Source organism: Pseudomonas cremoricolorata DSM 17059 = NBRC 16634 (assembly GCF_000425745.1).
Classification (GTDB): Bacteria; Pseudomonadota; Gammaproteobacteria; order Pseudomonadales; family Pseudomonadaceae; genus Aquipseudomonas; species Aquipseudomonas cremoricolorata.
Genome location: NZ_AUEA01000010.1, coordinates 169,346 through 227,016, shown reverse-complemented (window position 1 = coordinate 227,016; position 57,671 = coordinate 169,346). Strand labels below are relative to the sequence as shown.

At 66.0% G+C, this 57,671-nt stretch carries 47 protein-coding genes (2 of these 47 running past the window's edge); 29 read left to right on the top strand and 18 right to left on the bottom strand.

From position 1 onward, the window contains the following. Window positions 1–4,876, bottom strand: the 5' portion of a protein-coding gene (locus tag H618_RS0113590) for an alpha-2-macroglobulin family protein (protein WP_028695580.1). The gene continues 26 nt to the left of window position 1, outside the view; only the first 4,876 of its 4,902 coding nucleotides appear in the window; the start codon lies at window positions 4,874–4,876; its stop codon lies beyond the left edge, outside the window. Between the two features lie 212 nt (window positions 4,877–5,088). Between H618_RS0113590 and H618_RS0113585 the strand changes: the two genes are divergently transcribed. After that, window positions 5,089–6,426, top strand: a complete 1,338-nt coding sequence (locus tag H618_RS0113585) for an MATE family efflux transporter (protein WP_028695579.1) — start codon at window positions 5,089–5,091, stop codon at window positions 6,424–6,426. Window positions 6,427–6,498: 72 nt separating this feature from the next. Here the strand turns inward: H618_RS0113585 and speA are convergent, their stop codons facing one another. From speA to H618_RS0113565, 4 genes are all read right to left on the bottom strand, one after another. Then, a complete protein-coding gene (gene speA, locus H618_RS0113580) occupies window positions 6,499–8,412 on the bottom strand; it encodes an arginine decarboxylase (RefSeq protein ID WP_028695578.1) in 1,914 nt (637 codons plus the stop codon). Window positions 8,413–8,562: 150 nt separating this feature from the next. Continuing rightward, on the bottom strand, window positions 8,563–8,934 hold the full coding sequence (locus H618_RS0113575) for a translation initiation factor Sui1 (RefSeq protein ID WP_028695577.1): 372 nt from the start codon (window positions 8,932–8,934) through the stop codon (window positions 8,563–8,565). Window positions 8,935–9,141: 207 nt separating this feature from the next. Beyond that, window positions 9,142–9,681, bottom strand: a complete 540-nt coding sequence (locus tag H618_RS0113570) for an NUDIX hydrolase (protein WP_028695576.1) — start codon at window positions 9,679–9,681, stop codon at window positions 9,142–9,144. A 1-nt stretch (window position 9,682) separates the two neighbouring features. Then, window positions 9,683–10,750, bottom strand: coding sequence for a DUF2333 family protein (locus H618_RS0113565; protein WP_028695575.1), 1,068 nt, complete (start codon window positions 10,748–10,750; stop codon window positions 9,683–9,685). A 293-nt stretch (window positions 10,751–11,043) separates the two neighbouring features. On the opposite strand from H618_RS0113565, the gene H618_RS0113560 reads away from it, so the two are divergent. The 6 genes from H618_RS0113560 to accC all read left to right on the top strand — a co-directional run bounded on the left by H618_RS0113560 (window position 11,044) and on the right by accC (window position 19,158). Next, the gene (locus tag H618_RS0113560; protein WP_028695574.1) at window positions 11,044–12,660 is read left to right on the top strand and encodes a GGDEF domain-containing response regulator; all 1,617 of its coding nucleotides are present in this window, start codon (window positions 11,044–11,046) and stop codon (window positions 12,658–12,660) included. Window positions 12,661–12,774: 114 nt separating this feature from the next. Continuing rightward, entirely contained in the window at window positions 12,775–14,736 is a 1,962-nt protein-coding gene (locus H618_RS0113555) for a methyl-accepting chemotaxis protein (protein WP_028695573.1), read from the top strand. 87 nt (window positions 14,737–14,823) lie between these two features. Next, window positions 14,824–16,602, top strand: a complete 1,779-nt coding sequence (gene dsbD / locus H618_RS0113550) for a protein-disulfide reductase DsbD (protein WP_028695572.1) — start codon at window positions 14,824–14,826, stop codon at window positions 16,600–16,602. Window positions 16,603–16,780: 178 nt separating this feature from the next. Continuing rightward, a complete protein-coding gene (gene aroQ, locus H618_RS0113545) occupies window positions 16,781–17,233 on the top strand; it encodes a type II 3-dehydroquinate dehydratase (RefSeq protein ID WP_028695571.1) in 453 nt (150 codons plus the stop codon). A gap of 93 nt (window positions 17,234–17,326) precedes the next feature. After that, complete coding sequence (gene accB, locus H618_RS0113540) at window positions 17,327–17,785, top strand: acetyl-CoA carboxylase biotin carboxyl carrier protein (RefSeq protein WP_028695570.1); 459 nt, start codon at window positions 17,327–17,329, stop codon at window positions 17,783–17,785. A gap of 17 nt (window positions 17,786–17,802) precedes the next feature. Beyond that, window positions 17,803–19,158, top strand: a complete 1,356-nt coding sequence (accC, locus tag H618_RS0113535) for an acetyl-CoA carboxylase biotin carboxylase subunit (protein ID WP_028695569.1) — start codon at window positions 17,803–17,805, stop codon at window positions 19,156–19,158. Between the two features lie 54 nt (window positions 19,159–19,212). Here accC and H618_RS21690 read toward each other — a convergent pair whose 3' ends face one another. Continuing rightward, the gene (locus H618_RS21690; protein ID WP_050577314.1) at window positions 19,213–23,127 is read right to left on the bottom strand and encodes a dermonecrotic toxin domain-containing protein; all 3,915 of its coding nucleotides are present in this window, start codon (window positions 23,125–23,127) and stop codon (window positions 19,213–19,215) included. A 179-nt stretch (window positions 23,128–23,306) separates the two neighbouring features. On the opposite strand from H618_RS21690, the gene prmA reads away from it, so the two are divergent. From prmA to H618_RS0113495, 7 genes are all read left to right on the top strand, one after another. Beyond that, complete coding sequence (gene prmA, locus H618_RS0113525) at window positions 23,307–24,200, top strand: 50S ribosomal protein L11 methyltransferase (RefSeq protein WP_028695568.1); 894 nt, start codon at window positions 23,307–23,309, stop codon at window positions 24,198–24,200. A gap of 21 nt (window positions 24,201–24,221) precedes the next feature. Then, on the top strand, window positions 24,222–25,613 hold the full coding sequence (locus H618_RS0113520) for a DUF3426 domain-containing protein (RefSeq protein WP_028695567.1): 1,392 nt from the start codon (window positions 24,222–24,224) through the stop codon (window positions 25,611–25,613). 259 nt (window positions 25,614–25,872) lie between these two features. After that, window positions 25,873–26,886 (top strand): tRNA dihydrouridine synthase DusB, encoded by a 1,014-nt coding sequence (dusB, locus tag H618_RS0113515; protein WP_028695566.1) that lies wholly within the window; start codon window positions 25,873–25,875, stop codon window positions 26,884–26,886. Beyond that, entirely contained in the window at window positions 26,883–27,203 is a 321-nt protein-coding gene (fis, locus tag H618_RS0113510) for a DNA-binding transcriptional regulator Fis (RefSeq protein ID WP_008093076.1), read from the top strand. Before dusB ends, fis begins: the two co-directional genes overlap by 4 nt. Window positions 27,204–27,282: 79 nt before the next feature. Further along, window positions 27,283–28,890: a bifunctional phosphoribosylaminoimidazolecarboxamide formyltransferase/IMP cyclohydrolase gene (gene purH, locus H618_RS0113505; protein WP_028695565.1), complete on the top strand. Its 1,608-nt coding sequence runs from the start codon at window positions 27,283–27,285 to the stop codon at window positions 28,888–28,890. 163 nt (window positions 28,891–29,053) lie between these two features. Next, entirely contained in the window at window positions 29,054–30,349 is a 1,296-nt protein-coding gene (gene purD / locus H618_RS0113500; protein WP_028695564.1) for a phosphoribosylamine--glycine ligase, read from the top strand. A gap of 135 nt (window positions 30,350–30,484) precedes the next feature. Next, window positions 30,485–33,238 (top strand): hybrid sensor histidine kinase/response regulator, encoded by a 2,754-nt coding sequence (locus tag H618_RS0113495; RefSeq protein ID WP_028695563.1) that lies wholly within the window; start codon window positions 30,485–30,487, stop codon window positions 33,236–33,238. 8 nt (window positions 33,239–33,246) lie between these two features. Here H618_RS0113495 and H618_RS0113490 read toward each other — a convergent pair whose 3' ends face one another. The 6 genes from H618_RS0113490 to cobG form a co-directional block, all read right to left on the bottom strand. Continuing rightward, complete coding sequence (locus tag H618_RS0113490; RefSeq protein WP_028695562.1) at window positions 33,247–33,888, bottom strand: hypothetical protein; 642 nt, start codon at window positions 33,886–33,888, stop codon at window positions 33,247–33,249. Between the two features lie 68 nt (window positions 33,889–33,956). Next, a complete protein-coding gene (locus H618_RS0113485) occupies window positions 33,957–34,709 on the bottom strand; it encodes a hypothetical protein (protein WP_154660661.1) in 753 nt (250 codons plus the stop codon). A 226-nt stretch (window positions 34,710–34,935) separates the two neighbouring features. Beyond that, the gene (gene cobJ / locus H618_RS0113480) at window positions 34,936–36,639 is read right to left on the bottom strand and encodes a precorrin-3B C(17)-methyltransferase (protein ID WP_028695560.1); all 1,704 of its coding nucleotides are present in this window, start codon (window positions 36,637–36,639) and stop codon (window positions 34,936–34,938) included. Further along, window positions 36,627–37,358: a precorrin-2 C(20)-methyltransferase gene (locus H618_RS0113475; RefSeq protein ID WP_028695559.1), complete on the bottom strand. Its 732-nt coding sequence runs from the start codon at window positions 37,356–37,358 to the stop codon at window positions 36,627–36,629. Before H618_RS0113475 ends, cobJ begins: the two co-directional genes overlap by 13 nt. Next, the gene (locus H618_RS0113470) at window positions 37,358–37,984 is read right to left on the bottom strand and encodes a precorrin-8X methylmutase (protein ID WP_028695558.1); all 627 of its coding nucleotides are present in this window, start codon (window positions 37,982–37,984) and stop codon (window positions 37,358–37,360) included. Before H618_RS0113470 ends, H618_RS0113475 begins: the two co-directional genes overlap by 1 nt. Beyond that, a complete protein-coding gene (gene cobG, locus H618_RS0113465; RefSeq protein WP_028695557.1) occupies window positions 37,977–39,302 on the bottom strand; it encodes a precorrin-3B synthase in 1,326 nt (441 codons plus the stop codon). The genes H618_RS0113470 and cobG overlap by 8 nt, the downstream gene beginning before the upstream one ends. A 129-nt stretch (window positions 39,303–39,431) precedes the next feature. Here cobG and H618_RS0113460 point away from each other — a divergent pair, with 129 nt between their 5' ends. The 11 genes from H618_RS0113460 to cycA all read left to right on the top strand — a co-directional run bounded on the left by H618_RS0113460 (window position 39,432) and on the right by cycA (window position 50,592). Further along, window positions 39,432–40,643, top strand: coding sequence for a bifunctional cobalt-precorrin-7 (C(5))-methyltransferase/cobalt-precorrin-6B (C(15))-methyltransferase (locus tag H618_RS0113460; protein WP_028695556.1), 1,212 nt, complete (start codon window positions 39,432–39,434; stop codon window positions 40,641–40,643). Beyond that, window positions 40,636–41,730 carry a cobalt-precorrin-5B (C(1))-methyltransferase gene (locus H618_RS0113455; RefSeq protein WP_028695555.1) on the top strand — a complete coding sequence of 365 codons (1,095 nt, stop codon included), beginning with the start codon at window positions 40,636–40,638 and terminating at the stop codon, window positions 41,728–41,730. The genes H618_RS0113460 and H618_RS0113455 overlap by 8 nt, the downstream gene beginning before the upstream one ends. After that, window positions 41,727–42,446, top strand: coding sequence for a cobalt-precorrin-6A reductase (locus H618_RS0113450; protein ID WP_028695554.1), 720 nt, complete (start codon window positions 41,727–41,729; stop codon window positions 42,444–42,446). Before H618_RS0113455 ends, H618_RS0113450 begins: the two co-directional genes overlap by 4 nt. A gap of 120 nt (window positions 42,447–42,566) precedes the next feature. Further along, the gene (locus tag H618_RS0113445) at window positions 42,567–43,004 is read left to right on the top strand and encodes an NfeD family protein (protein ID WP_028695553.1); all 438 of its coding nucleotides are present in this window, start codon (window positions 42,567–42,569) and stop codon (window positions 43,002–43,004) included. Between the two features lie 25 nt (window positions 43,005–43,029). Further along, window positions 43,030–43,881, top strand: a complete 852-nt coding sequence (locus H618_RS0113440) for an SPFH domain-containing protein (protein ID WP_028695552.1) — start codon at window positions 43,030–43,032, stop codon at window positions 43,879–43,881. 116 nt (window positions 43,882–43,997) lie between these two features. Then, window positions 43,998–44,384: a DUF2946 domain-containing protein gene (locus tag H618_RS0113435; RefSeq protein ID WP_028695551.1), complete on the top strand. Its 387-nt coding sequence runs from the start codon at window positions 43,998–44,000 to the stop codon at window positions 44,382–44,384. 47 nt (window positions 44,385–44,431) lie between these two features. Then, a complete protein-coding gene (locus H618_RS0113430) occupies window positions 44,432–44,914 on the top strand; it encodes a copper chaperone PCu(A)C (RefSeq protein WP_028695550.1) in 483 nt (160 codons plus the stop codon). A gap of 19 nt (window positions 44,915–44,933) precedes the next feature. Continuing rightward, window positions 44,934–45,362: a DUF2946 domain-containing protein gene (locus H618_RS0113425; RefSeq protein ID WP_028695549.1), complete on the top strand. Its 429-nt coding sequence runs from the start codon at window positions 44,934–44,936 to the stop codon at window positions 45,360–45,362. Between the two features lie 62 nt (window positions 45,363–45,424). Further along, window positions 45,425–47,488, top strand: coding sequence for a TonB-dependent copper receptor (locus H618_RS0113420; protein WP_028695548.1), 2,064 nt, complete (start codon window positions 45,425–45,427; stop codon window positions 47,486–47,488). Window positions 47,489–47,552: 64 nt separating this feature from the next. Then, window positions 47,553–48,914 carry a PepSY-associated TM helix domain-containing protein gene (locus tag H618_RS0113415; RefSeq protein WP_028695547.1) on the top strand — a complete coding sequence of 454 codons (1,362 nt, stop codon included), beginning with the start codon at window positions 47,553–47,555 and terminating at the stop codon, window positions 48,912–48,914. Between the two features lie 283 nt (window positions 48,915–49,197). Next, on the top strand, window positions 49,198–50,592 hold the full coding sequence (gene cycA / locus H618_RS0113410) for a D-serine/D-alanine/glycine transporter (protein ID WP_028695546.1): 1,395 nt from the start codon (window positions 49,198–49,200) through the stop codon (window positions 50,590–50,592). 56 nt (window positions 50,593–50,648) lie between these two features. On the opposite strand, the gene H618_RS0113405 is transcribed toward cycA, so the two are convergent. Continuing rightward, a complete protein-coding gene (locus H618_RS0113405) occupies window positions 50,649–50,948 on the bottom strand; it encodes a hypothetical protein (RefSeq protein WP_028695545.1) in 300 nt (99 codons plus the stop codon). Between the two features lie 518 nt (window positions 50,949–51,466). Between H618_RS0113405 and H618_RS0113395 the strand changes: the two genes are divergently transcribed. Further along, a complete protein-coding gene (locus H618_RS0113395) occupies window positions 51,467–52,000 on the top strand; it encodes a GNAT family N-acetyltransferase (protein ID WP_028695544.1) in 534 nt (177 codons plus the stop codon). On the opposite strand, the gene H618_RS0113390 is transcribed toward H618_RS0113395, so the two are convergent. Next, on the bottom strand, window positions 51,987–52,292 hold the full coding sequence (locus H618_RS0113390) for a chaperone modulator CbpM (RefSeq protein WP_028695543.1): 306 nt from the start codon (window positions 52,290–52,292) through the stop codon (window positions 51,987–51,989). The two genes, H618_RS0113395 and H618_RS0113390, sit on opposite strands and share 14 nt — an antisense overlap. A 2-nt stretch (window positions 52,293–52,294) precedes the next feature. Beyond that, window positions 52,295–53,248: a curved DNA-binding protein gene (gene cbpA / locus H618_RS0113385; RefSeq protein WP_028695542.1), complete on the bottom strand. Its 954-nt coding sequence runs from the start codon at window positions 53,246–53,248 to the stop codon at window positions 52,295–52,297. Between the two features lie 162 nt (window positions 53,249–53,410). On the opposite strand from cbpA, the gene H618_RS0113380 reads away from it, so the two are divergent. Beyond that, window positions 53,411–54,688, top strand: coding sequence for an Hsp70 family protein (locus H618_RS0113380; RefSeq protein WP_028695541.1), 1,278 nt, complete (start codon window positions 53,411–53,413; stop codon window positions 54,686–54,688). On the opposite strand, the gene H618_RS0113375 is transcribed toward H618_RS0113380, so the two are convergent. Further along, window positions 54,667–55,500, bottom strand: a complete 834-nt coding sequence (locus H618_RS0113375; protein ID WP_028695540.1) for a DUF6515 family protein — start codon at window positions 55,498–55,500, stop codon at window positions 54,667–54,669. The two genes, H618_RS0113380 and H618_RS0113375, sit on opposite strands and share 22 nt — an antisense overlap. A 394-nt stretch (window positions 55,501–55,894) precedes the next feature. Between H618_RS0113375 and H618_RS0113370 the strand changes: the two genes are divergently transcribed. Further along, a complete protein-coding gene (locus H618_RS0113370) occupies window positions 55,895–56,371 on the top strand; it encodes an Lrp/AsnC family transcriptional regulator (RefSeq protein ID WP_028695539.1) in 477 nt (158 codons plus the stop codon). A 55-nt stretch (window positions 56,372–56,426) separates the two neighbouring features. Then, the gene (locus tag H618_RS0113365; RefSeq protein ID WP_028695538.1) at window positions 56,427–56,630 is read left to right on the top strand and encodes a DUF2788 domain-containing protein; all 204 of its coding nucleotides are present in this window, start codon (window positions 56,427–56,429) and stop codon (window positions 56,628–56,630) included. A gap of 4 nt (window positions 56,631–56,634) precedes the next feature. Here H618_RS0113365 and H618_RS0113360 read toward each other — a convergent pair whose 3' ends face one another. Together H618_RS0113360 and amn are read right to left on the bottom strand one after the other, a co-directional pair. Then, window positions 56,635–57,264, bottom strand: coding sequence for a pseudouridine synthase (locus tag H618_RS0113360; RefSeq protein ID WP_028695537.1), 630 nt, complete (start codon window positions 57,262–57,264; stop codon window positions 56,635–56,637). 6 nt (window positions 57,265–57,270) lie between these two features. Continuing rightward, a protein-coding gene (gene amn / locus H618_RS0113355; protein ID WP_245586781.1) for an AMP nucleosidase crosses the window boundary here: on the bottom strand, window positions 57,271–57,671 show its 3' portion. The gene runs 1,072 nt beyond the window's last position; the window shows 401 of its 1,473 coding nt (coding positions 1,073–1,473); its start codon lies off the right edge, out of view — the gene reads right to left on this strand; the stop codon is at window positions 57,271–57,273.

Sequence of the window (57,671 nt, the reverse complement as noted above, 5' to 3'; positions counted from 1 at the left end):
CCTGGCTCTCGCCCACCGCTTGCAGGTTTGGCCGGTACATCGACTCGACCTGCGCCGGCGGAATGCGGTAGCTGCCAGGCGTCACTGCCCGGGCCAGGTACAGCAGGTGGGTGGTGCCGTAGCTTTCCAGCTTGACCGCTGCCACGTAGCGGTCGTCGCGGAACTCCTGGTGCACCAGGTTGGCGTTCTGCATCGATTCACGCCACTCCTTCACCGCACTGCTGGCGTTGTCCAGACTGGCCGCGCTTTGCGCGAGATTCTGGTTCTCAAGCTCCAGACCTGCTGGCAGCAGGTCGACCACCAGCGCATCGGGCACGTACTGCTTGGCCTTCAGCGCCACATGCACCAGCACCAGATCACCACTGCGCAGGTTGCTCAGGTTCAGCGGCTGGCCGTTGAGGCCCAGGTACTCGCGGCGGATTTCCAGGCCATTGCTGACCGGCGCGGGCGCCTGGCGTGGGTAGCCGGACAGGGTCAACTGCTGGTACAGGGTGTCGCTGCTCTGGTTCTGCACGGTGAGCGGCGAGGCCAGCATGGCGCCTTCAAGCTTCAGCCCGGCGTCCTGGTCGTTCAGCTCACGCACATCGCCGGCGCTGTCCAGACGCGCCTGCCATTGCCCCTCGGGCTTGCCCAGCAGGCCACGGCCGGCGAGGAACAGCGCGTTGCGCTCCTGGGTCGACAGCCAGTTGTTGGCGGCCAGTTCGTCCGACAGTGCGAACAGCCGCTGCTCGACCTGGTTGCCGGCCAGCTTGTTTTCTTCCAGCAGGGCCAGAATCAGTGCCTGGTCACGCAACGGGCTGCCGTAGTCGGCCATCCAGCCCTTGCTGCGGCTCACTGCCAGCCCGGCTTGCAGGGCCTCTTGCGCACGCGGCTTGTCGCCCATCTGTTCGAGGGCCACCGCCAGTTGCACCAGCGGCAGGCCGGAGCGCACGTCGGCGCGCCGTTCGAACAGGCTGCGCAGGGCACCGAGCGGCGCCTGCTGGTTACGCGCCAGCACCAGCGCGGCGTAAGCCTGCACGGCGAAGCGGGTGTGTTCGACGTTGTCGCTGGCCTCGACCTCGATCAGGTTGCGCTCCTGCAAGTAGCGCAGCAGGCGCTCGTTGGCTTTCTTGAGCGCTTCGGCCGGCACGCCGTAACCTTGGTCACGGGCGCGCTGGAGGAAGTCGGTCACGTAGGCGGTCAGCCAGTATTCCTCTTCGCTGTCAGCACTCCACAGGCCGAAACTGCCGTTGTAGCGCTGCATGCCGAGCAAATGCTCGATGCCGGCTTCGATCTTGCGCTTGCGCACATCGGCCGCCTCACCCTTGATGCCCAGGCGCTTGAGGCTGGCGGCATCGGCGTACAGCGACGGGTACAGGCCACTGGTGGTCTGTTCGGCGCAGCCGTAAGGGTAGGCTTCGAGGGCGCGAATCTGTTCGGCGATGTTCAGCGGCGGACGGCTGGACAGCGCCAGGGTCGCCTCCAGGCCCGCTGGTTCGAAGGCCGCCAGCTCCTGCTCAGGCAGGCTCCACGGCTGATCCTTGAGCGCCACACGGAAATGCTTGAGCAGCGCCGGGTAGGCTGGGCGCACGCCCAGGGTCCACTCACGGCTGAACGGCTTGGCCGCCTCGCCGGGCAGCTCCAGGCCGCTGACCTGCACCAGCACCTTGCCCTGCCCCAGGCCACCTTCGGCCTGCACCGGAATCATCAGCGTCTGGCGCTGGCCTTCAGCCAGGCTGATCTGCTGTTCGGTGCTGCCGGTCAGGCTCAACTGACCTTCGCTGCGCACTTGCACGGTCAGTTGCTGCGCGCGCCCCGACAGGTTGGCCAGATCCAGCGCCAGCCGGGTGCGGTCACCGCCGGCCAGGAAGCGCGGCGCCGATAGCTCGGCGATCAGCGGTGCGGCGACCACCGTCTTGCCTTCGGCGACGCCGAAGTGCTCGTCGGTCCAGGCCTGGGCCATCAGCCGCAGCTCGCCGTTGAAGTCCGGGATGTCGACCGTGGCAACGCCCTCGCCCTTGTCATCCAGGGTCACCGGCAGGCTCTGCTGGGCGACGATGGTGACCGTGGTGTTGGGTCGCTTGCCGCCCTTGGCCATGGCCGCGTCACCGCCGAAGGCCAGGCTCGCCAGGCGCCCCTGGCCGGCTTCGATCAACTGCCCGTAGATGTCCAGCTGATCAGCTCCGTAGGCCTTGCGCCCGAACAGGCTGGTGAAGGGGTCGGGGGTCTTGAAGTCGGTGATGTTGAGAATGCCCACATCCACCGCCGAGAACAGCACATGCACCTGCTTGGGCACGCTGCCATCGGCGTTAAGCGCCTTGAGTTTCACGCTCAGCGGCTGTTTCGGGCGCATCTTCTCGGGCGCCTGCAGGGTCAGCGCCAGCTTGCGCTCGCCGCGTTGCAGCGGCAGGTGCAGCACACCGACTGCGCGCTTGGGCGTGGCATTGGCCTTGCGCTCGCCGGGACGAATCACCAGGGCGCTGACATACAAGTCATGGCGCGCCCATTTCGGGTCGAGACGCACCTCGAAGGTCTTGCCTTCAGCCGGCACCTCGATGGCCTGCCACCACAGCGGACCGTCGGCCGACTCGACCATCAGGTAGCCACTGCCGGCAGCCGGCGGGGTAACGGTGATCTGGGCAGTGGCGCCATCGCTGTAGGCCGGTTTGTCCAGCGCCAGCTTGACCTGGTCGGGACGCACCGCGCCGCCTTCGGCGTTGTCCTGGGCACGGTAGCCGGCCCAGAAGCGCTCGCTGGAAACGATGCCGGTCTGTGGGTCTTCGACTTCGACGCGGTACGGGCCCCACTCCACCGGGAAGTTCAGCCTGGTGGTGGAACCTGCCTTGACGCTGACCACCTCTTCGCTTTGGGTGAGGAATTTCTCGTTGAAGTTGTAGCTCCAGCCGTCGTCCTGGGAGTAGTTCCAGTAGTAGTCGCGGCGCTCGCGAATCAACCGCACCTTGAGCTCGTCGGCGGCCAGCTTGTTGCCGTCACGGTCGGCCACGAGGATTTCGAATTGCACCGGAGCATCGCTGTCGGTCTCTTCACCGTCGAACAGCCCGCGCAGGCCGGGCAGACGCTCGGCTGGCCAGATCGGCTGCTCGAGGCGCCGGGTGATCGGCCGGCCGCCCGACTCCTGCAAGCTGGCCTGCACGGTCAGTTGCAGCGGCGAGCGCGCCTCGGCCCAGCGGCTTTCGATGTCCAGGCTGGCCTTGCCGGCCTGATCGAGGGTAACTTCGTCCAGCTCCAGGTCCTGGCTGAGGTCGCTTTCGCTGACCGAGCCGAACTGATAGCCCGGCAACGCCGGCACCGCTTCACGCAGCGGGCGCAGGTAGGCTTGGCCGCTCAAGCGATTGCCCGCTGCCGGGGCGCCGTACAGGTAACGACCATTGACCTGAATGCGCGCAGTCTGCTCGGGGCTCAGCGGTGTGGCGCTGCCTTTGAGCTCCAGCGCCAGGCGCTCGGGGAGAAAATCTTCGACGAGGAATTCGTACACCTGCTGACGGCCACCGCCCAGGTCGAGCAGCAGTTGCCAGCGGCCGGTCGGCGCCTCGCCTGAGAGCTGCAACTGGTACTGGAACAGGCCATTGGCATCGGCTTCCCAGACGAACTTGCGGCTGACCTGCTCATCGGGCCGGCGCACTTCGACGTTAACCGGCTGGGCCTTGACCGGCTTGCCGTCCTGGTCGCGCAGCAGGCCATTGAGCAGCACGGTTTCGCCCGGACGGTAGAGGTCGCGCGGGCCGAAGATGAAGAACTGCAGCGGGTTGTTCTGCGGGCCGGTGATATCGAATTCGGCCAAATCCAGCGCCGAGCCGCTCAGGCGCAGCAAGGTGGTGTGCACGCCCTGGGTGGCGATCAGCGTGTCGGCCTTGGCATCGATCGGCAGTTGCGCATGGCCGTCGCCGTCGCTGCTGGCCTCGGCGAGCAGCTTGCCCTTGGCGTCGTGCAGTTCGAGCTTGACGTCCTTGAGCGCCTTGCCGCCTTCAAGGGCCTGGGTGAAGACGTCGATACGGTCGCGGTAACGGTGCGCCGAGACGCCGATGTCGCTGAGGGTGAACAGCGTCGCCGGCTGCGAATAGTCATAGGTGCCCGAGGCGCGCATCACCGCCAGGTAGACACCGGGCTCTTGCAGCGGCTTGATCCCGGCGATGGGCAGCAGCACGGTTTCACGGGTATTGCGCGCAGGGTTGAGGTCGAAACGGCCGCTGTAGACCAGGTCGGCCTGGGCCAGGGTTTCCTTGGACTGGTAGTAGTACAGGCTGCTGTTGCGGCCCCAGCCGGCAAGGAAGCTTGAAAGCATCTCGGGTTTGACGCGGAAGAACTCGACATCGACCTTGTCGACGTTCAGGGCGATCACCGGCAGGCCTTCGGCGAGGCGCGTCGGCAGCAGCGAGCCACGGCTGGCGAAGCCCACGGTGGCCTGCATGTCACGGGTTTCCAGACGGCTCACCAGTTCATCGGCCAGGGTCTTGCCGTTGACCCCGAGCAGGCCCTTGTCGACGGTCAGCACCAGTTTGCGCTGCGGTTCGAGGTGACGCAGCCGCAGTTCCATCTGGTTGTCCGAGAGTTCCCAGGCGCCATCGACCTTGCCCTTGACCGTATCGACCAGATGCAGCTTGGCGGCAAAATCCTGCTCGGCATCCAGCGGCGCCGAGAAGCTCACCGACAGCGCGCTGGCGCCGTCGATCTGCACTTCCGAGACATCCAGCACGTTCAACTCGCGCCCGGCGTAGCGCTTGGCCAAAACTGCCGGGTCTTCGCGCTTGGCCGCAGGTGCTGCCGCCGGGCTGGCCGCCGCAGGCGGGGCAGCCGGCGCGGGTTGCTCGGAGGTCGAGGAATCACAGGCACTGAGCAGTGCCAGCGCACAGGCCAGCAACAATCCTTTGTTGAACATGGGTCGAGACTCTTCGGCAGCGTGGTCGTGAGGGCGGCAACTATAGCCCACCGGGAAGCGATTCACTCGCAGGTGTGCGTGGGCTGAGACCCTGTTCGCAGGGTTTGGTTGCTCGATCTGCCAAGCACTTTACAAAATGTGTCGCGAACACTCCAGACCGCTAGAATGGCGCGCCCCGCCAGGCAGCCGGCCTGGCCATTTTCGGAGTTGCAATGCCTTCACTGCTCGCCGACTGGCGCCACCGCGCCACCCACCGCAGAGTCTGGGCGCTGGCCGCGCCGATGATCCTCTCCAACATCAGCGTGCCGCTGGTGGCGCTGGTCGACAGCACTGTCATCGGCCACCTGCCCCATGCCCATCAGTTGGGCGCGGTGGCGGTCGGCGCGATGCTGTTCACCTTCATGATGGGGCTGATGGGTTTTCTGCGCATGGGCGCCACCGGCTTCGCGGCCCAGGCGGCGGGGCGCGGCGATGGTGATGGGTTGCGCCAGGTGCTGCTGCAAGGCTTGCTGCTGGCGCTGCTGCTGGCAGCCCTGCTGGCGGTGCTGGCGCTGCCGTTCAGCCACCTGGCGCTACAAGCCATGCAGCCCAGCGCAGCGCTGCAACAGGCCACCGAAACCTTCTTCCACACGCGCCTGCTCGGCCTGCCTGCGGCGCTTGCCAGTTATGCCTTGGTCGGCTGGTTTCTCGGCACGCAGAATGCCCGCGCACCACTGGCGATTCTGCTCACCACCAATGTGCTCAACATCGCCCTCAACCTGTGGTTCGTGCTCGGCCTGGACTGGGGGGTGGCGGGTTCGGCGCGGGCCTCGGTGATCGCGGAATGGAGCGGCGCGCTGCTGGGGCTGGCGCTGACTCGCCCGGCTCTGCGCGCCTACCCCGGGCACGTGGTGTGGTCGGCGCTGCGCCGCTGGCAGGCCTGGCGACCGATGCTGGCGGTCAACCGCGACATTTTCCTGCGCAGCCTGGCGCTGCAATGCGTATTCCTGTTGCTCACCGTGCAGGGCGCGCGGTTGGGCGAGGCGACGGTTGCGGCCAATGCCCTGCTGCTAAACGGCCTGCTGCTGACCGCCTATGCCCTCGATGGCCTGGCCCATGCGCTGGAAGCCTTGTGCGGACACGCCATCGGCGCGCGGCAGGGCGCTGTATTGCGTCGCTCACTGGTGGTCGCCGGCGGCTGGTCGCTGCTGGTCAGCCTGGTGTTCGCTGCGGTGTTTCTGGCCGGGGGGCATCTGTTCATCGCGGCGCAGACCGACATCGCCAGCGTGCGCGCCGCCGCTGAGCCTTACCTGCCGTACCTGGCAGTGTTGCCGCTGGTGGCGGTGTGGAGCTATTTGCTCGACGGCCTGTTCATCGGCGCCACCCGCGCGCGGGAAATGCGCAACGCCATGCTGCTTTCGGTGTTGCTCGCCCTGCCCCTGGCGCTGCTGTTGCGCGGCCTGGGCAACCACGGGCTGTGGCTGGCGTTTCTGGCGTTCATGGGCTTGCGTGCGCTGACGCTGGGCTGGATCGGCTGGCGTTTGCAGCAGCGTGGGGCGTGGGTGGGTTGAGGGCAATGGAGGGAGGGCCGTTCGCGGCTGACCGAATTATCGGCCAGCCGCATCGTGCGGGCAGCGGGTCGATCAGGACGACAGGTACGACGAACGGGTCAGGCCCAGGCGCAGGGCGTCGAGGTACTGGGTGCGTTCACGGGCGGTGATCTTGGCGCTGGCGACCTTGTCACGGTAGTGGGTCATCAGTTCCTCCGGCGACAGGTGCACGTAGCGCAGCATGTCCTCGATGGTGTCGTGGGTCTCGATGCCGGCGTGGTACACGCTGCCGTCGGCGTTCTGGTAGATGTTCACCGAATCGGTGTCACCGAACAGGTTGTGCATGTCGCCGAGGATTTCCTGGTAGGCGCCGACCAGGAAAATCCCCAGCAGGTAGTCCTCACCCTCGTTGATGCCGTGCACCGGCAGGCTGGTTTCGATGCTCTGCTCGTCGACGTACTGGTTGATCTTGCCGTCCGAGTCGCAGGTCAGGTCTTGCAGCACGGCGCGGCGCAGCGGTTCTTCGTCCAGGCGGTGCAGCGGCAGAATCGGCAGCACCTGGCCAATGGCCCAGGTGTCGGGCAGGCTCTGGAACACCGAGAAGTTGCAGATGTACTTGTCGGCGAGCTTGTCGTTGAGCTCGTCGAGCACCTGGCGATGCGAACGCTGGCGCGCCTTCAGCGAGTTGTGCAGGCGGCGGCAGACGGCGAAATAGCACTGCTCGGCCAGGGCTTTTTCCGACAGGCTGATCTTGCCGTCGGCGTACTGCGCGGCGACATCACCCAGGTAGTGGGTGGCGCGCCAGTAAGTCTCGGTGACCATCTCGATGTCGGTCGGGCCAAGCAGATCGACCAGCCACTGCACGGTTTCCGGCAGGCTGCTCTTGTCTTCGATGATCGGCACCTGGTCGTTGTGCTTCTCGACGTCGGTGACCTGCACCACCAGCATGGCGTGGTGCGCGGTCAGCGCGCGGCCGCTTTCCGAGAAGATGTGCGGATGCGGCAGGCCCTGAGCGTCGCAGAACTCCTTGAGCATGCCCACCACCACGGCGGCGTAATCGTCGATGTCGTAGTTGATCGAGCTGGCGTTGCGCGAGTGGGTGCCGTCGTAGTCGACCCCCAGGCCGCCGCCGACGTCGATATGGTCGACCGGCAGGCCCAAGGCACGCAGCTCACCGTAGTAGCGGATCGCTTCCTTGAAGCCGTGCTGGTAGTCGGCGAGGTTGGCGATCTGCGAACCCATGTGGAAGTGCAGCAGGCGGATGCCCTGGTCGAGACCGGCATCCTTGAAGCGCTGCACCACCGAGAGCAACTGCGCCGCCGACAGGCCGAACTTGGATTTTTCACCGCCGGTGTCGGCCCACTTGCTCGACGCCAGCGACGACAGGCGCACGCGCAGACCGACCTGAGGCTTGACCTTCAGCTCGCCGGCTTCTTCGATCACCAGCGCCACTTCCGACTCTTTTTCGATGACGATGAACACGTTGTGGCCAAGCTTCTGGCCCATCAGCGCCAGGCGGATGAACTCGCGGTCCTTGTAGCCGTTGCAGACGATGGTGCCGCCCTTGGGCGCCAGCGCCAGCACGGCCAGCAGCTCGGGCTTGGAGCCCGCTTCCAGGCCGATGGAGACGTTCTGCGTGGCGATGATGTTCTCGACCACCGCTTCCTGCTGGTTGACCTTGATCGGGTACAGCGCGGTGTACTGGCTCTGGTATTCGAGGCGCGCGATGTTGGCGTCGAAGGCGCCGGTCAGCTGGCGCACGCGGTCTTGCAGGATATCGGGGAAGCGCACCAGCAAGGGCAGCGACAGGCCGCTCTGGCGCAGTTGGTCGACCTGCTCGAAGAGGTCGATGGGCGAGCTGTCCGGGCCATTGGGGCGTACTTCGACGCGCCCGGCTTCATTGATGGCGAAGTAACCCGCGCCCCAGTGGCGGATACCGTAAACACTGCGGCTGTCGGCCACGGTCCACTGGCTGCCATCGTCTTTGCGTGTGCGTCGTACGGACATTCAAGTCCCCTATTGATGAGTCAAGACACTGCCCCGCCGGGGGCGCAGGCAGTGTAGGAGCGGAAAATGACGGTTCGTCCATGCTCTGGGGTAGACCCTTCAAGCAGCAACGAGTTTAGAAAGGACTGGACGAACCTGCCCGTGGCGGCTTCAGCCGCCGGACTTCTTGGCCTTGAAACCGAGTTTGACCAGCTCGGCGATGAGCAGCTCGACGTGGTCGCCCTGGATCTCGATGACGCCGTCCTTGAGCGCGCCACCGGTGCCGCAGCGGCGCTTGAGGTTGCTCGCCAGGGTTTTCAGCTCGTCGCCGGCCAGCGGCACGCCGCTGACGGTGGTGACGGTCTTGCCGCCGCGGCCCTTGCTTTCCCGGCGCACGCGGGCAATGCCGTCGCCTTCGGGGACGCGCTGCTGATGACAGGTACAGGCGTCCACCGGTTGGCTGCATTCAGGGCAGTGACGACCGGCATCGGTGGAAAACACGAGACCGCCAAGGGCGGAAAAGGAGGAGGCTTTCTTGGCCACTTTTGTGCCTCTTGCTGAGGACAAAAACTGATCGGGCCTGAGCCAGGGCCGACCGCGATGCCCCACTCTGGCAGGGGCGGCGCTTTTGTCATGGACCCATGACAACCCGAAAAGGGCGCGCAGTTTAACCACAAATCCGCTGCCGCCCAAGTAGTGGAATGCGGCATTTTGCGCAGGTTATGCGACCTCGGCCAGCGCTAGGCGGGCCTAGCCGTGACTGGCCTGGCGGTAGCGCTGCAAGGCCGCCAGAGAGTCAGGGCAATACGGCTGCTGCTGGCTGTGGGCAAGGGCCTGGGCAACGCTGACGAAGCGCGCTTCGAGCACCTCTTGCGGCTGCAAGCGCAGCGGCCCGTCCCACACGGCCGAAAACACCGCACACCAGAGGTGATTGTCGGGCTGGTCGAAGAAGAACTTCTCGTGGAACTGCAAGGGCACGCCGCTCACCCCCAGCTCTTCTTCCAGCTCGCGGGCGGCCGAATCGGCGTAGCTTTCCGTGGCGCCGACCATGCCGCCGGCGGCCACGTCCCAATAGCCTGGGTACAGCGCCTTGCTCAGGGTGCGGCGGTGCACGCACAGCTCGCCCTGGCTGTTGAACAGCAGAATGAACGTGCCGCGGCCGATCAGACCGCGCTCGCGCAGCTCGGCGCGGGGCAAGGCGCCGAGCGGCTGATCGTCGGCATCCACCCAGGCGATCAGCTCGGCATCGGAGGCCGCCCGGTGGGCGACCTCGCTGGCGTCGATCGGCATGTCAGCCCTGCGACAGCAGCTGACGCAGGTCGATCACCGCTGCGTTGGCACGGGAGATGTAGTTGGCCATGACCAGCGAGTGGTTGGCCCACATGCCAAAGCCGCTGCCGTTGAGCACCATCGGGCTCCACAGCGGCTCCTGCGAGGCTTCCAGCTCGCGGATGATCTGCCGCACGCTGACGGTAGCGTTCTTCTTCGCCAGCACGTCGGCGAAGTCGACCTCGATGGCGCGCAGCAGGTGCGACAGTGCCCAGGCCTGACCGCGGGCCTCGTAGAACACGTTGTCGATCTGCAGCCATGGGGTTTCAACCAGCTCTTCGTCAACCTGCGGCGCCTGGCCGGGCACGATGGCTTCGGTCTTCAGGTTGCTGTTGAGCTTGACCCGGCCAACGCTTGCCGACAGACGCTGGGACAACGAACCCAGACGGGTGGCGACGTCGCCCAGCCAGTTGTTGAGGTTGTCGGCACGGGTGTAGAAGATCGCGCCCTTGTCACCGGCAGCCAGGCGCGCCTGGTAGCGCGACAGCGACTTGATGCCTTCCTCGAACTCCGATTCGCTCGACGGCAGAATCCAACTCTTGTGGTCGAAGTTGAAGCGCGGCTCGGCCTTGGCCAAGTCGGCGTCTTCGGTCGATTGCGATTGCGAACGGGCGAAGTCCTTGCGCAGCGCACGGGACAGATCACGCACCTGTACCAGCACGCCATATTCCCAGCTCGGCATGTTGTCCATCCACAGGCCTGGTGGGAAACGGTCGTTGGCGATGTAGCCGCCCGGCTTGTTGAGCAAAGTGCCGGCGACGGTCTTGAGGGTTTCCACGGTGGTGTAGCCGATGACCATCTGCTGGCCATCACGCTGCGCTGCGGCCTGCGCGTTCTGCTGCACCGGGAACAGCTCGGGCTCCTGGCTCCAGTACCAGCTAAGGCCTATGCATACCAGCAGGTAGACACCGATGACGATGCCCAGGGTACGACCCCAGATGCCGCCGCGCTTGCTGCGGGTGGTGGTTTTGCGGGATTCGTCCCGCTCGCGGGGCTCGGCTGCGGCCTCGCGTTTTTTCCAGTCCAGCATGGCTATAGTCCTTAGTCAGTCACGTCGAATTCGAAGCGTTATGGCAAAGCCGCCGCAGTGCGCAGGTACTTTTTCCACACAACCTGGGGTTAGGACCGCAGGCTGCAGTCAGGGTGCCACGGCTTTCATCACGCGCAGCACTATAAAGCAGACACTCCCATGCGCATACGCGACCCAGGGGTCGTCAACTGAATGCATGGCCGATGGCACTTTACCCGACGGAGCGCGGTCACAGCCCTGCAAGCAGTGCTAGCATAGAGCCACTATCTAGCTGCCCCTACCGCAGTGTGCCGATGAACCAGCCAGCCGCAGCAAACCTCGATCGCCTCCAGCAGTTGTGCACCCAGCGGGTGTTGCAGCGTATTCGTCATGTCCTGCAAATCTGGCAGCGCCTGGCCCACGATGGCTGGACGCCCGGTACCGTCAACGAGCTGCACGACGCCAGCCAGCAACTGCTGCAAGACGCCGAGCGCTTCGAGTTGCCGACCCAGGCCAAGCTTGCGCGCACCTTGTGTCAGCACCTGCAACCCCTGCAAGAGCAGGCCAGCCCGCTCGACGCGCAATCGACCGCGCAGTTGCGCGGCCTGCTCGAACGCCTGGCGCACACCAGCCTGCGCCGCGGCGAACAGCTCGAAGAGGTGCCGCTGCCCGACCTGCCGAGGCCGGCGTACATCCTCCTGCAAGACCGCGAACAGGCCGAGCACCTGGCCCAGCAACTGGCCTTCTATGGCACCGCAGCGCAGGCGCTGGCCGATGCCGAGGCCTTTCGCAGCGCCCTGGCCGAGCGCGCACCGGCACTGATCGTGATGGATGTCGACTTCGCCGGCCCTGGCCAGGGACTGGTCCTGGCGCAGCACATTCAGGACGCCTCCAGACAACCGGTCGCGCTGCTGTTCTTCTGCGCCGACGATAGCGACACCGCCTCGCGCCTGGCCGCCGTGCGTGCCGGCGGCCAGGGTTTTCTCACTGGCAGCCTGGAAGCGTCAGAGCTGCTGGAGAAGATCGAGCTGCTCGAACACCCCGCCCACAACGAGCCGCTGCGGGTGCTGATCATCGATGACTCACGCACTCAGGCGCGCTACAGCGAGCGCCTGCTCAATGCCGTGGGCATCGACACACGGGTGCTGACCGAACCGCTGCAAGCCATGGAAGCGCTGGCCGACTTCCAGCCCGACCTGCTGATTCTCGACATGTACATGCCGGCCTGCACCGGCCCTGAGCTGGCCAAGGTCATCCGGCATAACGAGCGCTACGTGAGCTTGCCGATCATCTACCTGTCGGCCGAGGACGACCTCGACAAACAGCTCGACGCCATGAGCGAAGGCGGCGACGACTTCCTCACCAAGCCGGTGCGCTCGCGGCAGTTGATCAGCACCGTGCGCAACCGCGCCGCCCGTGCCCGCCACCTGCAGACCCGGCTGGTGCGCGACAGCCTCACCGGTCTGTATAACCACACGCACATCCTGCAACTGCTGGAAGACTGCAGCAGCCGCGCCCGCCGTGACGAGCAGCCGCTGAGTTTCGCCATGCTCGACCTCGACCACTTCAAGCGGGTCAACGATCAACACGGCCACCCGATGGGTGACCGCGTGCTCAAGACCCTGGCCCTGTTCCTGCGCCAGCGTCTGCGCCGCAGCGACTGCATCGGCCGCTATGGCGGTGAGGAATTTGCCGTGGTCATGCCCAACACCGAGCTGGACGCCGCCCATGGCGTGCTGAACGAAATCCGCCAGCGCTTCGCCGACCTGCACTTCCCCGCGCAACGCCAGCAGTTGCAGTGCACCTTCAGCGCCGGGGTGGTGATGCTCAGGGGCGACATGGACGTGATGGAACTGGCCAGCGCCGCCGACCAGGCGTTGTATGCGGCCAAGCACGGCGGGCGCAATCGGGTCGAAAAAGCCGACTGCTGACCACTGAAGGCCAATTGCCACTTTTTTTTGGCGTCAAGCCGCCGCCGTCATCAATCGGTCACACCTTGGCAATACTGTCTGCGCCCACCAATCCCTTGCTGGAAGTGCGCGGCCATGCGTCTGAAGCTGCTGACCAACTTCAACACCCTGCTGCTGGTAACCGTGTGTATCGCCCTCGGCGCGACACTGTGGTGGTCGCAGCAGGCGCTGCAACGCCCCTACCAGATGATGGAGCGCTACCTGGGCCTGGCGCAGCAGTTCCAGAGCGGTGTGGCGAGTAACGTGCAAGCGTACCTGGCCAGCGGCGATGCCTTGCGCCATGCCGCTGCCGTGCAGGGAACAGAACAGCTTCAGACTGAACTGGCCGCCTGGCCGGTCGAACTGGCCGACACCCTGCACCCCAGCCTCGATCAATTGCAGGCCTTTGCCGGCAGTGACCTGCTGGCCGCCGGCAAGCTGGCGGGCGATCCCCAGGCCCTGCTGTTGCAAGCCGAGCGCGAGCTGGGCGCCAACCTCGAACAGCTCGCACGCTATGCCGACGGCAGCGACGCGGCGCTTGCCGACCGCTACCGCGCGCCGCTGCTGGAGGCTGCCGTGCACCTGGCGCGGCTGTCGCTTGCGCGGGACAAACTGGTCAGCAGCGGCCGCGCCGAGCTGGCCGCGGAAGTCGAGCGCGAGCTGCAGCAGATCGATGCCCAGGCCGAGCGCCTGGATGCCCTGGCGCTGCTCGGCGTCACTGCGCCAGCGCAGTCGAGCGGCGATGATTTCGCCGCTTTGATGGGCTTGCAGAGCGAGGCGCAGAAAGCCCCGGAAGACCTCGGCGTCGACCTCAAGCGCCAGCTGCACAGCCTGCTCGGACGCTATCCTGCGGAATTGCAGCGCACCCGCGAGCAGATCGAGCGGCGCACGGCGCTGTCGGCCAGCACGCAAACGCACCTGGACGCGGTGCAGCAGGCGATCGCCGCGCTGGAGCCGCAGGTGCGTGGCCTGCACGGGCAGATCCAGGGTGAGGTGCGCACCCTGCAAGTGCTGATGATCGCGGTGATTCTGCTCATCGCGGTGCTGATCGACACCTTGCAACGGCGCATGGCGCGGACCTTGAGCAATCTGGCGCCGGCGCTGTCGCGCTGGGCCGAAGGTGATTTCGCCGAGACCATCTCGCTGGGGCGTACCAACCGCGAACTGCACGACATTCAGGATTCGCTCAACCGCCTGCGCCAGTACCTGGTGGAGCTGGTCGGCACCCTGCGCCATCATGCCGAACAGGTCGGCGGCAGCAGCCACGCCCTGGCCGACATGAGCAGCGCCCTGCATGACGGTGCCGAACGCCAGGCCAGCGACACCGCGCAGATCCGCGATGCCTTGGGCGAGCTGGAGACCACCATCGTGCAGGTCGCCAGCGATGCCAGCGCCGCAGCCAACGCCGGGCACGATGCCGGGCGCGCCGTGCAACACGGCCAGCAAGTGATCGGCAGCAGTTTGTCGGGGCTGCGCACGCTGGTCGATGAAGTACAGGGCAATGCCCGCAGCATCGAACAACTGGCCGAGGAATCGGCCACCATCGGCGGCGTGCTGACGGTCATCCGCTCGATTGCCGAGCAGACCAACCTGCTGGCGCTGAACGCCGCCATCGAGGCGGCGCGGGCCGGGGAAATGGGCCGCGGCTTTGCCGTGGTCGCCGACGAAGTGCGTTCGCTGGCCCAGCGCACCACCGGCGCTACCGGGGAAATCCAGAGCCTGATCGATCGCCTGCAACAGGCTGCGCGGCAATCGGTGGCGGGCATGCGTACGCAACTCGAGCATGCCCGCAGCACCGCCAGCCAGGCCGAGGCCGCCGATGGCGCGCTGGAGGAGATCGTCCGCGCCATCGACACCATCGCCGCCACCGCCGTGCGCATTGCCGATGCCACCGCGCAGCAGCGCGGCGCAGTCAGCGAAATCCGCGACCACAGCGAACGAATTCATGAACTGGGCAATGACAACTTGCAGCGTATCGGCGAAGGCCGTGAACAAGGCGGCCAACTGTTGCGCCTGGGCGGTGAGCTGAATACGGCGGTGCGGGCATTTCGCGTGTGAGGCGAGGTGCGGCCATTCGGCCCACGCCAATGCCGATACCGTACAAGTCCGCTATGATGCGCGCACGTTTTGCCTAGCGAGTCCGTCATGCGCCGCCTGTTCTTCCTGTTATGTCTGCTGCTGACCACACCGGTATTCGCCGCCGGGCTGCTCGACAACCGCCCCAGCGCCACCCTCGGCGCCGCTGCCAGCAGCAACCAGGCCGATTTTCTGCCGGTCGAGCAAGCGTTCCAGCTAAGCCTGGTCAAGGCTGACGCCCAGTCGATCACCGTGCGTTTCGTCGCCACCGACGGTTACTACCTTTATAAGCACCGCTTCCAGTTCCACAGCGAACCGGCCGACGTCGCGCTGGGCGCAGCGCTGATTCCACCAGGTGAGGCCAAGCACGACGAATTCTTCGGCGATGTCGAGGTGTACCACGGCGTGCTCGACATCGAGCTGCCGCGCCCCGCCAGCGCCAGCCACGCCTTCACCCTGCTGGTGGGTTACCAGGGCTGCGCCGACAAGGGCCTGTGCTACCCGCCTCAGACCCAGCGCCTGGAGATTCCCGGTGATGGCCCCGCGCCGAGCACGGCGGCGGCGGCAAGCGAACAGGGCTGGAACTGGAAATCGCTGCTGCTGTTCTTCCTCGCAGGACTTGGCCTGACCTTCACCCCCTGCGTGCTGCCGATGCTGCCGATTCTCTCGGGGGTGGTCTTGCGCGGTCAGGTCGGTGGCGCGCGCGGTCTGGCACTGTCGCTGGCCTACGTGCTGCCGATGGCCGCCAGCTTCGCCGCGCTGGGTGCCCTGATGGGCCTGTTCGGCGCCAGCCTCAACTTGCAGGCGCAGCTGCAATCGGCCTGGGTGCTGGTGCCCTTCGCGCTGTTCTTCGTGGTGTTTGCCCTGGCCATGTTCGGCCTGTTCGAAATCAAGCTGCCGCAGGCGCTGAGCAGCCGCCTCGACAGCGTCGCCAGCCGCACGCGTGGTGGCTCGCTGCTGGGCGCGGCGGTGCTCGGCGTGCTCTCGAGCCTGCTGGTGTCGCCGTGCGTGTCGGCGCCCCTGGCCGGTGCCCTGCTGTATATCAGCGCCAGCGGTGATGCGCTGGGCGGGGCATTGAAGCTGTTCGCCCTGGGCCTAGGCATGGGCGCGCCGCTGCTGCTGGTGGCCACCGGTGGCGCGGCCTGGCTGCCGAAAAGCGGGTCGTGGATGAACACCGTGAAGAACGCCATTGGCGTGTTGCTGCTGGGCCTGGCCATCGGCCTGCTCAGCCGCGTGTTGCCTGGCCCGCTGACGCTGCTGCTGGTGGGCCTGCTGGCCGCCGGCGTTGCACTGTTCCTCGGCACCCTCGAGTGGGGGGTGAAGACCCCGCGCCAACGCCTGGCGCAACTGCTCGGCCTGCTGCTGCTGAGCTACGCGCTGGCCTGCTGGTATGGCGCGCTCAGCGGCCAGGGCGACCCGCTGCGACCCTTGCCCGGCGCAACGCCAGCGGTGGCCGGCGCCGCCCAGCCCGGCACTCAGTGGCAAACCATCAGCAGCCCGGCAGCGCTGGATGCGGCGTTGGCTGCGGCCAAGGCCGAGGGCCGTCCGGTGCTGCTCGACTGGTACGCCGACTGGTGCATCAGTTGCAAGGTGATCGAACACGAAGTGCTCAACGCGCCCAGCGTGCAAGGCTCGCTCGGCGAGTTCCGCCTGTTGCGCTTCGATATCACCCAGAGCAACGCCGAACAGCGCGCACTGCTCGACCGCTACGGCCTGTTCGGCCCACCTGCCCTGCTGTTCTTTGCCGCGAACGGCGAGGAAGTGCGCGCCGAGCGGGTGGTTGGCGAGATCAACGTCGGCGATTTCGCCGAGGTCCTGTCGCGTGTGCACACGATCTTGAAGCCTTGAGCATGCCTGCTGCTGGCAACGTGTCGCGTTGAGTGACCAAATCCAGGCATTCAGTCACATACTTTTCCCGAACCTCGGACATCGTGCTGTCTATTGCTGGGAACTGGACACTCAAGGTCGGTTTACGGCATAGTCGCCGCGCTATGTCGAATTGCCCTACAAAACCAAGGAACCACCGATGGCAACCCTACTGGTCCTGCACGGCCCCAACCTGAACCTGCTGGGCACCCGCGAGCCAGGCCACTATGGCGCTGCCACCCTCGCCCAGATCAATCAGGACCTGGAGCAACGTGCGCGTGCCGCAGGCCATCACCTGCAGCATTTGCAGAGCAATGCCGAGTACGAACTGATCGAGCGTATTCACGCAGCCCGTGACGAGGGCGTCGACTTCATCGTGATCAACCCGGCGGCGTTCACCCACACCAGCGTCGCGCTACGTGACGCATTGCTTGCGGTGAGCATCCCATTCATCGAAGTGCACCTGTCCAACGTGCACAAACGCGAACCGTTCCGTCATCACTCCTACTTTTCCGATGTTGCCGTAGGCGTGATCTGCGGCCTGGGCGCCACTGGCTACCGCCTGGCCCTGGAGTCCGCGCTGGAACACCTGGCTGCCAACGCACAGCCCTGATGACCCAAAGCCCTGGCCTTGCGCCGGGGCCTCGAAGAAACGTCAGCGAACGTTTTTACCCTACACCCCCGACCGAATCCTGGGAGTTGCTTAATGGATATCCGTAAAGTCAAGAAACTGATCGAGCTGCTGGAAGAGTCTGGCATCGACGAGCTGGAGATCAAGGAAGGCGAAGAGTCCGTCCGCATCAGCCGTCACAGCAAGACCCCGGCTGCCCAGCAGTTCTACGCTCCAGCCCCGGCTCCGGCCGCAGCGCCAGTGGCCGCTGCACCTGTCGCCGCCGCGCCAGCCGCCGAAGCGGCCGCTCCGGCGCTCAAGGGCACCGTGATTCGCTCGCCAATGGTCGGCACCTTCTACCGCAAGCCTTCGCCGACCTCGCCGAACTTCGCTGAAGTCGGTCAGAGCGTGAAGAAAGGCGACACCCTGTGCATCGTCGAAGCCATGAAGATGATGAACCACATCGAAGCCGACATCGGCGGCGTGATCGATGCCATCCTGGTGGAAGACGGTCAGCCGGTTGAGTACGACCAGCCGCTGTTCACCGTCGTTTGAATCGCGGAGAGCCAACGATGTCTGCGAAGCTCGAAAAAGTCCTGATCGCCAACCGTGGCGAAATCGCCCTGCGCATCCTGCGTGCCTGCAAAGAGCTGGGCATCAAGACCGTCGCCGTGCACTCCATCGCCGACCGTGAACTGATGCACCTGGGTCTGGCGGACGAGTCGGTCTGCATCGGCCCGGCACCGTCCAACAAGTCCTACCTGCACATTCCGGCGATCATCGCGGCCGCCGAAGTGACCGGCGCTACCGCCATTCACCCAGGCTACGGCTTCCTCGCGGAAAACGCCGACTTCGCCGAGCAGGTGGAAAAATCCGGTTTCGCCTTCATCGGTCCGAAAGCCGACACCATCCGCCTGATGGGCGACAAGGTGTCGGCCAAGGACGCCATGATCAAATCCGGCGTCCCGACCGTACCGGGCTCCGATGGCCCGCTGCCCGAAGACGAAGACGCCGCCCTGGCGATCGCTCGCCAGGTTGGCTATCCGGTGATCATCAAGGCAGCAGGCGGCGGCGGTGGCCGTGGCATGCGCGTGGTGCACAAGGAAGAAGACCTCATCGCTTCGGCCAAGCTGACCCGTACCGAAGCCGGTGCGGCCTTCGGCAACCCGATGGTCTACCTGGAAAAATTCCTCACCAACCCACGTCACGTGGAAGTGCAGGTGATGTCCGACGGCCAGGGCAATGCCATTCACCTGGGTGACCGCGACTGCTCGCTGCAGCGCCGCCACCAGAAGGTGCTGGAAGAAGCACCGGCCCCGGGCATCGATGAAAAAGCCCGTCAGGAAGTGTTCAAGCGCTGCGTCGATGCCTGCATCGAAATCGGCTACCGCGGTGCCGGCACCTTCGAGTTCCTCTACGAAAACGGCAGCTTCTACTTCATCGAGATGAACACCCGCGTGCAGGTGGAGCATCCGGTGTCGGAAATGGTCACCGGTATCGACATCGTCAAGGAGATGCTCAGCATCGCCGCTGGCAACAAGCTGTCGATTCGCCAGGAAGACGTGGTCATTCGTGGTCACTCGCTGGAATGCCGGATCAACGCCGAGGACCCGAAGAAATTCATCCCGTCCCCAGGCACCGTCAAGCATTTCCACGCGCCGGGCGGCAATGGCGTGCGGGTCGATTCGCACCTGTACAGCGGCTATTCGGTTCCGCCGAACTATGACTCGCTGATCGGCAAGCTGATCACCTACGGCAAGGACCGCGACGAAGCCATGGCGCGCATGCGCAATGCCCTGGACGAGATCGTCGTCGACGGCATCAAGACCAACATCCCGCTGCACCGCGACCTGGTGCGTGATGAAGGTTTCTGCAAAGGTGGCGTCAACATCCATTACCTCGAGCACAAACTGGCCAACCAGGACTGATCGAGCGTTACTGCGATGAGAAAACGCCCCGGCACCTGCCGGGGCTTTTTCATTTCAGCCGCCAGACAGATCGACCAGCGCCAGGCCGTGCGGCCGATAGGCACTGGCGCTCTGCACCTGCCCGGCAGCGTTGCGCACCAGGCCATCACTGCCCTGATACAACGGCTCGGATCGCACCCGCGCCATGAACCGCCGCGCGCGCTCGGCCAAGGCGCCGCCGGCACCGCGCTGGGCGACGCGCATCAGCGGGTCGAGCACGCTTTCCACCAACTGCGCATCCATCGAGTAGACCCGCGTCATCCCACTGCGCAGGTCGAGGGTCAGGCCGTAGGTGTTGCCCAGACAACTGGAATACGACCAGTGCTGCCAGCTTGGGCGAACGCCGTTCTGGCGCAGCACCGCGCGCAGCGGGCCGCCGATGTCCTGCCCGCCCAGCCAGTCGCCACCGGCCATCACTGCCCGCACCGGGCTGCTGCCCTCGCCACGGATACGCACCAGCACCTCGCGCACGGCCTGCTCGATCAGGGGTTTGATGTTGTGGTCCAGATGAATCACCGCGCCGGCCTGGGTTGCCGGGTTGTACAGCGACACGGCCACGCAGGTCTGGGCATTGAGGGTGAACAGGTAGGCGTCGTCGCTCGACTCGCTCAGCCGCGCCACCAGCGCCTCGCCTTGCAGCGCCCCGCGCAGGTTGTCCGGCGCGCCCTCGCCCAGGGCCACCTGGCGCGGCGAGGTGATGCGCCCGGCGTCCTCCAGCGGCGCGCCACCGCGCAAGCCGGGGCTGTTGGCCAGCCATCGTCCATCGGCGCCGCGCAGCACGGCCGGGCGATGCAAGCTGCCTGGCGAGTTGGCCTTGAACACGCGCAAAGTGTGCTGGGCCGAATCGTAATCGACCTTGAAATAACGCCCCTGGTGGCGAATGAAATGCTCGACACCAGGCACCTCGGTGCTCGCCGCGCTACGCCAGGTGCCCAGCCAGATACCCGGTTCATGCACCGCCTGCAACTGATCGGGTACCTGCGGCACCGCCCAGCGGCGATCGAACTCCAGCGCCGCCGGGCGGCTGGCCGCAGTGACGTGCACCCGCGCCCTGGCGCCCACCCGGCGCGTGCCCTGCAGCAGCGGCCTGACCGCGCGCAGGCTGGCGCCGGGCAAGGACGCCAGCCCACTCAGTGCAGCCCAGGAGGCTTCCAGCCAGGCTTGCAGCGCCCGCGCCGTATCGCCCCGGGTGTGGGCGATGACCGCCGTGCGCAGCGGCGCCACCACGAACCAGGCGCCGAGCAGCGCGGCGAACGGCGGATAGACCAGGCTCAGCGGAGCGGCGAACAACAGCCCTTTGATGACCTGGCCGCGGATCACCTCGGCGCGACTGTGAGTGGCGTCGTCGACATCGGCCAGGCCATGCTCGACGAAACGATCGAATTCGCGAGGCAGGTTGACCACCAGATCGATCAGCCGCAGCGAGTCGAGATGCGCCTGATTCCCCGCGAGCGCCCGCAACTGCCGCTCGACCTCGCCACGCTGGGCCAGCCGGCTGCGGGTCAGCAGATAATCGCTCAGCGTTGCGCCTGCCGCCGCCGCGAGCCGCGCATAGGGGCGCCAGAGCACGCCATCGGGCGCATCGGCGGTGTACAGCCAGTCCTCAGCGGCGCCCTCTCCGATCAGCCGAAACACATAACAGCCGATGATCGGCGCCCCCGCCACGCGCAGGCGCAGCACGCCGGCGCGGTCGAGCACCGCCTCCGATGACGAATCGTCGAGGTCATCCGGGGCCAGGCGCAGGAGTTCGCTGATCAATTCCAGCAAGCGCTCGTAGCTGCTGCGTTGCAGCTGCCCACTGGCCAGCGCCAGACGCAGGTCACGCTCCATCCCGGCACTCACCGCGCCGGCGAAACGTAGCTGATGCGGGCGGTAATCGGCGCCACTGGCGGCCAGGTAGCGGGCCCGCACCTCGGCCACGTACTGCTCGCCGAGGTAGGCACGCCGCGCATAGCGCGCCAGATCTGCGCTGCGCAGGGCCGAGAGGTCCTGGCCTAGCGCTGAGCGCACGCCGCGTTCTGGGTGGTCGATGCCGCTGTTGTCGTCGTAACCGAAGCACACCAGATCGATCAGGTTGATCGACTCGAGCGGGCCATCGCCCAGCGAAGGGTTCAGATCGATGATGATCGACTCCGGATCGACCGCCTCGCTCAGGCCCTTGCTCGCCAGATACGGCGCGATGGCCTCGCCTACCGCCTTGCGCGCGTAGCCATGAAAACTCGGGTATCCGCCCAGGCCTCTGGCGAAGGCCTGCTCGGCCAGCCTGGCGCGTTGGCGCAGATGGGTGATGGCGCGGCGCTCGTCGAGGCTTGCGGCGCCATACCAGTGCGGCGCGACAGTGCGTGCCAGTTGCGCCTCGCGGCTGTGCAGGCGGGCCTGAAGGCCGCGCTGCAAGGCGCTCGAGTAGTCGCCGGTGGCGCTGCGCAGATCACCGTCCAAGGGCCATTGTGCGGGCGCGTCCTGCACCTGCTGGAGACGCGCGCCGAGCCGCTGGCGCTGGTCGAATGGCAGTTGGCTAAGCAGGTAGTGACGCCCGGCGGCGCTGCCCAGCCACTGCCCCAGCTCGGCGCTCAGCGCCCGCGCCGAGGGCAGCATGATCCATTCCTGGCCATCGGGTTTGCCGGGGGCATAGAGCGCCAGCGCTGTAGTCTCGCCTCGATCGTCATTGAAGCTGAAGACCAGCAAGTCGCTGCAGGGCGCATCGAACACCTCCAGGCTGCTGACGTGTACCTGCGCCGAAGGCTGCTCGAGTGCCGCCAGCAGTTGCTCATGCAGGGCCGTCGAAAGGTGCCCGGCATATTCCCCACGCAAGGCGCTGTAGCGCAATTGCCGGTCTGCCGCATCCAGCAGCGCCTGGCGCACCTCGCTCTGGGCATGCCGGGCCTGCACCGCGGCCAGGTAGCCGGCGCTGCCATCGCACTCGCGCACCAGCCGTTGCACCTGGTCGGCGCTGGGCGCGGCGCTCAGGCGCACGACGCTGCTGACCGCGCGCAGTTCATACAGCAGGTCCAGCTCTTGGGCACCGCCTGCGACCAGCTCGCTGAGGCTGCGTCTTAGGGGCGGTAGCTGCGGATGCTCACGGCTGCCGAGCTCGACGCGGATCAGGTCGGGCGACAGCTGGATATCGAACTGCTCGGCCAGGTAATCAGCCGCGATCTGCCGGGCATGCTCGTGCAGACTGGCTACCCCTGAAAGTAACCTCCGTGCTTGCATCTGGGCGGCGCGCCACAGGTCGCGGGCGTCTTGCAGGCGGGCATGCTCGGCTGCGTCCAGCGGGTTGAGCCGATCGGGCAGTTGCGCCTGGGCCAGTCGATCGAGCGCTGCACGTTCATCGGCGCTGGCCAGGCAGATGAGCGCGTTCTGCTCGTGCCAGGCTCGCTCCAGGGCATGGATGGCAGCGCGAACCTCGGCAATCGATAACTCGGCCAGTGCTGCCGGTGCCAACGCCGTATTCAGCTCGGCCTGGTGCGCTGCCAGCCAGGCATCGCGGCGCTGGCGATAGTCGTCGGGCGCGGGCAGGTCATCGGGCACTGTCTGCCAGTGACGGGTCAGGTAGTCGTGGTAGTGGTCGAGCAGGCGTGTACCGATGCTCTCGATCAGCAGTTCGACGGTCTCGCGTCGCTGCTGGTCGATCTCCTGGACCGCCTGCCCTTCCCAGCGCCACGGCGCATGCAGCGCCGGGTCGAAGGTCAGCGGTTGCTGGCTGATATGCCGCTGCAGCGCGGCATCGAGCAGATCCTGCACCAGGCGCGGGTCGATCGGCCCGGCGTAATGGGTGCGTAGCTCGACGCCAATGTGCTCTTCGAGCACTTCGAGCAGGCTCAGTTGCGCGCGCAGGCGCGGTTCGAGCTCGGCCGACCAGGCCAGCAGGTGGTCGAGCAGAACGGCGTTGGCGGTGGGGGTCGGTGTCTGGGTGGTGGAGGTGCTCACAGCGGATGCTCCGGGTGATGGACGGGGTGGCAACGCTGCGCCTCGCACCGCCTCTAAAGGCGCTATCTATTGCTGAGAGGCGTTGCCCTGCGTGCTCCACATTCCCCTGCGCCTGGCGTAGACTGCGCGCTTTGCACAGCCCACGCGGCTGTCCCATCGATTTCCCTAAGGTGCCCGCCATGCCCTGGCTGCAAGTACGTCTGGCCATCAGCCCGGAACAAGCCGAAACCTACGAAGATGCGCTGCTGGAAGTGGGCGCAGTATCCGTGACCTTCATGGATGCCGAAGACCAGCCGATCTTCGAACCCGACCTCAACACCACGCCGCTGTGGTCCAACACCCACCTGCTGGCGCTGTTCGAGGCCGAGGCCGAGCCGCAGGCGGTGTTCGCGCATCTGCAACTGCTGACCGGCGCCGCGCTGCCCGAGCACCAGGCCGAAGTCATCGAAGATCAGGACTGGGAACGCAGCTGGATGGACGGATTCCAGCCGATGCGCTTCGGCGAGCGCCTGTGGATCGTGCCGAGCTGGCATGAAGCGCCGCAGGCCGACGCGGTGAACCTGCTGCTCGATCCCGGCCTGGCCTTTGGCACCGGCACCCACCCGACCACCGCACTGTGCCTGGAATGGCTCGACGGCCAGGCGCTGGAAGGCGTTCAGGTGCTGGACTTTGGCTGCGGCTCGGGCATTCTCGCCATTGCCGCCCTGTTGCTCGGCGCCCGTGAGGCGGTAGGCACCGACATCGACGTGCAAGCGCTGGAAGCTTCGCGCGACAACGCCGGGCGCAACGGCATCGCCGAGCAGCGCTTGGCGCTTTACCTGCCCGAGCAGATGCCGGCCATGCAGGCCGACGTACTCGTCGCCAACATCCTCGCCGGACCGCTGGTGTCGCTGGCGCCCCAGCTGGCTACGCTGGTGCGCGAAGATGGCCTGCTGGCGCTGTCGGGCATCCTCGCCGAACAGGGTGAGGAAGTGGCCGCTGCGTATGCCCAGGCCTTCGACCTCGACCCGATCGTCGAGCGCGATGGCTGGGTGCGTATCAGTGGCCGCCGGCGCGTCGCCACTTCCGTCTAACTCCCTCCCCCGGATCGCCGCATGACCGACAGTTTCGTCACCCAGTGCCCGCAGTGCCAGACGCGCTTCAAGGTCACCCACCAGCAGCTGAGCGTGGCCCGCGGTGTGGTCCGTTGCGGCCATTGCCTGCACGTGTTCAACGCGGCCCGGCAGTTGCTCGAACAAAGCCAGGCGGCGACCCTCGACCCGTCCCTGGCAGCGCCGTTGGCGCTCGCCGCTGGGGCCGCTGAACAGGCCTCGGTCGCTGACCTCAGCAGCAGCGCGCCGAGCCCGGTCAGCGTACCGCCGCTGCCAGTGGCCCCGGCCAGGCCGACCCAGGCCGACTGGGAAGCCACCACCCTGGCGCTGGATGCCCTCGACCTCGATCAGGCCCTGGCCAGCCTAGAACGCCGCCACCCGCCGCGCCCTGACGAAGCCGCGCAAGGCACGGCGCCGCTGCAGGCGCGGCGTGACGATCACAGCCTCGACGATCAGCCACACGAGCCGTTCGGCACCGCCACCGAGGCGCACCCGGAGGAGCCGCAAGTGCCCTTCGCGCCCGTGCCGACCCTGCACGAAGACGACGCCCTCGAGGCGCCGGACGAGGCTCGAGCACGCACCGAACCGACCCTGGGCCTGCACACCGCTGACGCCTACCAGCCGCTGGGCCTGGCGCCCTCGCCGGACGCGCAGCAGGAGCCGCGCCTGGGGCGCCTTGAGCGCGACGATGCCGCGCAGGCCACAGCCGGACTCAGCGCACTGGACGACACCCCCGCCCGCGACCGCCTGTCGGCGCATGACGACGAGGATGGCGAACGGCTGCATGAACACGACAGCGACGGCGAGCGCCTGGAGCCCAGCCTCGCCGCGCGACCGGGCCGCGGCGCCTACAAGGAACCGCTGATCGATGTGCTCGATGACCCGCTGCAGCTGGACTGGCAACCCGAGCCACCGCGCTGGGGCCGCCGCCTGCTGTGGGGGCTGCTGTGCCTGCTGGCCCTGGCCGGCCTGGGCGCGCAGTACGTGATCTACCATTTCGACGGACTGGCCCGCCAGGACCGCTACCGGCCGCTGTTCCAGCAGGTCTGCCCGATGTTCGGCTGCAGCGTACCGACCCGCATCGACGTGGATCGGATCAAGAGCAGCAACCTGGTGGTGCGCAGCCATCCGGACTTCAAGGGCGCGCTGATCGTCGACGCGATCATCTACAACCGCGCGCCGTTCAGCCAGCCGTTCCCGCAGCTGGAACTGCGCTTCGCCGACCTCAACGGCCAGCTAATCGCCAGCCGCCGCTTCAAGCCCAGCGAATACTTGTCGGGCGAGCTGGCCGGACGCGGCGACATGCCCAGCCAGACGCCGATCCACATCGCCCTGGACATCCTCGATCCTGGGCCCAAGGCGGTGAACTACAGCCTCAGCTTTCGGGCCGAGTAGCCGCTGCTGCGCTGCGGCTGCTCGGCACGGAAGCTGAGAGCTGCAAGCTGCAAGCTGCAAGCTGCAAGCTGCAAGCTGCAAGCTGCAAGAGAAAAGCAGAGCCGCTTGTCGCTTGAAGCTTGCAACTTGCCGCTGGCAGTTGGCCCCGGCCAACTGCTCACATTTTATCCAACTCCATCTTTATCCAGTCATCGAGAGCGGGTATCATGCCCACCCTTTTTCGAACTCCAATGATTCGGCCCCACAACAGGGAACACCTATGTCGGCGGTACGCATCGGCCCTTACACACTGAAGAACAACCTGATCCTTGCGCCCATGGCCGGGGTCACCGACCAGCCTTTCCGTACGCTTTGCCAACGCCTGGGCGCCGGCATGGTGGTGTCGGAGATGGTCACCAGCGACATGAGCCTGTGGAACAGCCGCAAGTCACGTCTGCGCCGCATCCACGAAGGTGATCCCGAGCCGCGCTCGGTGCAGATCGCCGGGGGCGATGCGCAGATGCTGGCGGCTGCGGCCCGGGCCAACGTCGAGGCCGGCGCGCAGATCATCGATATCAACATGGGCTGCCCGGCGAAAAAAGTCTGCAACAAAGCCGCAGGCTCTGCTTTATTGAAAGATGAAAGCCTGGTCCACGACATTCTCCACGCCGTCGTCGGCGCGGTGGACGTCCCTGTGACCTTGAAGATTCGCACCGGCTGGGACCGGGCGAACAAGAACGGCATAACCGTGGCGAAGATCGCGGAACAAGCCGGTATTCAGGCCCTGGCCGTGCATGGCCGGACCCGGGCCGACCTGTACACCGGCGACGCCGAGTACGACACCATCGCGGCCATCGGCCAGGCGGTGTCGATTCCGGTGTTCGCCAATGGCGACATCACCTCGCCCGAAAAAGCCCGTGCCGTGCTGCAGGCCACTGGTGTCGATGGCCTGCTGATCGGCCGTGCTGCACAAGGCCGGCCGTGGATCTTCCGCGAGATCGAACACTTCCTGCGCACCGGCGAGCATCTGCCGGCGCCGACTCTGGACGAAGTGCAACGCATCCTGCTGGAGCACCTAGGCGCGCTGCATGCGTTCTATGGCGAGGTGATGGGCGTACGCATAGCCCGCAAGCATGTGGGCTGGTATCTGGCGACCCGACCCGGCGGCAAGGAATTCCGCGCCCGGTTCAACGCACTGCAAGACCCGCAGGCACAGCACGATGACGTTGCCGCGTACTTTCAGGAGCGTCGACAGAGCCTTGGCACAGAGGACGAACAAGGGGTGGCCGCATGACCATGATGACCGAGACATTAGTGAGTGGAACAACGCCCGTGAGCGACAACGCCAACCTCAAACAGCACCTCAACACGCCGAGCGAAGAGGGTCAGACCCTGCGCGACAGCGTCGAGAAGGCGCTGCACAACTACTTCGCCCACCTCGAAGGCGCAACCGTCACGGATGTGTACAACCTGGTGCTCTCCGAAGTCGAGGCCCCGCTGCTGGAAAGCGTGATGAACTACGTCAAGGGCAACCAGACCAAAGCCAGCGAGATGCTCGGGCTCAACCGCGGCACCCTGCGCAAGAAGCTCAAGCAATACGATCTGCTCTAAGCCAGAATCCCAACCAGAAAAGGCGGCTCCCGAACGGAGACGCCTTTTTTGCTGACTCCACCGCGTTATGGAATCCGAAATGACCGACCAGACTACCCGCCTGCCGATTCGCCGCGCCCTGATCAGTGTCTCCGACAAGACCGGGATCCTCGAATTCGCCCGTGAGCTGCAGCAGCTCGGGGTCGAGATCCTGTCCACCGGCGGCACCTACAAGCTGCTCAAGGACAACGGCGTGAACGCGGTGGAAGTGGCCGACTACACCGGCTTCGCCGAAATGATGGACGGCCGGGTCAAGACCCTGCACCCGAAAATCCACGGTGGCATCCTCGGCCGTCGCGGCACCGACGACGCCATCATGGCCGAACACGGTATCCAGCCCATCGACCTGGTGGCAGTCAACCTGTACCCCTTCGAAGCGACCATCGCCAAGCCCGGCTGTGACCTGCCGACCGCCATCGAGAACATCGACATCGGTGGCCCGACCATGGTCCGTTCGGCGGCGAAGAACCACAAGGATGTCGCCATCGTGGTCAACGCCAGCGACTACGCAGGCGTCGTGCAAAGCCTCAAGGCCGGCGGCCTGACCTACGCCCAGCGCTTCGACCTGATGCTCAAGGCGTTCGAGCACACCGCCGCCTACGACGGCATGATCGCCAACTACATGGGCACCATCGATCAGGCCCGCGACACCCTCGGCACCGAAGATCGCAGCGAATTCCCGCGCACCTTCAACAGCCAGTTCGTCAAGGCTCAGGAAATGCGCTACGGCGAGAACCCGCACCAGAGCGCGGCGTTCTACGTCGAAGCGAACAAGGGTGAAGCCAGCATTTCCACCGCCACCCAGCTGCAAGGCAAGGAACTGTCGTTCAACAACGTGGCCGACACCGACGCTGCGCTGGAATGCGTGAAGAGCTTCGTCAAGCCGGCCTGCGTCATCGTCAAGCACGCCAACCCGTGCGGCGTGGCGGTGGTGCCGGAAGAAGATGGCGGCATCCGCAAGGCCTACGACCTGGCCTACGCCACCGACAGCGAGTCGGCGTTCGGCGGCATCATCGCCTTCAACCGTGAACTGGACGGCGAAACTGCCAAGGCCATCGTCGAGCGTCAGTTCGTCGAAGTGATCATCGCCCCGTCGATTTCCCAGGCGGCCCGCGAAGTGGTTGCGGCCAAACAGAACGTGCGTCTGCTCGAATGCGGCCAGTGGCCGGCCGAGCGTGCTGGCGGCTGGGACTTCAAGCGGGTCAACGGTGGCCTGCTGGTGCAGAGCCGCGATATCGGCATGATCGGCGCCGATGATCTGAAGATCGTCACCCAGCGCGCACCGAGCGAGCAGGAAATCCATGACCTGGTGTTCGCCTGGAAAGTGGCCAAGTTCGTCAAGTCCAACGCCATCGTCTACGCCAAGAACCGCCAGACCGTCGGCGTCGGCGCCGGGCAGATGAGCCGGGTCAACTCCGCGCGCATCGCCGCGATCAAGGCCGAGCATGCTGGCCTGCAGGTGCAGGGCGCCGTGATGGCCTCCGACGCCTTCTTCCCGTTCCGCGACGGCATCGACAACGCGGCCAAGGTCGGTATCAGCGCGGTGATTCAGCCGGGTGGTTCGATGCGTGATGCCGAAGTCATCGCCGCTGCCGACGAAGCGGGCATTGCGATGGTATTCACCGGTATGCGCCACTTCCGCCATTGATCTTGAGCGGCAAATTTCAAGCTGCGAGTTGCAAGCGCGTGCAGGCCGAGTCGCCTGGGTTTGCAGCCGCAGCCTCATGAATCCCCGAGCTGATAGGTGCAGGAAAACGCAAAGCGCTTTTTCTTGAATCTTGCAGCTCGTAGCTTCTCCGAAGGAGCCTGTAATGAAAGTTTTGATCATTGGCAGCGGCGGTCGTGAGCACGCGCTGGCCTGGAAAGTCGCGCAGGACCCGCGGGTCGAGAAGGTCTTCGTCGCGCCGGGTAACGCCGGTACCGCCATCGAGGCCAAGTGCGAGAACGTCGCCATCGGCGTGACCGACATCGAGCAGCTTGCCGACTTCGCCCAAAGCAACGTGCAGATGACCATCGTCGGCCCGGAAGCGCCGCTGGTGGCGGGCGTGGTCGATCTGTTCCGTCGCCGCAATCTGGACTGCTTCGGCCCGACCCAGGCGGCCGCCCAACTGGAAGGTTCGAAAGCCTTCGCCAAGGATTTCCTGGCGCGGCACCAGATCCCCACCGCCGAATACCAGAACTTCACCGAGATCGAGCCGGCGCTGGCCTACCTGCGCGAGAAAGGCGCGCCGATCGTGATCAAGGCCGATGGCCTGGCTGCGGGCAAGGGCGTGATCGTCGCCATGACTCTGCAGGAAGCCGAAGACGCGGTGCGCGACATGCTCGCCGGCAACGCCTTCGGTGACGCCGGTTCGCGGGTGGTGATCGAGGAGTTCCTCGACGGCGAGGAAGCCAGCTTCATCGTCATGGTCGATGGTCACAACGTGCTGCCCATGGCCACCAGCCAGGACCACAAGCGCGTCGGCAACCAGGATACCGGCCCCAACACCGGCGGCATGGGCGCCTATTCGCCTGCGCCGGTGGTCACCGCCGAGGTGCACCAGCGGGTGATGGACCAGGTGATCTGGCCCACCGTGCGTGGCATGGCCGAGGAAGGCAATGTCTACACCGGCTTCCTCTATGCCGGGCTGATGATCGACAAGGCAGGCAACCCCAAGGTCATCGAATTCAACTGCCGCTTCGGCGACCCGGAAACCCAGCCGATCATGCTGCGTCTGGAGTCGAGCCTGGTGCTGTTGATGGAAGCGGCCTTCGCCAAGGCGCTGGACAAGGTCGAAGCGCAGTGGAATCCACAGCCGAGCCTGGGCGTGGTGCTGGCTGCCGGTGGTTACCCCGGTGACTACGGCAAAGGCCAGGTGATCGACGGTCTGGACGCCGCCGCCAAGCTCGATGGCAAAGTGTTCCACGCCGGCACCGCCTTGCAGGACGGTCAGGTGGTCGCCAACGGTGGTCGCGTGCTGTGCGCCACGGCGCTGGGCAAGTCGGTTGCCGATGCCCAGGCCAATGCCTATCGTCTGGCCGGGCTGGTGAGCTGGGCAGAAAGCTTCTACCGTACCGACATCGGTTACCGCGCCATCGCCCGCGAACGTGGCGAGCACCACGATTGAGCACCCTCGCAGCGCCGCGCAGCCTTGGCTGGCGCGACCTGCGGCGTGCCGACCGGGCCCTTGCGGCCCTTGTGTTGGTTCGCCGGCGCCACTATTGATGGCCGTCCGGCCTCTGAGCTAGGAAGGGATTTCGTCTTGCGTCGGCTTCGGATTGCCATTGCCCTGTTCGTCAGCCTGCTGACCCTGCTCTGCCTGTTGCCGGCCCAGGCCGACGACGGCGCAGGCTGGTCGGTGCTGCTCGACGAGCAGGCCAATCTGCAACTGAGCGATGTCCGCTCAGAGCGCTATCGCAACCAGTTCGCCCCCTTGCAACTCGACCAGCTCGATGCCGCGATGCCTGAACAGGCGCTATGGCTGCATTACCGGCTCGAACCCGGCGAGCAGGAACAGTTGGTGCGCATCTTCGCCCCCGATCTTTCCCGCCTCGACCTCTACGCCCTGGAGGACGGCAGGCTGCTGCGCCAGTTGCACCATGGCCTGCACAGTGAAGACAGCAGCCCCACCCTGCGCGGCAGCGACCATGTATTGCCACTGCCCAACAGCACACGCCCGGTAGACGTCTACCTGCGGCTGGTTTCGGAACATCAGTTGCGCCCCGCCATCAGCCTGGAACCGGCTGCGGTCGCTGCCGCCGAGCAGTTCCAGCCGCTGCTGTTCGGCGTGCTGTTCGGCGGCATGCTGATGCTCATCCTGGACAACCTGGTGCGCTTCGCCAATGCGCGTTCCAGCTCGGCGCTGACCCTGGCGCTGTACCACGGCCTGATGCTGCTCAGTGCCTTGATTCTGCTCAACCTCAGCGGGCCGTGGTGGAACATCTGGCACAGCGCGCAGACCCCGGCGGCCTACCTGACGCTGGTACTCGCCGGCATGGCCGGGCTGTATTTCACCCAACACTATTTCGCGCCCTGCGCCGAACCGCGCCTGGCGCGCCTGCTGCAGGTCGAGATCGTCGTGACCGGCCTGAGCGGCCTGGTGCTGCTGTTCATCGATACCTTGCCGCTGAACCTGACCACCTATGCCCTGCTCGCCGTCAGCAGCCTGAGCATGCTGGCCATCGGCATCTACCACTGGCATCGCGGCTACGCCCCGGCCCGCCTGTTCACCTGGGCGATGCTGGTGTTCTGCACCGGTGGCCTGGTGCTGCTGCCGGCGCTGCTGGGGCTGACTCGCACCCCCACGCCGTGGTTGCTGTTCATTCTGCTGGGGCTGACCCTGCTCAGCGGGCTGCTGCTCAACCTGGCGGTGGGCGGACGCCTGCGCGGCATCAGCGAAGAGCGTTTCCGCGCCAGCCGGGCGCTGGCGGCGAGCGATGCCGAGGTCAACGCCAAGGCCGAGTTCCTGGCCAAGATCAGCCATGAAATCCGCACCCCCATGAACGGCGTGCTGGGCATGACCGAGCTGCTGCTCGGCACCCCGCTGTCGGTCAAGCAACGCGATTACGTGCAGACCATCCACAGCGCCGGCAACGAACTGCTCACCCTGATCAACGAGATCCTCGACATCTCCAAGCTCGAGTCGCGGCAGATCGAGCTGGACGATGTGCAGTTCGACCTCAATGCCCTGCTCGAAGACTGCCTGAACATCTTCCGCGCCAAGGCCGAGCAGCAGAACATCGAGCTGATCAGCTTCACCCATCCGCAGGTGCCGCAGGTCATCAGTGGTGACCCGACGCGCCTGCGTCAGGCGCTGTCGAGCCTGCTGGACAACGCGCTGAAGAACACCGCCCAGGGCGAAATCCTGCTGATGACCGCGCTGGATTCGCGCAGCGAGGGTCCGCGTCTGCGCATCAGCGTGCAGGACAGTGGCGAGAGCATGCCGCTCACCGAGCGCGAAGCCTTGCTGCAGGCCGAGCTGCACAGCCGGCACTTCCTTTCCAGCAACAAGCTGGGCGGTCATCTCGGGCTGATCATCGCCAAGCAGCTGATTGGCCTGATGCAGGGCGAATTCGGCATCAAGGCCGGGGGCGCTCCGGGCAACACCTTGTGGCTGACCCTGCCGCTCGATCCGGCCCGCCTGGAGCAGCCGGCCACCGACCTCGACGGCTCGCTGCGCGAAGCGCGGGTGCTGGTGGTGGACGACAACGACACCTGCCGCAAGGTGCTGGTGCAGCAATGCACGGCCTGGGGCATGAACGTCAGCGCGGTGGCCTCGGGCAAGGAAGCCCTGGCGCTGCTGCGCACCAAGGCGCACTTGCGTGACTACTTCGACGTGGTGCTGCTCGACCAGAACATGCCGGGGATGACCGGCATACAGCTGGCGACCAAGATCAAGGAAGACCCAAGCCTGAACCACGACATTCTGGTGGTGATGCTTACCGGCATCAGCAATGCCCCGAGCAAGATCATCGCGCGCAATGCCGGAATCAAGCGCATCCTCGCCAAGCCGGTGGCCGGGTACACGCTCAAGACCACCCTCGCCGAGGAGCTGGCCCAGCGCGGTCGCGAGCACCCCGCAGCGCTGCCCCCCGGCACCACGCCGACGCCACTGGAGCTGCCCAGCGATTTCCGCATTCTGGTCGCCGAAGACAACAGCATCTCGACCAAGGTCATTCGCGGCATGCTCGGCAAACTCAACCTGGAGCCGGACACTGCCAGCAACGGCGATGAAGCGTTGCAGGCGATGAAGGCCCAACACTACGACCTGGTGCTGATGGACTGTGAAATGCCGGTGCTCGATGGCTTTTCCGCCACCGAGCAACTGCGCGAGTGGGAAGCGGCCACCCAGCGCACTCGCACGCCGGTGGTCGCACTCACCGCGCACATCCTCAGCGAGCACAAGGAGCGGGCGCGACAGGCGGGCATGGACGGGCACATGGCCAAGCCGGTCGAGCTGTCGCAATTGCGTGAGCTGATCCAGCATTGGGCGGCCAAGGGCGTACGGGCGTCCTGAACGAAGGCTCAACCACTCGGCAGCTCAGGTAGGCGCAAGCGGGCGATCTGCTTGCCTTGAATCTTCGCCAGGGCCCGTTCCACCTTTTCTCTGAATGTCTGGTCGAACAGGCGCACGTTGAAGCGCACCAGTTCTGCCCTGACCTCGCTCTGGCGTCGCTGGCGGAAGAGAAAGCCCGAGGTCAGATGCCGTGCCTCAGACGCTTCGTGACACAGCACCATGTCGACCCGATTGGCGCCGGCCGGCGCACACGGCAACAGACGGAAATGGCCCGCCTGTAGCGCGCGTTGCTCGAACTGCAACAACGTAGGGGGCTGCTCGCGCAACCCGACATAGGCCAGCTTCATCACCTCGACATGCCGTTCGCCGGCGATCTTGCCGATGGCATGCAACGCGTCATCGCGCAGCTCATCACGCCGCGAGTCCGGCCAATGCACCTGTTTCGGTGTCGTCGCATCCCAACCGTAGTAACGCAATTGGTTGCGATAGAACTCCAGCCAATCGATGCCGTGGCCCTGCTCCATGGCCGTGGCGGCGCTGTGTTCGGCCATCAGCAAGGCCAACATCACCGACTCTCGATGGGCAGAAGGCACCTGGGCCATGAAGGAAACCACGCTACCAGCGACTAGCGCAGCGCTTGAAGTAGTCATGCACGCCTCCGCCGCAGCACATCACCGGGCTGCGGGAATGGTTGATGGGAAGAACGGCTGCGAAGGGTTCAGGCCTTGGGCAGGGTGATGTTCAGCACACCCTTGACGGTGTGCTCGCCCAACTGCCCGAGAATATGCTCGCGTACCTGGCCGTACAGCCCGGCGTTGAGCACCAGCACCGCCGAGCCCTTGTAGTACTCGCTGCCTGCGAGCTTGACGTTGATGCCCAGCACGTCCAGATCGTTGCCGGGGGCTTTGGCATCGACGGCGCTGATGACCATGGTCAGCACGCCCTCGCTCTCGACACAGCCGACGATGCCGGTCAGGCCCTTGAGCGAATCATGCTTTTTCGCCAGGAATGCCTCGACGTCCTTGGTCATCACGCTGAGGCCGTCGAACGCTTGTGCCGCCAGTGCCCCCAGCGCATCTCCGATCGGCCCGCCCAGCACCGCCCGGCCCACCACACCGAACACCCGCAGCGCCACGTCACCGACGGTGATCGAGGTAGAGGACGCGGTTTCCTTTTCGTAACTGCGCTGCTGCACCGACCAACCGCATGTGCGCAGGATCTCCACCATGCGGTCGAACCACTGTTCGCGCTGCTGCTTGCGATCGAATTCAACGCTGGCGGCCAGGGCGGCGAACTGGAAGCTGTTCTGCGCATCCTGACGGTTCTGCGCGCTCATGCCGGCGCGGAAGGTACTGACCACGTTGTCGATCAGCGCCGCGGTGTCAGCAGCGGTCGGCGAGGTCGCAGAGGGTGGTGGTTTGACACCCGGCGCAGGTTTCACCGCCGGTGGAGGCGGTGTCTGGCCAGGCACAGCAGGCCGTGTTCCGGGCAGTGCCGTGCTGGGCGGGGTTGGTCTGACACCCGGTGCAGGGGGCGTCAAAGGTGGCGGTTTTACACCTGAAGCGGGCGTCAGCGGTGCAGGCGGTTTTGGCGGAAGGCTCACGATGTGTCTCCTGAAGTCAGTCCACCCGGCGCGGGTGGGCGCTGATTCTAGGAATCACGCTGCCAGGCTCGACAGCGTGAAGGGCTTCCTCGCTTCAGGGTCGCTGCGGGTACCAGCGCGGGGTGTAGACCCACTGGCCGCCATCGGCACGCGGGAAAACGCAGGTGGTCGATGAGCCCACCAGCACCATGGTGCGCATGTCGACCATGCTCGGTTGCAACTCGCCCAGGCTGACCACCTTGAGCGTGGCCCCCGGGCGACCGACATCGCGGCCAAGCACCACGGGCGTATCCGCCGCACGGTGTCGACGCAGCACCTCCAGCGCCTGACCCAACTGATATGGCCTGGATTTGGAGATCGGGTTGTAGAAGGCCAGCACCAAATCGGCCTGAGCTGCCAGATCCAGCCGGGTTTCGATGATCGACCAGGGCTTGAGGTTGTCCGACAGCGACATCACGCAAAAATCATGGCCCAGCGGTGCACCGGCCCAGGCAGCGGTGGCCAGCGAGGCGGAAACGCCGGGCAGAACCTCAAGCTCGACCCGCTGCCAGGTGGGGTCGGTGGATTCGTGCAGCGCCTCGAGCACCGCCGCGGCCATGGCGAACACCCCCGGATCACCCGACGACACCACCACCACCGAGCGCCCTGCGGCGGCCAGTTCGAAGGCATGCCGGGCACGCTGCATTTCTTCGCGGTTGTCGGTGCAGTGCAGTACCTGATCGTCACGGAACGGCCCGGCCATGCGCACGTAGGTTTCGTAGCCCAGCACATCCTCGGCGCGCGCCAGCTCGGCCTTGACCGCCGGCACCATCAGGTCTGCCGCGCCAGGGCCCAGGCCGATCACCGCCAGACGCCCGCGAGCGCGGCCGATGCACTCGGCGCGCAGCGGTGTCGGGGCAACCGCCACCGGCAAGGCACCGTCGAGCACGATGCGCGCCTCCGGCAGGCTCTGTTCGATCAGCTGTTCGAGGCGGGCCGCCGCTGGCGCAAAGCGCAGCGGTACGCCCAGCACCCTCGCCGCTTCATGCAAGGTGGCGTCAGCCATGTCGGTGTCACCGGCCAGCAGGCAACCCAGCGCCTGCTCGGCGCTGCCCGCCGCGTGCAGCGCCTGGCGCACCTGCGCAGGCAGGTCGACCAGGCCACTGCGCACGGCCACCAGCACGCAGCGGCTGTGGATCGACAGCGTGTCGCGGCTGGCCGGTCGCGCCTGCCAGCCGACGCTCAAAATGCGTTGCCCGTGTTCGCTGGTCGCAAGTCGTGCTTCGCTCAGCCACGGCGCGTCGCCCTCGACGCGCAAGGTCTGGCCGGCCAGCAGGTCGGAAACGAAGCGCTTGCCCTGCTCCACGTCATCGAGCACGTAGCCGCTGGGCGGGTTGAGCAGGCAGGTGCCGAAGCGCAGCTCGCCGCTGGTGGTAATCGCCGGCGCCACGTGCAAGTGCGCAGCGATCTCTCGTGCCATCTGGTTGACGCCACTGAGGCCCCCGAGCAGCGGCACCACCGCGCTGCCATCCTCGGCCAGCGCGAGCACTGGTGGCTCGTTGTCCTTCTCGCCGAGCACGCTGGCCAGGCTGCGAATGACGATGCCGGCGGCGCACAGGGCGATGATCGGCGTCTCGGCCTGGTACAGCGCGCGCAGGTGATCGGCGAAGCCGTCGTACAGCTGTTCGACGCCCTCGACGCGCCCGCGCAGGCCATGGATCTGCCCGGCCCCGTACAGCTGTTGCAGACGCCGGGCGGTGTCCAGGCTGCCAGCACCGAGAACGACGATGGCCGGTGCGCGATGGGTTACCCCTGCCATTTTTCCCCCGGCACGATGATCAACGAAAAATACGGCGAAGACTGCGGGTCGACGTCGGCCAGCGGCACGATCTTCTGGTTGCCCATGGTCGCCCGCTCGACATACAAGGCGCGCTGGTCCAGGCCCAACTCCACCAGCACCTGGCGCACCTTGGGCAGGTTGCGCCCAAGTTTCATCACCACGGCGGCATCGGCATCGGCCAGGCGACGCTTGAGCTCCTCGCCCGGCAACACCCCGGACAGCACCGACAGGCTCTGGTTGCGGTAGACCAACGGCGCGCCGAGCACCGAGGCGCCCCCGAGCATGGAACAGACCCCGGGAATCACCTGCGCCTCATAGCGCTGGGCCAGGCGGTCGTGCAGGTACATGTACGAGCCGTAGAAGAACGGGTCACCCTCGCAGATCACCGCCACATCGCGCCCGGCGTCGAGGTGTTCGGCCACCTGCACGCTGGCTTCGTCGTAGAAGTCGCTGATCACTTGCTCGTACGACAGCGGCGCCGGCAGCACTTCGGTGGTCACCGGGTACACCAGCGGCAGCAAGGTTTGCTGTGCGTGCAGATGCCCTTCGATGATGCCGAAGGCATTGCCACGCTTGCCCTTGGCGACGAAGTACGCCACCACCGGCGCTTCGCGCAGCAGGCGCAAGGCCTTGACGGTGATCAGTTCCGGGTCACCGGGGCCTACGCCCAGGCCGAGCAAACGTCCACGGGCCTGCATCATTCCACCTCCGTGGCCAGGGCGTTGACCGCAGCAGCCGCCATGGCGCTGCCGCCCAGGCGGCCCTGCATGATGACGAAGGGCACGCCACGGCTGTCGGCGGCCAGCATCGCCTTGGATTCGGCGGCGCCGACGAAACCGACCGGGAAACCAAGGATCAGCGCCGGTTTCGGCGCCCCGGCATCGAGCATTTCCAACAGGTAGAACAACGCTGTGGGGGCGTTGCCGATGACCACCACGGCCCCTTCCAGGTGCGGCCGCCACAGTTCCAAAGCCAGCGCCGACCGGGTGTTGCCCGCCGCTTTCGCCAGCCCCGGCACGCTGGGGTCGCGCAAGGTGCAGATGACCCGGTTGTCGGCTGGCAGGCGCGCGCGGGTGATGCCTTCGGCGACCATGTGCGCATCGCACAGGATCGGCGCACCGGCCTGCAACGCCTCGCGTCCGGCGCGTCCGGCACCCTCGGAGAACTGCAGGCCATCGACCGCCTCGACCATGCCGCAGGCGTGAATCACGCGCACGGCGAGCTTCTCCAGGTCGGCCGGGATGCGCTCCAGGCGCGCCTCTTCGCGGATGATGCGGAAGGAATTGCGATAGATCTCCTGACCATCGCGGATGTAGTCAATCATCAAGGTGCTCCGTCGGCAGGTCGAGCATGGCGCCTGCTTCTTTCAAGGTAAGGTCGCGCCCGCGCAAGGCACCGAAGCCCGGCACGCGCGGGTCGCGCAGATAGAGGTCATAGCGCCCCGGCGCACGCGCCAGCAAGGTCGCCGGCGCGGCATGGGCCAGGGCGCAGGAGCGCGTGCAGCCGGTCAGGTGCACGCTGGCCGGCGCCTGTGGGCCAAGCCAGTCGGCCAGTTGCAGGGCATCGGCCTTGGTCTCGGCCAGGCCTTTCGCGCAGCCGCTGCTGCCCGTGCAGGCCGTGAGCCGGGCCAGGGGCTGGGCGTGATCGCAGATGAACCCCAGCTCGCCCAACGCTGCCAGCGCGCGGTCTTGCGCAGCTGGCTCGACACTGGGTAGCAGCAGGCTCTGCCAGGGGCTCAGGCGCAGGCTGCCATCGCCCTGTTCGCGGGCCACACGCGCCGCGCCGCGCAGCATCGCCGGGGTCAGCCGACCCAGTGGCGGGGCGATGCCAAGGGCGCTGCCCTGGGCTTGTGCCAGCACCCCCAACCAGCGGCAGGCCTGGCGTGGACGTTGCCAGTCGAGCACCGCGCGGTCGCGCCGCAGCGGCAATTGCAGCCCATCGATGAACGCCTCGGGTGGGCAATCGAGCAGCACCTGGCGCATCCGCGATCGCTCGGCGCTGGCCAGGTCCAGGAAGCGTTCGAGCACCGCACGCACCAGGCTCAGGCCGTCGGCGTAAGGCACCGCCGCCAGGGGCCGGGCGTTACCCGGGCAACCTGCCAGGCCCACGGCCAGCCACAGCTGACCGTCCAGGCGCAAGGCCGACAGCCACACATCATGGGGGTGATCGAGCATCGCCAGGGCCTCGCCACCGTCGAGCAGCAGGGCGAACTTGGCCGACAGATGGTGAAAGGCCGGAGTGCCTTCGAGCAGTTCCAGCACCTGCGCGGCCAGTGGCCGGGTGTCGACCAGCGCCTGCGGGTCGTAGCCGGCCAGGGGGCTGAGCATCAGGTTGCGCACATCGTCACTTTCGGCCTGACGCGGGCCGAGGCCGGCGGCCAGCAGGGCTTCGACCAGGCCGGCGTGGTCGGCGCCGATGCCGCGAATCTGCAGATTGCTGCGGTTGGTCACTTCGATCACCCCACCGGCATAGCGCTCGGCAGCCTCAGCCACCGCGTCGGCCTGCGCCGCCGAGAGCAGCCCTGCGGGCAGTTTGATGCGGCAGATGCCGCCATCGCGGGCCGCAACGATGCGCCACAACCCCGGGCAGGCCGAGGGGCGAGGAATGACATCGAGGGGCGGGGCCTGCTTCAAAGGGGGCATTCCGGTAATCGTCAAGGAGCGCTTCGGCGTGGAAGGCGCGGTATTATGCCTGCTTTGTCCGGCGGCATGAAAAGCCGGTGGTCGAAGGCCGGCGCGACCCGCACTGGCCGGTATGCATTCGAGGAACACATGACACCCTGGCTGACGGTAGTGGGCATCGGCGAAGACGGCTTCAGCGGCCTGGGCAAACAGGCCCGGCGTGCGCTGCTGGCGGCCGGGCAGATTTTTGGCAGCCCGCGGCAACTGGCGCTGCTGCCACGCTGCGTCAGCGCGGCGCAGGTCAACTGGCCGAGTCCGTTCAGTCTGGCGCCGGTATTGGCGCTGCGTGGCCAGCCGGTGTGCGTGCTGGCCAGTGGTGATCCGATGTTCTATGGCGTCGGCGCCAGCCTGGCGCGGCAGCTGCCGGCAGACGAGCTGCGCGTGCTGTCGATGCCCTCCTCCTGCGCCCTGGCCGCAGCGCGCCTGGGCTGGCCGCTGCAAGAGGTGAGCGTGCTGTCGCTGGTGGCCCGCCCCCTGACGGCGCTGAACGCCGAGCTGTACAGCGGCGTGCGCCTGCTGCTGCTGAGCAACGATGGCGACACCCCCGCAGCCGTCGCCGCGCTGCTGTGCGAGCGCGGCTTCGGACCCAGCCGAATGCAGGTCTTCGAGCACCTGGGCGGCAGTGATGAACGCAGCTTGCACGGTTGCGCCGAGGATTGGCCGCACGCCCGTGTCGCGGCGCTCAACCTGATCGCCGTCGACTGCCTGGCCGGGCCCGCTGCCACGCCGCTGTCGCCCTTGGCAGGGCTCAGCGACAACGCCTTCCGCCACGATGGCCAACTGACCAAACGCGATGTCCGCGCCATCACCCTGGCGCGCCTGGCGCCGCAGCCCGGCGCGCTGCTGTGGGATGTCGGCGCCGGCTGCGGCTCGATCGGCATCGAGTGGATGCGCGCCCACCGCAGCTGTCGAGCGCTGGCCATCGAGGCCGATGCTGGCCGCCAGGCATTCATCGAATTCAACCGTGATGCCCTCGGCGTGCCCGGCCTGCAGTTGATCCGCGGCAGCGCACCCGAGGCCCTGCAGGGTCTGGAGCGCCCCGACGCGGTGTTCATTGGCGGCGGCGTCACCCGCGACGGGGTACTGGACACCTGCTGGGCGGCACTGCGACCCGGCGGGCGGCTCGTAGCCAACGCCGTGACCCTGCAAAGCGAGCTTGCCCTGGCGCACTTTCGCCAGCAGCACGGCGGCGAGCTGACCCGCATCCACATTGCCCAGGCGCAGCCGCTGGGCAGCTTCGACACCTGGCGCCAGGCCCTGCCAATCACCCTGCTGGAGGCGCTCAAGCCCCTCGATGCGTGAAGAAACCCGCGAACAGCCCGCGCCGCTGCGCAGTGGCTTGACCACCGGCAGCTGCGCCACCGCCACCAGCCTGGCCGCCGCGCGCCTGCTGCTGACCGGGCACAGCGCCGATGCCGTGCACATCACCCTGCCCAAGGGCAAGGTCGTGCAGATGCGCCTGGAGTTCTGCCGCACCTGCGCGCAGGGCGCCGAAGCGGGCACGCTCAAGGATGCCGGCGATGACCCGGACGTGACCCACGGCGCCCTGCTCTATAGCCAGGTGCGCCTGCTCGACACCCCCGGTATCCGCTTCGTCGCAGGCACCGGCGTCGGCACCGTCACCCGCCCCGGCCTGGTGCTGGCGGTGGGCGAGCCGGCAATCAACCCGGTGCCGCGGCGGATGATCAGCGAGCACCTGCAACAGCTGGCCGGTGAGCACGGCTTCGAAGGCGGTTTCGAGGTCACGGTGAACGTGCGCGACGGCGCGCAACTGGCCCTCAAGACCATGAACCCACGCCTGGGCATCCTTGGCGGGCTGTCGATTCTCGGCACCAGCGGCATCGTCCGACCGTTTTCCTGCGCCGCCTATATCGCATCCATCCAGCAAGGCCTCGACGTCGCCCAGAGCAACGGCTACACGCACATCGCCGCCTGCACAGGCAACGCCAGCGAAGACTGCATGCGCCGGGTGTATGCAATGCCGGACATCGCCCTGATCGAAATGGGCGACTTCGTCGGCGCCGTGCTCAAGCACCTGCGCCGCGTGCCCATGGCGCGCCTGAGCCTGTGTGGCGGCTTCGGCAAGATCAGCAAGCTGGCCGCCGGGCACATGGATCTGCACAGCCGCCATTCCAGTATCGACCTGCCGCAACTGGCCGCCTGGTCCGCCGACCTCGGCGCCGACGCTGCGCTGCAACAGGCGATCATCGCCGCCAACACCAGCCAGCAGGCGCTGGCCCTGGCACATGCCGAGGGCGTGCGCCTGGGTGATGCCGTGTGCGCCCACGCCCGGGCCTTCGCCCGCAGCGTGGTGCCGGCGCAGGTGCAGGTGGAGGTGTTCGCCATCGACCGCCAAGGTGGCATCGTCGGCACGGCGGGGGTGGCATGAGTCGGCGCATCCTGCTGCTGGGCGGCGTCACCGAAGCCCTGGCGATCGCGCGCAGGCTTGGCCCCGAACACATCTACAGCCTGGCCGGCGTCGGCCGGGTGCCGACCGACCTGGCCTGCCAGGTGCGGGTCGGCGGCTACGGCGGCGCCGACGGCCTGGCGCAGTACTTACGTGAAGCCGGCATCGACCTGCTGATCGACGCCACCCATCCGTATGCTGCGCAAATCAGCCACAACGCGGCACTCGCTGCGCGCGCCGCCGGCGTTGCCTGCTGGGCGCTGCGGCGACCGGCCTGGCAAGCGCAGTGCGGTGACGACTGGCGCGAGGTCGACGACTGGCCTGCACTGGTCGGCGCATTGCGCAGCTTTCGCCGGCCACTGTTCACCCTGGGCCGCGAGCCGTTACAGCATCTGGCAGAGATCCCGCCCGAGCAGTTCTGGACCCTGCGCGCGCTCGACGCTTGCCCTGGCAATGAGCGCTGCGAGGTGATTGGCGCCCGTGGCCCGTTCACTCTCGAAGGCGAGCGCGCGCTGTTCCAGCGCCGCGCAATCGACGTGCTGGTGAGCAAGAACAGCGGCAGCGTTGCCACCGAGCCGAAATTGCAGGTGGCGCGTGAACGGGGTATCCCGGTGCTGGTGCTCAAGCGCCCGGCATTGCCAGCGGTGGACCGCGAGTTCGTCCAGGTCGATCAGCTACTGGCGGCATTGGCGCTGTGATCGCGGCTCGGTCTTACAGCCACTGAGGATCTTTCCTGCACGTGTTGCAGAGCTCAGGTCATGGTCGGCGGCCACTGATCTGCCGTAAGCTGCGCGTTCTCTTTTCGGAAGACCTTCCATATGGACATGCAATGGTGGACCTGGCTGGTATTCGGTGTCGCGCTGATCCTGCTCGAACTGATCCTGCCGACCTTCTTCATCATCTGGTTCGGCATCGGCGCCGTGCTGGTCGCTCTCATCGCCCTCGTCGCCCCCAGCCTCAACCTGGCCACCCAGGTGCTGCTCTGGGTGCTGTTCTCATCGGTCACCACCCTGCTCTGGTTCAAGCTGTTTCGGCGCAAGAAGGCCGATACGCGCTGGACCGCCGACAGTGTCATTGGTGAGGTGGGGCTGCTCACCGCAAGCGTGTCCGAATTCCAGAAAGGCCGCGTGCGCTTCCAGAAGCCGGTTCTGGGCAACGAAGAATGGGTCTGTGTCGCCGACACCGACATCGCTGCGGGCGAGCGCGTGCGCCTGACCGCCATAGAAGGCAACACCGCCCGCATCACCCGGGCCTGAATCCGCAACCAAAGGACGCTGCATCATGACCAGCCTGATCGTCGCCATCACCCTTGCCCTGTTCGTTCTGATCACCGTGTTCAAGGGGGTGCGCATCGTGCCCCAGGGCGAGGAGTGGATCGTCGAGCGCCTGGGTCGCTACCACAGCACCCTCAAGCCCGGCCTGAACATCCTCATCCCCTACATGGACGTGGTCGCCTATCGCCTGCCGACCAAGGACATCATCCTCGACGTGCAGCAGCAGGAAATCATCACCCGCGACAACGCCGTCATCGTCGCCAACGCGCTGTGCTTCGCCAAGGTCGTCGACCCGCAGAAAGCCTCCTACGGCGTGCAGAACTTCTCCTTCGCCGTCACCAGCCTGACCATGACCTCGCTGCGCGCCATCATCGGTGCCATGGACCTCGACGAAGCCCTGTCCAGCCGCGAGCAGATCAAGGCGCGCCTGCGCGAAGCGATGTCCGAGCAGACCGAAGACTGGGGCGTCACCGTGCGCTCGGTCGAGATCCAGGACATAAAGCCGTCGCCGAGCATGCAGGTCGCCATGGAGCGTCAGGCCGCCGCCGAACGTGAGCGTAAGGCCGAAGTGACCCGCGCAGAAGGTGCCAAGCAGGCGGCGATTCTCGAAGCCGAAGCACGCATGCAGTCGGCGCGTCTGGATGCCGAGGCGCAGATCAACCTGGCCGAAGCCTCGGCCCGTTCGATCACCCTGGTGCGCGAGGCGATCGGCAGCGAAACCACGCCGGCCATGTACCTGCTGGGCGAGCGCTACATCGGCGCCATGGAAACCCTGGCCGCCAGCGACAACGCCAAGATCGTGGTGCTGCCTGCCGACCTGCAGGAAACCGTACGCGGCCTGCTCGGTCGCAAAGCCTGACCCTGGGTCGCAGTCCAAGGGGGTGTGCCGCGCGACTGCGGCACATCACCGCACGGTGATATTTTTCCCTATACTGCGCCGTACAATGCGCACCTGATTCCTGACCGGATCTCTCCATGCCCCCACGTCGCCACATCGCCTGGATCGCCTGCCTGGCAGTGCTGTTCAACTTGTTGGCCATGCCGCTCTCTGCCGCCGCGTCGAAAGGCCCGGCCGAGCAGCTGCTGTGGGGCGCGTTCTGTACCAGCGGTGGCAAGGCACTGGCGCACGTGCAAGGGCTGGCCAAGATCGATCTTGGCCAGTCGCAGGACGACCACTCGAACATGCAGCACTGCTGGTGCTGCTCGGGCGCCGCGCCGCTGCTGGCCCTCGGCGGCCAGGCGCCGCAATTGCGCACACCGCCACAACGGGTCATCGGTGCGCTCGACGAGCACCCCACCTACCGACCCACGCCGCGCCAGCAATGGCCTGGCATCAATCCTCGCGCCTCTCCCCTCGCTTGAGTCATCCAGCGCTGCCCGCCTGAACCTCAATCGATCGGAGCTTCATCATGCTCAAGCAAGCCCTCGTCGTGGCCGCCCTGCTGCTGCCCGGCGCATTCGCCAGTGCCCATGAATACAGTGTCGGTGACCTGCACATCGCCCACCCCTGGTCGCTGGCCCTGCCGCCCAACGCGCCGAACGTCGCGGCCTATTTCGTCGTGCACAACAACGGCCAGGAAGATGACCGTCTGCTCTCGGTCGACACCCCGCTGAGCGCCGATGCGCAGCTGCACGAGCATGTGCAGGGCGCAGGCGGTGCGATGAAGATGCAACAGGTCGACAGCATCGAGGTGCCCGCCGGCAAAGACCTCACCTTCGCCCCCAGCGCCTATCACGTGATGATTTTGCAACCGCAGGACCGCAGCCTGCTGGTCGCCGGCCAGCGTTTCCCGCTGACGCTGCATTTCCAGCGTGCGGGCGATGTCACCGTACAGGTCGCCGTGCAGCAGCAGGCGCCCGCTGAACAGCAGGATCACAGCCACGCCCACTGATCGCTGACACCCCCGCTCCATGAGCCTCTCGCGCCACAGGCACGTCCGCACCACCCGCCCTGCTCGCAGGCGCGTCGGTGGCGGCTGGCTGAGCCTGTTCGCCATGTGGATGATCTTCATCGGCCCACTGGTTTCCCAGTCGATGCCGATGAACCATCACGCCGGCATGGACATGGCGATGCCCATGGACATGCCCATGGCCAGCGAGCACGGCCACGGCCAGCACGCCCCGGCGAACGATGGTCAGTTGCATGTGCTGTGGGAGAAATGCGGCTACTGCAGCCTGCTGTTCAACTGCCCGGCGCTGCCACAGAACCTCAGCCCGCTCACCCTCGGCCACCAGCCACCGGCCATCGCTGCGGCCCTGGCCGTGCAGTCCGGCCACGCCGCCCAGGCGGTATTCCCCGGCGCCCGCAGCCGCGCCCCGCCCCAGTCGCTGATCGTCTGATCTCGCCATTGCCCGGAGCCTCGCGCTTCGCGCTCACCCCTGACTGATCGACTGGAATACTTATGTCCGGCTGTACCTTTGCACCTGCACTTTCCCTGCGCGGCAGCATCGCCCTGCTCTGTGGCTCGCTGATCGCCCCCGTGGCCCTGGCGGCCGACCTCAGCCACAGCCCGCACGCGGCCGAGCAGCCCGAGCTGAGCCCCACGGTAATCACCGCCGTGGCGCCCAGCTCGCCGCTGACCGTCACCACCAACCCCAAGGACCCTCGCCAGCCGGTGCCGGCCAGCGATGGCGCCGATTACCTGAAAACCATCCCCGGCTTCTCGGCTATTCGCAGCGGTGGCACCAACGGTGATCCGGTGCTGCGCGGCATGTTCGGCTCACGGCTGAACATCCTCACCAACGGCGGCGTGATGCTCGGCGCCTGCCCGAACCGGATGGACGCGCCAACCTCGTATATCTCTCCGGAAACCTACGACCGCCTGACGGTGATCAAAGGCCCGCAAAGCGTGGTCTGGGGCCCGGGCGGCTCGGCTGGCACGGTGCTCTTCGAGCGCGAGCCGGAGCAGTTCGGCGAGCTTGGCAGCCGGGTCAACGCCAGCCTGCTGGCCGGCTCCAATGGGCGCTTCGACAAAGTGCTGGACGCCGCCGCCGGCAACCGTGACGGCTATGCCCGCTTTGTCGGCAACCAGTCGCGCGCCGGCGACTACGACGATGGCCACGGCGACCGCGTGCCGTCGCGCTGGGATAAATGGAACGGCGATGTCGCCCTGGGCTGGACGCCCGACAGCGACACCCTGCTGGAACTGACCGCCGGCAAGGGCGACGGCGAAGCCCGCTATGCCGGACGCGGCATGGACGGTTCGCAGTTCAAGCGCGAAAGCCTCGGCCTGCGTTTCGAGAAATCCAACCTCGGCGAGGTGCTCGACAAGGTCGAGGCGCAGGTCTACTACAACTACGCCGACCACGTAATGGACAACTACAGCCTGCGCCGGCCCTCCGGCAGCGGCATGATGGGCATGCCGATGGTCAGCAACGTCGACCGACGCACCCTGGGCGCACGGGTCAAGGCCACCTGGCGCTGGGCCGATGTGCAGCTGATCAGCGGCCTGGATGCGCAGACCAACGAACACCGCAAGCGCGGCGGCATGGGGGTCGATGCGCACCGTGGCAAGGCCTGGACCAAGGACGCCGACTTCCACAACTACGGCGTGTTCAGCGAACTGACCTGGTACGCCACCGGCGAAGATCGACTGATCAGCGGTGCGCGTCTGGACCGCGCCTCGGCCCGCGATTTCCGCCAGAACATCGCCACCAGCGGCGACACCCGCGCCGACACGCTGCCCAGCGGTTTCGTGCGCTACGAGCACGACCTCTCAGCCCTGAACGCCACCAGCTACATCGGCCTCGGGCATGCCCAGCGCTTCCCCGATTACTGGGAGCTGTTCTCGCTCAAGCAGGGGCCAGCCGGTTCGGCCAATGCCTTCGACGGCATCAAGCCTGAGAAAACCACCCAGCTCGATGTCGGCATCCAGTACCGCGACGAGCGCCTGCAAGCCTGGGCCTCGGGCTATGTCGGCCAGGTCCGCGACTTCATTCTGTTCGACTACCGCAGCGGCATGATGGGGCCAACCAGCCAAGCGCAGAACATCGACGCGCGCATCATGGGCGGTGAGCTGGGTGCAGCCTACACGCTCAGCGAGCGCTGGAAGGCCGATGCCACCTTGGCCTACGCCTGGGGCAAGAACAGCAGCGACGGCAAGGCTCTACCGCAGATGCCGCCGCTGGAAAGCCGCCTGGGCCTGACCTACAGCCGCGACGCCTGGAGCGTCGGCAGCCTCTGGCGGCTGGCGGCGGCGCAGAACCGGGTGGCGGTCAACCAAGGCAACGTGGTGGGCAAGGACTACGAGAAAAGCGCAGGTTTCGGCGTGTTCTCGCTCAACGGCGCTTACAAGGTCAACGCCAACCTCAAGCTCAGTGCCGGTGTCGATAACCTGTTCGACAAAGCCTATGCCGAGCACCTGAACCTGGCCGGCAACGCAGGCTTCGGCTATCCGGCGCAGGACCCGCAGGCGGTCAATGAGCCTGGCCGCACCCTGTGGACCAAAGTCGATTTCACCTTCTGACAACAACGACGGGCGCAGCACGAGCTGCGCCCCCTTACCTGACCTGATGAGTCGGGAGGTTATCGTGCGTGCACCCCGTACTTCGTTCTATTCCCTGGCCTGGCGCTGGCATTTCTACGCCGGGCTGTTCGTTGCACCGTTCATGATCGTGCTGGCGCTGACCGGCATCGTCTACCTGTTCAAGCCCCAGCTCGACCCGCTGCTGTACCGCGAGCTGATGGTGGTCGAGGCCGGCGAGCACCGGCACAACGCCGATCACCTGCTGAGCCAGGTGCAGCAGGCCTACCCCAAGGGCCACATCGGTCAATACCTGCCGCCTGCGGCCGATACCCGCAGCGCGCAGTTCGTGGTGCATGACGGCGGTCGCGAGCTGAATGTGTTCGTCGATCCCTACAGCGCCAAGCTGCTCGGCGCTCAGGACGGCAAGCGCAACCTGCAAGCCATCGCCCGCGCCCTGCACAGCGAACTGATGATCGGCACCCTCGGCGATCGCCTGATCGAGCTGGCCGCCGGTTGGGGCATCGTGCTGGTGGTGTCCGGGCTGTACCTGTGGTGGCCGCGTGGGCGGCGCAGTGGCGTGCTGTGGCCGCGCTTGAATGCCAGGGGCCGCGTGCTGTGGCGCGACCTGCATGCGGTGAGCGGTTTCTGGGGCGCCGGTCTGCTGCTGGTGATGCTGCTCAGCGGCATGACCTGGACCGGCCTGTGGGGCAAGCAGTACGCCGAGCTGTGGAACCGCTTTCCGGCTGCGATGTGGACCGACGTGCCGCAGTCCGATCGCCAGGCCGGTGAGCTGAATGCCGCGCACCGCCAGACCGTGCCTTGGGCGCTGGAAAATACCCCCATGCCAGCCTCCGGCGCGCATGCCGAGCAGGCCGGCCATGGGACGCATTCCAGCGCACCGGCTGCGCCGCAGGTGAGTCTGCAACAGGTCGAAGACATCGCCAGCGCCCGGCACATCGAGCCAGGCTACAGCATCACCCTGCCGACCACCGCCGAGGGCGTGTTCACTGTTTCAGTGTTCGCCGACGACCCGCGCAACGACGCCACCTTGCATGTCGACCAGTACACCGGCCAGGTGCTGGCCGATGTGCGCTGGCACGACTACAGCCCGGTGGCCCGCGCCACCGAGCTTGGCGTCAAGCTGCATGAGGGCAAGATGTTCGGGCCGCTGAACCAGATCATCGTGCTGCTCATCTGCCTGATGATCCTGCTCGGTTCGGTCAGTGGTCTGGTGATGTGGTGGATGCGCCGTCCGGCCCAAGGCTTGGGCGTGCCGCCGCTGCGCCATGACCTGCCGCGCTGGAAAGCCGCGATCGGGGTGATGCTGGTGCTGGGCCTGGCGTTCCCGCTGGTGGGGGTGTCGATGCTGCTATTGTGGGCATTCGACAGCCTACTGTTGCGGCGAGGTCGAACGGCTAGCGCCTAGGGCCATGGGCCGATTGCGCAACCGCGCAGTCGGTCCTGCACCGGGGTTATCGAGGCGATCTGTCGCGCCACGACCTGGAACGCGCGTGTTAGCCTACGCGGCTACGTCTCTGAAGAAGACGGCCCCTTGGCTCTGTATGAAAAGCCCTGAGACGCCGGGGAGGCAAGGCGAAAACAGCCGAGGAAGCGGAGTTTACTGGTTGTAAATGAGCATTCCGAGGCTGTTTTCAACGCAGTATCACCAAGTATCAGGGCTTTTCATACAGAGCCTAATGGAATGCCCCATGACCCGGACCACCACCGCGACGCCCCCAGAAGATCCGCACCTGCAACGCAACCTAAGCAACCGTCACATCCAACTGATCGCCATTGGCGGCGCCATCGGCACCGGCCTGTTCATGGGTTCGGGCAAGACCATCAGCCTCGCCGGCCCGTCGATCATCTTCGTCTACATGATCATCGGCTTCATGCTGTTCTTCGTCATGCGGGCGATGGGTGAGCTGCTGCTGTCGAACCTCAAGTACAAATCGTTCATCGACTTCTCCGCCGACCTGCTCGGCCCCTGGGCCGGTTATTTCACCGGCTGGACCTACTGGTTCTGCTGGGTCATCACCGGCATCGCCGATGTGGTGGCGATCGCCGCGTACTCGCAGTTCTGGTTCCCCGACCTGCCGCAATGGATACCGGCGCTGAGCTGCGTGGCGCTGTTGCTGTCGCTGAACCTGGTGACGGTGAAGATGTTCGGCGAAACCGAATTCTGGTTCGCCATGATCAAGATCGTCGCCATTCTCGGCCTGGTCGCCACCGGCCTGTACATGGTCATCACCGGCTTCGTCTCGCCCGGCGGCAGCACTGCACAGTTGGCCAACCTGTGGAATGACGCAGGGATGTTCCCGCATGGCCTGATGGGCTTCTTCGCCGGGTTCCAGATCGCCGTGTTTGCCTTCGTCGGCATCGAGCTGGTCGGCACCACCGCAGCCGAGGCGAAGAACCCCGAGCGCACTTTGCCGCGGGCGATCAACTCGATTCCCGTGCGGATCATTGTGTTCTACGTGCTGGCGCTGATCACCATCATGGCGGTCACGCCGTGGCGTGACGTGGTGCCGGGCAAGAGCCCGTTCGTCGAACTGTTCGTGCTGGCCGGCCTGCCGGCGGCGGCGAGCATCATCAACTTCGTGGTGCTGACCTCGGCGGCCTCCTCGGCCAACAGCGGCGTGTTCTCCACCAGCCGCATGCTCTACGGCCTGGCCCAAGAAGGCGACGCACCGAAGTCGTTCGAAAAACTCTCGCGTCGCGCGGTGCCGGCCAACGGCCTGCTGTTCTCCTGCGTGTGCCTGATGCTCGGTGCGGTGCTGATCTACCTGGTGCCGGATGTGGTCGAAGCCTTCACCCTGGTGACCACGGTGTCGGCGGTGCTGTTCATGTTCGTCTGGACGCTGATTCTGCTGTCGTACCTGACCTACCGCAAACGCCGCGCCGCCCTGCACCAGGCCTCGAAGTACAAGATGCCTGGCGGGCGGGTGATGTGCTACGTGTGCCTGAGCTTCTTCGCCTTCATCCTGGTGCTGCTGAGCCTGGAAGCCGACACCCGCTCGGCGCTCTTGGTTACGCCGCTGTGGTTCGTGGTGCTGGCGGTGACGTATCAGTTCGTGCGGCGCAAGCGGCAGGTTCGCCGCTGATCCATGACCGCAAATGGGCGCTCTTCAAGCATGAATAGCGCCCATTTTCGTTTCAGCTACTCGGCTTCGATGCCCTCTAGTACGGCCTCAGCCAGCGCCAAACCTTTCTCTAGCGAATTTTCAGTAGCCACCAGTAGGCTGCGCAGCGGCTCGTCCGCTTTTTCCAGCGCGACCGCGTTGGTTTCGTACGCGGCCTTCAATGCGGCGACAGCGCACACCAGGGCATCTTCACCATCGATCCCCTCGCGAACCGTGAACGTAGGCTCGTGGGCATGGTTGCAGGTGCCGAATGCTGTACAGGCGGTGACTGGACGAGAAGCCTCAGGATTGGGAGGGCTGCTAGATGGCAAGCTCATGGGCGTACCTCTTGGGCGTAAAAGAGGCGCTTGAAAGATAGGCAGGGTGGGTCCGGGACGATCTTTTTGAACATGGTGCGACTCCTTGCAACGCTTCCGAAATGTCACTCCGTGTCCATACGCCAATATGGGTGGACGGAGCCGTGCGGGTTGGCGTTGCCGGTCGGAGTCCGGTGAGCCCGAAGGCTCCCACACACGGCTCCGCCCATAACGGGTACAGCCCTGCGAGACACGACGCTCGTATGTGAGCGGTGTCCGATTTCCGACAACGGGACGCCAATCCCGTGCCGCAGAATCTACTGCGGTGGCGCACGGTACTCAAGTCTCCAGAACGTGTCAAAACGTTAGTTGACCCGCTTGCTGCGCTGCCGACAGAACTGGGGAGCCTGCCTGGCAGAAGGTCCCATCACGGCTCGGAACGCTGGACGAGGTCTTCCATCCCCCCTATAAATGCCAAGACCGCCGATCCCGCCCGCGCGCGCCTGCCCAATTCCTCCAACCGCGAACGAATAGCCTCCATGACCCTTGCCATCCGCGAAGCCTCACCAGACGACCTGCCCGGCATCCTCGCCATCTACAACGACGCCGTGCACAACACCCTGGCGATCTGGAATGAACAGCCGGTAGACCTCGCCAACCGCCAGGCGTGGTTCGAGGCCCGGGCGCAGCAGGGTTATCCGATTCTGGTGGCGGTGGATGCCAGCGGCGTGCTCGGCTATGCCTCGTTCGGCGACTGGCGCCCGTTCGAGGGCTTTCGCCTGACCGTCGAGCACTCGGTGTACATCCGCCACGATCAGCGTGGCAGAGGTCTGGCTGGGCAGTTGATGACAGCGCTGATCGAGCGTGCTCGCGGCTGTGGCAAGCATGTGATGGTGGCAGCCATCGAGAGCGGCAATGCCGCTTCGATTCGTCTGCACGAACGCATGGGCTTCGTCGTGACCGGACAGATGCCACAGGTAGGGGTGAAATTCGGTCGCTGGCTGGACCTGACCTTCATGCAGGTGCAACTGGACAATCAGGCACAACCGCCCGCCGCGATCACACCTGCGTGAATCGGCCCAGGCGCTGGCGCAGCATGCTGTTCTCGGTGCGCAGGTGCTGCACTTCCTCCAGCAACTCCAGGGCCAGCGCCACCCCTTCCCACTCCAGCTGCAACTGCTCGCGCAGCTTGGCCGCGCGCTTGGCCAGCAGCGGCGCCTGATCGTCGAACAGCCACTCATCCGGCGTTCGTCCCTTCGGTTCGACGATGCCATGCTCGACGATCTCGATGACATAGTCGGCAGACACGTTGGCTTCACGGCACAGGGTACGCATGTCCAGTTGCACGATCAGGGTGCTGCTCATGGTCACTTACTCCAGTGGGCCCTCGGATCGAAGGCGGCATGCTGTGAGAGTTGGGTCCACAGTTCACGGCTGGTGGCATCGGACTGACTCGGCATGACCACCTTGAGCTGGGCGTACAGATCGCCGCGCTCCCCCTGCTTGTTGGCCAGGCCCATGCCTTTGACCCGCAGGCGCTGGCCGCTCTGGCTGTCGGGGCGGATGGTCAGGTTGATGCGTCCGGTGAGGGTCGGCACGGCCACCTTGGTGCCGAGTGCGGCTTCCCACGGCGCCAGCGGCACGGTGATGATCAGGTCGTGGCCTTCGACGTCGAACTGCGGGTGCGGGGCCAGGCGGATGGTCAGGAACAGGTCGCCGTTGGCGCCGCCGCCAATGCCAGGCGCGCCCTGACCCTTCAGACGGATACGCTCGCCATCGACCACGCCGGCCGGAATCTTCACGTTGAGGGTCTTGGTGCTGAAGCCGGTACGCTGGCCGGCGGCATTGCTCTGCGGCACCTGGAAGCTGATCTGCTTGGAGTCCTTGCTCAGGGTTTCTTCGAGGAAGATCGCCAGCTCCAGTTCAACGTCCTGGCCGCGCCGGCCAGGGCTGCGCTGCTGTTGGCCGCGGCCGAACGGGCTGCCGCCACGGTTGCCGAAAATCGAGCTGAAGAAGTCGGAGAAATCGCCGTTCTCGAAGCCTGCCCCGGCACCGCCGCGGTTTTCCCAACCCGGTGGCGCCTGGAACGGCCGGCCATGCTGGCCGCCGTACTTGCGCAGTTCGTCGAACTCGGCGCGTTTCTGCGCATCACCGAGCACTTCATAGGCCTCGTTGGCCTCTTTGAATTTGTCCTCGGCGTCGCGCTCCTTGCTGACATCGGGGTGATACTTGCGCGCCAGCTTGCGGTACGCGGCCTTGATGGCCTTGTCGTCAGCAGTCGGCTCGACGCCCAGTATCTTGTAATAGTCTTTGAAGTCCATCCAAGGGTCACCAATGTGAAATACGTGTTGCCACTGAAGATAAGGCCCAAGAATAGCCGTTCAAGGTCACCTTGGGGGTTTTGCCAGGCAGATCGACGGTCTTGATTTAGCTGCGCACTCGCATACACTGCGCGGCCGTTTTGCCTCCGGAAGCTTTTCTTCATGTCTGACGTATCACCGGCCCGCGCCTGCGGCATCGACTTCGGCACCTCCAACTCCACGGTCGGCTGGCATCGTCCCGGGGTCGACTCGCTGATCGCGCTGGAGGACGGCAAGATCACCCTGCCTTCGGTGGTGTTCTTCAACCTCGAAGAACGGCGCCCGGTCTACGGCCGCCAGGCCCTGGGCGAGTACCTGGAAGGCTATGAAGGCCGGCTCATGCGCTCGCTGAAAAGCTTGCTCGGCTCCAAGCTGATCAAGCACGACACCAGCGTGCTGGGCACGGCACTGCCGTTCAAGGACTTGCTCGGCATGTTCATCGGTGAACTCAAGCAGCGCGCCGAAGCCAACGCCGGGCGCAGCTTCGAGCAGGTGGTGCTGGGCCGCCCGGTGTTCTTCGTCGACGAAGACCCGGCCGCCGACCAGGAAGCCGAGGACACCCTGGCCGAGGTGGCGCGCAAGATCGGCTTCAAGGAGGTGTCGTTCCAGTACGAACCGATCGCCGCGGCCTTCGACTATGAAGCCAACATCAGCCGTGAAGAACTGGTGCTGATCGTCGACATCGGCGGCGGTACCTCGGACTTCAGCCTGATTCGCCTGTCGCCCGAGCGTCACCACCAGGACGAGCGCCACAGCGACATTCTCGCCACCGGCGGTGTGCACATCGGCGGTACCGACTTCGACAAGCAACTGAGTCTGCAAGGGGTGATGCCGCTGTTCGGCTATGGCAGCCGGATGAAGAGCCAGGCGCTGATGCCGACCAGCTACCACCTGAACCTCGCGACCTGGCACACCATCAACGCGCTGTACTCGAAGAAGTCGCAACTGGCGCTGGGCAGCATGCGCTACGACATCGAAGACACCCTCGGCATCGACCGCCTGTTCAACCTCATCGAACAGCGCGCCGGGCACTGGCTGGCGATGGAAGTCGAAGCGAGCAAGATCGACCTGACCGAACACACGACGCGGCAGATCGACCTGAGCCGGGTCGAAGCGGGCCTGACCGCCGAGCTGACCCGCGCGCTGTTCGAGAGCGCCATCGAGGGATTGCTGGAACGTGTACGCGGTAGCGTTAGCGAGTTGCTGAACAAGGCGGGCGTCACTGAACAACAGGTCGACACGGTGTTCTTCACCGGCGGCTCCAGCGGTATTCCAGCGCTGCGCAACAGCGTCGCGGCCATGCTGCCCAATGCCCGCCATGTCGAAGGCAACATTTTCGGCAGCATCGGCAGCGGCCTGGCCATCGAAGCGCGCAAACGTTACGGCGTGTCGAGCCTGTAACCACGACTGGCCAGGCACGTACCCAAGGCCTGCTGGTAACCCTGCAGCACGCTCGGCGCCGGGGCGTAGCTGGCGCTGGCCGGGTCGAAGCCGGTCTGGCTGACCGCCCAGCGGTAGCACTGGTAGCGGTCCTGCTGCTGTTGCTCGGGGCTTTTCCCGCTGAGCGGGTACGGATCGATCATCGCCGCACCACCCGGCAGCGGTGCAGGCGCTGCAGGGTCGACCACCACGTACTCACCGCTGCCGGGCAGGTACTGATAGTAGGTGTCGGCAACCACGAACAGCGGCCTTCCGCCCAGCCAGACCTCCTGGGCATAGTCAGGCAGCATTTCCACGCGCAGGCCACGTGGCGGGGTCACCACCACGTAGGCGTTGCCATAGGGGCGATACCAGTAGCCGCCGGAATAGAAATACTCATCACCCCGGTAAGGAATCTTCCAGTAGCGCTCGGGGAAGCGCTCGATGTGCTGACCGGGCCGGTAATGCGGGCCGCCACCCCAGCCATCGCCATGCCCTGATGGACGCCCGGGCCATTCGCCGCCCGGGCGTTGGCCGGGACCACCGGCCTGCCAGCGGCGGTAATCGCCGTCTCGTCGCGGGATGTCCTGGTAATAGCCTGGGCGGGGGGGTTGGGTCTGGCGCACTTCGTCGCGGCTATTGAGCGGCGACTGGCCTGCAGGCACTGGGCCTCGGTCTGGGCCTGCACCAGGGCCGGCACCAGACGCATCTGCAGGGCCGAGCGCCAGGGCGTTGGCGGTCAGGCTCAGGCAGAACACGGCAATACAGGCATCGAGCCCACGGCGTGGCTTCATGGCGTCTCTCTCAGGCAAAGTGGCAACAGGCCTGCTGAGTCTACGCGTTCGTTGCGCCCGCGCGATGAATCCTGGGCATGAAAAAAGGGAGGCCTGCGGGGCCTCCCTCTTGAATGGTTGTCCGTGCTCGACGTGGATAACACCGGCTCACCTCACCGGGTCTTGTGGACTCGGTGTAGCCCGGGGGCCTGGCCGATCCGATTGGATGGCTGGCCGCAAAGCCCCGTCTAGGGCGCTTCGCTGTGGACTGATGTCCGGGCAGTGATTCTGTGGATAACGATAGCGCCAGGCTGCCGGCAGATGATTGCGAATATTGCTCAGATAAATAGCACTTTCGCAATTTTTAACTCTCTATTGATAATTCGCGGCAATCCGAAAAGAAAAGGCCTTATACATGAGCAAACTCGACCGTTATGACCTGAGCATCCTCGCCGAATTGCAGCGCGATGCGCGGATTTCCAACCAGGAATTGGCCGAGCGCATCGGCCTGTCGCCCTCGCCCTGTTCGCGGCGGGTCAAGCAGCTGGAAGACGACGGCTATATCTCGCGCCAGGTCGCGTTGCTCGACCGCAAGAAGCTCGGCCTGAGCCTGACCGCCTATGTGCTGATCGGCATGGACCGCCACACCCCGGAGCGCTTCGAAACCTTCGAGGCGGCGATTCGCAGCCTGCCGCAGGTGCTCGAGTGCTGCCTGGTCACCGGTATGGACGCCGACTACCAGCTCAAGGTGGTGGTGCCGGACATGGACCACTACCAGAAACTGCTGCTGGGCAGCCTGACGCGCATCGAAGGGGTCACCAGCGTGCGCTCCAGTTTCGTGCTCAACCAGGTGCTGGCCAGCACCGAGATGCCCTTGACCCACCTGCGCTGAGTCAGCCCTGCCGGCGTATACTCGCCGGCCGACTCACGGCTGATGGAGCATGGCGATGGACCCGGCGGTTTTCGAAGAGTGGATGATGATCATCCTGGTCAGCGTGCTGATCGGCTTCATGGGCTTCATCGTCTGGGACCTGGCGAAGAAGTCGCAAGCGGGCCGCTTCGGCACATTGATCCTGTTCGGCGTGCTCGGCCTGGGCGTGTTGGCGTTCATCATCAAGAGCGTGGCGGTGGCGCTGATCGAAGGCGTCTGAACGGCTACAGCCTGGCCGGTACTTCGCGCCAGCTGCCAGGCTCCAGGCCATCGAGCGCCCAGTCACCGATACGCACCCGCACCAGACGCAAGGTCGGCAGCCCCACCGCCGCAGTCATGCGCCGCACCTGGCGGTTGCGCCCCTCACGAATCACCAGCTCCAGCCAGCAGGTCGGCACGCTCTTGCGAAAGCGTACCGGCGGCGTGCGTGGCCACAGTGCTGGTTCGTCCAGTTGCCGTGCCTGGGCGGGCAAGGTCGGGCCGTCGTTGAGCTGTACGCCGTCGCGCAATTGCTGCAACTGTGCCTGGCTCACTTCACCTTCCACTTGCACCCAGTAGGTTTTGGGCAACTTGTGCTTAGGGTCAGCAATGCGCGCCTGCAAGCGGCCATCGTTGGTCAGCAGCAACAGCCCTTCGCTGTCACGGTCGAGGCGTCCTGCCGGGTAGATGCCGGGAATATCGACGAAATCTTTGAGCGTCGCGCGGCCTTCGCCGTCGCTGAATTGGGTCAGCACGTCGAACGGTTTATTAAGCAGAATCAGCCGCGGCTCGGCCGGCGGCGCCTTGGCCTGACGCCGTGGGGCAGCAGGCCGCGGCACTGGGCGACGCGGGGTGGGACGGGACGGCGGGGGCATGCAACCTCAGCGGAACGGCGGCTCATCGAAGCTGCGCAGTTTACGCGAGTGCAGCGAGTTGAGCTCGGTGCGCAGCAGGTCGAGGGCAGCGATGCCGATCTTCAGGTGCTGGCTCACCGCGCGGTTGTAGAACGCGTTGGCCGAACCGGGCAGCTTGATTTCGCTGTGCAGGGGTTTGTCCGATACGCACAGCAAGGTGCCGTATGGCACCCGCAGGCGATAGCCCTGGGCTGCGATGGTGCCGCTTTCCATGTCCACCGCAACGGCGCGGGAGAGGTTGATCAGCGGCCGCTCCTGAGCCCAGCGCAGCTCCCAGTTGCGGTCGTCGTAGGTCAGCACGGTGCCGGTGCGCAGGCGTTTTTTCAGTTCATCGCCACGCTCGCCGGTGATCTGCGCCGCCGCTTCCT

Coding starts and splice junctions, on each gene's coding strand:
- H618_RS0113585 (WP_028695579.1), top strand. CDS start 5,089: ATGCCTTCACTGCTCGCCGACTGGCGCCACCGCGCCACCCACCGCAGA.
- speA (WP_028695578.1), bottom strand. CDS start 8,412: ATGTCCGTACGACGCACACGCAAAGACGATGGCAGCCAGTGGACCGTG.
- H618_RS0113570 (WP_028695576.1), bottom strand. CDS start 9,681: ATGCCGATCGACGCCAGCGAGGTCGCCCACCGGGCGGCCTCCGATGCC.
- H618_RS0113565 (WP_028695575.1), bottom strand. CDS start 10,750: ATGCTGGACTGGAAAAAACGCGAGGCCGCAGCCGAGCCCCGCGAGCGG.
- H618_RS0113560 (WP_028695574.1), top strand. CDS start 11,044: ATGAACCAGCCAGCCGCAGCAAACCTCGATCGCCTCCAGCAGTTGTGC.
- H618_RS0113555 (WP_028695573.1), top strand. CDS start 12,775: ATGCGTCTGAAGCTGCTGACCAACTTCAACACCCTGCTGCTGGTAACC.
- dsbD (WP_028695572.1), top strand. CDS start 14,824: ATGCGCCGCCTGTTCTTCCTGTTATGTCTGCTGCTGACCACACCGGTA.
- aroQ (WP_028695571.1), top strand. CDS start 16,781: ATGGCAACCCTACTGGTCCTGCACGGCCCCAACCTGAACCTGCTGGGC.
- accB (WP_028695570.1), top strand. CDS start 17,327: ATGGATATCCGTAAAGTCAAGAAACTGATCGAGCTGCTGGAAGAGTCT.
- accC (WP_028695569.1), top strand. CDS start 17,803: ATGTCTGCGAAGCTCGAAAAAGTCCTGATCGCCAACCGTGGCGAAATC.
- prmA (WP_028695568.1), top strand. CDS start 23,307: ATGCCCTGGCTGCAAGTACGTCTGGCCATCAGCCCGGAACAAGCCGAA.
- H618_RS0113520 (WP_028695567.1), top strand. CDS start 24,222: ATGACCGACAGTTTCGTCACCCAGTGCCCGCAGTGCCAGACGCGCTTC.
- dusB (WP_028695566.1), top strand. CDS start 25,873: ATGTCGGCGGTACGCATCGGCCCTTACACACTGAAGAACAACCTGATC.
- fis (WP_008093076.1), top strand. CDS start 26,883: ATGACCATGATGACCGAGACATTAGTGAGTGGAACAACGCCCGTGAGC.
- purH (WP_028695565.1), top strand. CDS start 27,283: ATGACCGACCAGACTACCCGCCTGCCGATTCGCCGCGCCCTGATCAGT.
- purD (WP_028695564.1), top strand. CDS start 29,054: ATGAAAGTTTTGATCATTGGCAGCGGCGGTCGTGAGCACGCGCTGGCC.
- H618_RS0113490 (WP_028695562.1), bottom strand. CDS start 33,888: ATGACTACTTCAAGCGCTGCGCTAGTCGCTGGTAGCGTGGTTTCCTTC.
- cobJ (WP_028695560.1), bottom strand. CDS start 36,639: ATGGCAGGGGTAACCCATCGCGCACCGGCCATCGTCGTTCTCGGTGCT.
- H618_RS0113475 (WP_028695559.1), bottom strand. CDS start 37,358: ATGCAGGCCCGTGGACGTTTGCTCGGCCTGGGCGTAGGCCCCGGTGAC.
- H618_RS0113470 (WP_028695558.1), bottom strand. CDS start 37,984: ATGATTGACTACATCCGCGATGGTCAGGAGATCTATCGCAATTCCTTC.
- cobG (WP_028695557.1), bottom strand. CDS start 39,302: ATGCCCCCTTTGAAGCAGGCCCCGCCCCTCGATGTCATTCCTCGCCCC.
- H618_RS0113460 (WP_028695556.1), top strand. CDS start 39,432: ATGACACCCTGGCTGACGGTAGTGGGCATCGGCGAAGACGGCTTCAGC.
- H618_RS0113455 (WP_028695555.1), top strand. CDS start 40,636: ATGCGTGAAGAAACCCGCGAACAGCCCGCGCCGCTGCGCAGTGGCTTG.
- H618_RS0113450 (WP_028695554.1), top strand. CDS start 41,727: ATGAGTCGGCGCATCCTGCTGCTGGGCGGCGTCACCGAAGCCCTGGCG.
- H618_RS0113445 (WP_028695553.1), top strand. CDS start 42,567: ATGGACATGCAATGGTGGACCTGGCTGGTATTCGGTGTCGCGCTGATC.
- H618_RS0113440 (WP_028695552.1), top strand. CDS start 43,030: ATGACCAGCCTGATCGTCGCCATCACCCTTGCCCTGTTCGTTCTGATC.
- H618_RS0113435 (WP_028695551.1), top strand. CDS start 43,998: ATGCCCCCACGTCGCCACATCGCCTGGATCGCCTGCCTGGCAGTGCTG.
- H618_RS0113430 (WP_028695550.1), top strand. CDS start 44,432: ATGCTCAAGCAAGCCCTCGTCGTGGCCGCCCTGCTGCTGCCCGGCGCA.
- H618_RS0113425 (WP_028695549.1), top strand. CDS start 44,934: ATGAGCCTCTCGCGCCACAGGCACGTCCGCACCACCCGCCCTGCTCGC.
- H618_RS0113420 (WP_028695548.1), top strand. CDS start 45,425: ATGTCCGGCTGTACCTTTGCACCTGCACTTTCCCTGCGCGGCAGCATC.
- cycA (WP_028695546.1), top strand. CDS start 49,198: ATGACCCGGACCACCACCGCGACGCCCCCAGAAGATCCGCACCTGCAA.
- H618_RS0113405 (WP_028695545.1), bottom strand. CDS start 50,948: ATGAGCTTGCCATCTAGCAGCCCTCCCAATCCTGAGGCTTCTCGTCCA.
- H618_RS0113395 (WP_028695544.1), top strand. CDS start 51,467: ATGACCCTTGCCATCCGCGAAGCCTCACCAGACGACCTGCCCGGCATC.
- H618_RS0113390 (WP_028695543.1), bottom strand. CDS start 52,292: ATGAGCAGCACCCTGATCGTGCAACTGGACATGCGTACCCTGTGCCGT.
- cbpA (WP_028695542.1), bottom strand. CDS start 53,248: ATGGACTTCAAAGACTATTACAAGATACTGGGCGTCGAGCCGACTGCT.
- H618_RS0113380 (WP_028695541.1), top strand. CDS start 53,411: ATGTCTGACGTATCACCGGCCCGCGCCTGCGGCATCGACTTCGGCACC.
- H618_RS0113375 (WP_028695540.1), bottom strand. CDS start 55,500: ATGAAGCCACGCCGTGGGCTCGATGCCTGTATTGCCGTGTTCTGCCTG.
- H618_RS0113370 (WP_028695539.1), top strand. CDS start 55,895: ATGAGCAAACTCGACCGTTATGACCTGAGCATCCTCGCCGAATTGCAG.
- H618_RS0113365 (WP_028695538.1), top strand. CDS start 56,427: ATGGACCCGGCGGTTTTCGAAGAGTGGATGATGATCATCCTGGTCAGC.
- H618_RS0113360 (WP_028695537.1), bottom strand. CDS start 57,264: ATGCCCCCGCCGTCCCGTCCCACCCCGCGTCGCCCAGTGCCGCGGCCT.